The 57,671-nt window shown below is 45.7% G+C and carries 52 protein-coding genes and 1 tRNA gene; 24 read left to right on the top strand and 29 right to left on the bottom strand.

Features of this window, described 5'->3' with window-relative positions:
• Nucleotides 1-33: 33 nt before the first annotated feature.
• Nucleotides 34-1,311 carry a phosphoribosylamine--glycine ligase gene (gene purD / locus CLV42_RS30505; RefSeq protein ID WP_106605733.1) on the bottom strand — a complete coding sequence of 426 codons (1,278 nt, stop codon included), beginning with the start codon at nucleotides 1,309-1,311 and terminating at the stop codon, nucleotides 34-36.
• Between the two features lie 204 nt (nucleotides 1,312-1,515).
• Between purD and CLV42_RS30500 the strand changes: the two genes are divergently transcribed.
• The 3 genes from CLV42_RS30500 to CLV42_RS30490 all read left to right on the top strand — a co-directional run bounded on the left by CLV42_RS30500 (nucleotide 1,516) and on the right by CLV42_RS30490 (nucleotide 6,310).
• Nucleotides 1,516-3,222: a peptide MFS transporter gene (locus CLV42_RS30500; RefSeq protein ID WP_106605732.1), complete on the top strand. Its 1,707-nt coding sequence runs from the start codon at nucleotides 1,516-1,518 to the stop codon at nucleotides 3,220-3,222.
• 417 nt (nucleotides 3,223-3,639) lie between these two features.
• Nucleotides 3,640-5,685 (top strand): OPT family oligopeptide transporter, encoded by a 2,046-nt coding sequence (locus tag CLV42_RS30495; protein ID WP_106605731.1) that lies wholly within the window; start codon nucleotides 3,640-3,642, stop codon nucleotides 5,683-5,685.
• Nucleotides 5,686-5,809: 124 nt separating this feature from the next.
• Complete coding sequence (locus tag CLV42_RS30490; RefSeq protein WP_106605730.1) at nucleotides 5,810-6,310, top strand: hypothetical protein; 501 nt, start codon at nucleotides 5,810-5,812, stop codon at nucleotides 6,308-6,310.
• Here CLV42_RS30490 and CLV42_RS30485 read toward each other — a convergent pair.
• The 3 genes from CLV42_RS30485 to CLV42_RS30475 form a co-directional block, all read right to left on the bottom strand.
• The gene (locus CLV42_RS30485) at nucleotides 6,307-7,515 is read right to left on the bottom strand and encodes a DUF1501 domain-containing protein (RefSeq protein ID WP_106605729.1); all 1,209 of its coding nucleotides are present in this window, start codon (nucleotides 7,513-7,515) and stop codon (nucleotides 6,307-6,309) included. The two genes, CLV42_RS30490 and CLV42_RS30485, sit on opposite strands and share 4 nt — an antisense overlap.
• Nucleotides 7,516-7,540: 25 nt before the next feature.
• The gene (locus tag CLV42_RS30480) at nucleotides 7,541-8,980 is read right to left on the bottom strand and encodes a DUF1800 domain-containing protein (RefSeq protein WP_245901773.1); all 1,440 of its coding nucleotides are present in this window, start codon (nucleotides 8,978-8,980) and stop codon (nucleotides 7,541-7,543) included.
• 76 nt (nucleotides 8,981-9,056) lie between these two features.
• Nucleotides 9,057-10,262 (bottom strand): molybdopterin molybdotransferase MoeA, encoded by a 1,206-nt coding sequence (locus tag CLV42_RS30475; RefSeq protein WP_106605728.1) that lies wholly within the window; start codon nucleotides 10,260-10,262, stop codon nucleotides 9,057-9,059.
• A gap of 43 nt (nucleotides 10,263-10,305) precedes the next feature.
• Between CLV42_RS30475 and moaC the strand changes: the two genes are divergently transcribed.
• Nucleotides 10,306-10,788: a cyclic pyranopterin monophosphate synthase MoaC gene (gene moaC, locus CLV42_RS30470; protein ID WP_089828824.1), complete on the top strand. Its 483-nt coding sequence runs from the start codon at nucleotides 10,306-10,308 to the stop codon at nucleotides 10,786-10,788.
• A gap of 10 nt (nucleotides 10,789-10,798) precedes the next feature.
• The gene (gene mobA, locus CLV42_RS30465) at nucleotides 10,799-11,383 is read left to right on the top strand and encodes a molybdenum cofactor guanylyltransferase (protein WP_106605727.1); all 585 of its coding nucleotides are present in this window, start codon (nucleotides 10,799-10,801) and stop codon (nucleotides 11,381-11,383) included.
• A gap of 53 nt (nucleotides 11,384-11,436) precedes the next feature.
• Here the strand turns inward: mobA and CLV42_RS30460 are convergent, their stop codons facing one another.
• Together CLV42_RS30460 and moaD are read right to left on the bottom strand one after the other, a co-directional pair.
• Nucleotides 11,437-11,853 (bottom strand): molybdopterin synthase catalytic subunit, encoded by a 417-nt coding sequence (locus tag CLV42_RS30460; RefSeq protein ID WP_106605726.1) that lies wholly within the window; start codon nucleotides 11,851-11,853, stop codon nucleotides 11,437-11,439.
• Between the two features lie 21 nt (nucleotides 11,854-11,874).
• A complete protein-coding gene (moaD, locus tag CLV42_RS30455; RefSeq protein WP_106605725.1) occupies nucleotides 11,875-12,105 on the bottom strand; it encodes a molybdopterin converting factor subunit 1 in 231 nt (76 codons plus the stop codon).
• 76 nt (nucleotides 12,106-12,181) lie between these two features.
• Between moaD and CLV42_RS30450 the strand changes: the two genes are divergently transcribed.
• The 3 genes from CLV42_RS30450 to CLV42_RS30440 all read left to right on the top strand — a co-directional run bounded on the left by CLV42_RS30450 (nucleotide 12,182) and on the right by CLV42_RS30440 (nucleotide 16,447).
• Complete coding sequence (locus tag CLV42_RS30450) at nucleotides 12,182-12,550, top strand: DUF7009 family protein (protein ID WP_106605724.1); 369 nt, start codon at nucleotides 12,182-12,184, stop codon at nucleotides 12,548-12,550.
• Between the two features lie 229 nt (nucleotides 12,551-12,779).
• Complete coding sequence (locus CLV42_RS30445) at nucleotides 12,780-15,257, top strand: TonB-dependent siderophore receptor (RefSeq protein ID WP_106605723.1); 2,478 nt, start codon at nucleotides 12,780-12,782, stop codon at nucleotides 15,255-15,257.
• 2 nt (nucleotides 15,258-15,259) lie between these two features.
• The gene (locus CLV42_RS30440) at nucleotides 15,260-16,447 is read left to right on the top strand and encodes a PepSY-associated TM helix domain-containing protein (RefSeq protein ID WP_245901772.1); all 1,188 of its coding nucleotides are present in this window, start codon (nucleotides 15,260-15,262) and stop codon (nucleotides 16,445-16,447) included.
• Here CLV42_RS30440 and CLV42_RS30435 read toward each other — a convergent pair.
• The 6 genes from CLV42_RS30435 to CLV42_RS30410 all read right to left on the bottom strand — a co-directional run bounded on the left by CLV42_RS30435 (nucleotide 16,403) and on the right by CLV42_RS30410 (nucleotide 22,609).
• Nucleotides 16,403-17,146: a sulfite exporter TauE/SafE family protein gene (locus tag CLV42_RS30435; protein ID WP_106605722.1), complete on the bottom strand. Its 744-nt coding sequence runs from the start codon at nucleotides 17,144-17,146 to the stop codon at nucleotides 16,403-16,405. The two genes, CLV42_RS30440 and CLV42_RS30435, sit on opposite strands and share 45 nt — an antisense overlap.
• Before the next feature lie 8 nt (nucleotides 17,147-17,154).
• Nucleotides 17,155-18,240, bottom strand: coding sequence for a ThiF family adenylyltransferase (locus CLV42_RS30430; RefSeq protein WP_106605721.1), 1,086 nt, complete (start codon nucleotides 18,238-18,240; stop codon nucleotides 17,155-17,157).
• A complete protein-coding gene (locus tag CLV42_RS30425; protein ID WP_106605720.1) occupies nucleotides 18,237-18,782 on the bottom strand; it encodes a GNAT family N-acetyltransferase in 546 nt (181 codons plus the stop codon). The genes CLV42_RS30430 and CLV42_RS30425 overlap by 4 nt, the downstream gene beginning before the upstream one ends.
• 73 nt (nucleotides 18,783-18,855) lie before the next feature.
• Nucleotides 18,856-20,130 (bottom strand): serine--tRNA ligase, encoded by a 1,275-nt coding sequence (gene serS, locus CLV42_RS30420; protein WP_106605719.1) that lies wholly within the window; start codon nucleotides 20,128-20,130, stop codon nucleotides 18,856-18,858.
• A gap of 120 nt (nucleotides 20,131-20,250) precedes the next feature.
• The gene (locus CLV42_RS30415) at nucleotides 20,251-21,915 is read right to left on the bottom strand and encodes an NAD+ synthase (protein ID WP_106605718.1); all 1,665 of its coding nucleotides are present in this window, start codon (nucleotides 21,913-21,915) and stop codon (nucleotides 20,251-20,253) included.
• 13 nt (nucleotides 21,916-21,928) lie between these two features.
• A complete protein-coding gene (locus CLV42_RS30410; protein WP_106605717.1) occupies nucleotides 21,929-22,609 on the bottom strand; it encodes a porin family protein in 681 nt (226 codons plus the stop codon).
• Between the two features lie 67 nt (nucleotides 22,610-22,676).
• Between CLV42_RS30410 and gldB the strand changes: the two genes are divergently transcribed.
• Nucleotides 22,677-23,726 (top strand): gliding motility lipoprotein GldB, encoded by a 1,050-nt coding sequence (gene gldB / locus CLV42_RS30405; protein ID WP_449384889.1) that lies wholly within the window; start codon nucleotides 22,677-22,679, stop codon nucleotides 23,724-23,726.
• Between the two features lie 5 nt (nucleotides 23,727-23,731).
• On the opposite strand, the gene CLV42_RS30400 is transcribed toward gldB, so the two are convergent.
• The 8 genes from CLV42_RS30400 to CLV42_RS30365 form a co-directional block, all read right to left on the bottom strand.
• The gene (locus CLV42_RS30400; protein WP_211303560.1) at nucleotides 23,732-24,448 is read right to left on the bottom strand and encodes a zeta toxin family protein; all 717 of its coding nucleotides are present in this window, start codon (nucleotides 24,446-24,448) and stop codon (nucleotides 23,732-23,734) included.
• Nucleotides 24,449-24,452: 4 nt separating this feature from the next.
• Nucleotides 24,453-24,770: a hypothetical protein gene (locus CLV42_RS30395; protein ID WP_106605714.1), complete on the bottom strand. Its 318-nt coding sequence runs from the start codon at nucleotides 24,768-24,770 to the stop codon at nucleotides 24,453-24,455.
• A gap of 41 nt (nucleotides 24,771-24,811) precedes the next feature.
• Nucleotides 24,812-25,690 (bottom strand): MBL fold metallo-hydrolase, encoded by an 879-nt coding sequence (locus tag CLV42_RS30390; protein WP_106605713.1) that lies wholly within the window; start codon nucleotides 25,688-25,690, stop codon nucleotides 24,812-24,814.
• Between the two features lie 151 nt (nucleotides 25,691-25,841).
• Entirely contained in the window at nucleotides 25,842-26,228 is a 387-nt protein-coding gene (gene apaG, locus CLV42_RS30385) for a Co2+/Mg2+ efflux protein ApaG (RefSeq protein WP_089828842.1), read from the bottom strand.
• A 142-nt stretch (nucleotides 26,229-26,370) separates the two neighbouring features.
• The gene (locus CLV42_RS30380) at nucleotides 26,371-26,697 is read right to left on the bottom strand and encodes a DUF4157 domain-containing protein (RefSeq protein WP_106605712.1); all 327 of its coding nucleotides are present in this window, start codon (nucleotides 26,695-26,697) and stop codon (nucleotides 26,371-26,373) included.
• Nucleotides 26,698-26,782: 85 nt separating this feature from the next.
• A complete protein-coding gene (locus CLV42_RS30375; protein ID WP_106605711.1) occupies nucleotides 26,783-27,706 on the bottom strand; it encodes a DUF5777 family beta-barrel protein in 924 nt (307 codons plus the stop codon).
• A gap of 23 nt (nucleotides 27,707-27,729) precedes the next feature.
• Nucleotides 27,730-28,275 carry a YceI family protein gene (locus CLV42_RS30370; protein WP_106605710.1) on the bottom strand — a complete coding sequence of 182 codons (546 nt, stop codon included), beginning with the start codon at nucleotides 28,273-28,275 and terminating at the stop codon, nucleotides 27,730-27,732.
• Between the two features lie 26 nt (nucleotides 28,276-28,301).
• Nucleotides 28,302-28,679 carry a hypothetical protein gene (locus CLV42_RS30365; protein ID WP_106605709.1) on the bottom strand — a complete coding sequence of 126 codons (378 nt, stop codon included), beginning with the start codon at nucleotides 28,677-28,679 and terminating at the stop codon, nucleotides 28,302-28,304.
• A gap of 206 nt (nucleotides 28,680-28,885) precedes the next feature.
• Here CLV42_RS30365 and CLV42_RS30360 point away from each other — a divergent pair, with 206 nt between their 5' ends.
• Complete coding sequence (locus CLV42_RS30360; RefSeq protein ID WP_245901771.1) at nucleotides 28,886-30,166, top strand: UDP-N-acetylmuramoyl-tripeptide--D-alanyl-D-alanine ligase; 1,281 nt, start codon at nucleotides 28,886-28,888, stop codon at nucleotides 30,164-30,166.
• 445 nt (nucleotides 30,167-30,611) lie between these two features.
• On the opposite strand, the gene mce is transcribed toward CLV42_RS30360, so the two are convergent.
• Nucleotides 30,612-31,010 (bottom strand): methylmalonyl-CoA epimerase, encoded by a 399-nt coding sequence (mce, locus tag CLV42_RS30355; RefSeq protein WP_106605708.1) that lies wholly within the window; start codon nucleotides 31,008-31,010, stop codon nucleotides 30,612-30,614.
• A 144-nt stretch (nucleotides 31,011-31,154) separates the two neighbouring features.
• On the opposite strand from mce, the gene CLV42_RS30350 reads away from it, so the two are divergent.
• The 8 genes from CLV42_RS30350 (at nucleotide 31,155) to CLV42_RS30315 (ending at nucleotide 43,427) form a co-directional block, all read left to right on the top strand.
• Entirely contained in the window at nucleotides 31,155-32,372 is a 1,218-nt protein-coding gene (locus tag CLV42_RS30350; protein WP_106605707.1) for an IscS subfamily cysteine desulfurase, read from the top strand.
• Nucleotides 32,373-32,421: 49 nt separating this feature from the next.
• Complete coding sequence (locus CLV42_RS30345; RefSeq protein WP_106605706.1) at nucleotides 32,422-32,883, top strand: iron-sulfur cluster assembly scaffold protein; 462 nt, start codon at nucleotides 32,422-32,424, stop codon at nucleotides 32,881-32,883.
• A gap of 113 nt (nucleotides 32,884-32,996) precedes the next feature.
• On the top strand, nucleotides 32,997-33,731 hold the full coding sequence (gene gldF / locus CLV42_RS30340) for a gliding motility-associated ABC transporter permease subunit GldF (protein WP_106605705.1): 735 nt from the start codon (nucleotides 32,997-32,999) through the stop codon (nucleotides 33,729-33,731).
• A gap of 17 nt (nucleotides 33,732-33,748) precedes the next feature.
• A complete protein-coding gene (gene gldG / locus CLV42_RS30335; protein ID WP_106605704.1) occupies nucleotides 33,749-35,449 on the top strand; it encodes a gliding motility-associated ABC transporter substrate-binding protein GldG in 1,701 nt (566 codons plus the stop codon).
• 389 nt (nucleotides 35,450-35,838) lie between these two features.
• Nucleotides 35,839-38,343, top strand: a complete 2,505-nt coding sequence (locus tag CLV42_RS30330; protein ID WP_106605703.1) for a bifunctional UDP-N-acetylmuramoyl-tripeptide:D-alanyl-D-alanine ligase/alanine racemase — start codon at nucleotides 35,839-35,841, stop codon at nucleotides 38,341-38,343.
• Nucleotides 38,344-38,396: 53 nt separating this feature from the next.
• Nucleotides 38,397-39,047: a lipoprotein signal peptidase gene (locus CLV42_RS30325; RefSeq protein ID WP_106605702.1), complete on the top strand. Its 651-nt coding sequence runs from the start codon at nucleotides 38,397-38,399 to the stop codon at nucleotides 39,045-39,047.
• 287 nt (nucleotides 39,048-39,334) lie between these two features.
• Complete coding sequence (locus CLV42_RS30320) at nucleotides 39,335-42,208, top strand: TonB-dependent receptor (RefSeq protein ID WP_106605701.1); 2,874 nt, start codon at nucleotides 39,335-39,337, stop codon at nucleotides 42,206-42,208.
• A gap of 211 nt (nucleotides 42,209-42,419) precedes the next feature.
• Complete coding sequence (locus CLV42_RS30315; protein ID WP_106605700.1) at nucleotides 42,420-43,427, top strand: sulfite exporter TauE/SafE family protein; 1,008 nt, start codon at nucleotides 42,420-42,422, stop codon at nucleotides 43,425-43,427.
• An 82-nt stretch (nucleotides 43,428-43,509) separates the two neighbouring features.
• Here CLV42_RS30315 and fumC read toward each other — a convergent pair whose 3' ends face one another.
• The 4 genes from fumC to CLV42_RS30295 form a co-directional block, all read right to left on the bottom strand.
• Nucleotides 43,510-44,910 carry a class II fumarate hydratase gene (gene fumC / locus CLV42_RS30310; RefSeq protein ID WP_106605699.1) on the bottom strand — a complete coding sequence of 467 codons (1,401 nt, stop codon included), beginning with the start codon at nucleotides 44,908-44,910 and terminating at the stop codon, nucleotides 43,510-43,512.
• Between the two features lie 170 nt (nucleotides 44,911-45,080).
• Nucleotides 45,081-45,857: an enoyl-CoA hydratase/isomerase family protein gene (locus CLV42_RS30305; RefSeq protein ID WP_106605698.1), complete on the bottom strand. Its 777-nt coding sequence runs from the start codon at nucleotides 45,855-45,857 to the stop codon at nucleotides 45,081-45,083.
• A 412-nt stretch (nucleotides 45,858-46,269) separates the two neighbouring features.
• Nucleotides 46,270-47,070, bottom strand: coding sequence for an outer membrane beta-barrel protein (locus CLV42_RS30300; RefSeq protein WP_106605697.1), 801 nt, complete (start codon nucleotides 47,068-47,070; stop codon nucleotides 46,270-46,272).
• 87 nt (nucleotides 47,071-47,157) lie between these two features.
• Nucleotides 47,158-47,577, bottom strand: a complete 420-nt coding sequence (locus tag CLV42_RS30295; protein WP_106605696.1) for a cobalamin B12-binding domain-containing protein — start codon at nucleotides 47,575-47,577, stop codon at nucleotides 47,158-47,160.
• Between the two features lie 125 nt (nucleotides 47,578-47,702).
• Between CLV42_RS30295 and CLV42_RS30290 the strand changes: the two genes are divergently transcribed.
• On the top strand, nucleotides 47,703-49,370 hold the full coding sequence (locus tag CLV42_RS30290; RefSeq protein ID WP_106605695.1) for a glutamine--tRNA ligase/YqeY domain fusion protein: 1,668 nt from the start codon (nucleotides 47,703-47,705) through the stop codon (nucleotides 49,368-49,370).
• A gap of 75 nt (nucleotides 49,371-49,445) precedes the next feature.
• Here CLV42_RS30290 and CLV42_RS30285 read toward each other — a convergent pair whose 3' ends face one another.
• Nucleotides 49,446-50,063 carry an NADAR family protein gene (locus CLV42_RS30285; protein ID WP_106605694.1) on the bottom strand — a complete coding sequence of 206 codons (618 nt, stop codon included), beginning with the start codon at nucleotides 50,061-50,063 and terminating at the stop codon, nucleotides 49,446-49,448.
• Between the two features lie 30 nt (nucleotides 50,064-50,093).
• The gene (locus CLV42_RS30280) at nucleotides 50,094-51,149 is read right to left on the bottom strand and encodes a phosphoribosyltransferase-like protein (protein ID WP_106605693.1); all 1,056 of its coding nucleotides are present in this window, start codon (nucleotides 51,147-51,149) and stop codon (nucleotides 50,094-50,096) included.
• A gap of 310 nt (nucleotides 51,150-51,459) precedes the next feature.
• Here CLV42_RS30280 and CLV42_RS30275 point away from each other — a divergent pair, with 310 nt between their 5' ends.
• Nucleotides 51,460-52,011: a hypothetical protein gene (locus tag CLV42_RS30275; protein WP_106605692.1), complete on the top strand. Its 552-nt coding sequence runs from the start codon at nucleotides 51,460-51,462 to the stop codon at nucleotides 52,009-52,011.
• Between the two features lie 81 nt (nucleotides 52,012-52,092).
• Here the strand turns inward: CLV42_RS30275 and gltX are convergent, their stop codons facing one another.
• Nucleotides 52,093-53,625 (bottom strand): glutamate--tRNA ligase, encoded by a 1,533-nt coding sequence (gene gltX, locus CLV42_RS30270; RefSeq protein WP_106605691.1) that lies wholly within the window; start codon nucleotides 53,623-53,625, stop codon nucleotides 52,093-52,095.
• 54 nt (nucleotides 53,626-53,679) lie between these two features.
• Between gltX and CLV42_RS30265 the strand changes: the two genes are divergently transcribed.
• Entirely contained in the window at nucleotides 53,680-54,306 is a 627-nt protein-coding gene (locus CLV42_RS30265; RefSeq protein WP_106605690.1) for a polysaccharide deacetylase family protein, read from the top strand.
• Nucleotides 54,307-54,373: 67 nt separating this feature from the next.
• Here the strand turns inward: CLV42_RS30265 and CLV42_RS30260 are convergent, their stop codons facing one another.
• Complete coding sequence (locus CLV42_RS30260; RefSeq protein WP_106605689.1) at nucleotides 54,374-55,264, bottom strand: hypothetical protein; 891 nt, start codon at nucleotides 55,262-55,264, stop codon at nucleotides 54,374-54,376.
• A 120-nt stretch (nucleotides 55,265-55,384) separates the two neighbouring features.
• Between CLV42_RS30260 and CLV42_RS30255 the strand changes: the two genes are divergently transcribed.
• From CLV42_RS30255 to CLV42_RS30245, 3 genes are all read left to right on the top strand, one after another.
• Nucleotides 55,385-56,155, top strand: a complete 771-nt coding sequence (locus CLV42_RS30255; protein ID WP_106605688.1) for a TatD family hydrolase — start codon at nucleotides 55,385-55,387, stop codon at nucleotides 56,153-56,155.
• A 45-nt stretch (nucleotides 56,156-56,200) separates the two neighbouring features.
• The gene (locus CLV42_RS30250; RefSeq protein WP_106605687.1) at nucleotides 56,201-57,244 is read left to right on the top strand and encodes an asparaginase; all 1,044 of its coding nucleotides are present in this window, start codon (nucleotides 56,201-56,203) and stop codon (nucleotides 57,242-57,244) included.
• Between the two features lie 67 nt (nucleotides 57,245-57,311).
• Nucleotides 57,312-57,398 (top strand) — tRNA-Ser (locus tag CLV42_RS30245).
• The last annotated feature ends 273 nt before the right edge of the window (nucleotides 57,399-57,671 follow it).

The raw sequence follows: 57,671 nt of genomic DNA, 5'->3' as shown, positions 1-57,671 counted from the left end.
CGGCAAGGCGTGAAAGGCGCAAATGAACATCTGCTACACGAACTCGAAACCAATATCCCTCCTGTAATATTTGCCTTCAAAATCAATAATTTCAGCAGTTTGCCGGCTATGGGTCAACGCAATGCCCAGATCAGCTGCCAGGGAAGTTATAGTCAGTACACGACCTCCATTGGTGAGGATATTTCCTCCAACGGCCTTCGTTCCTGCCTGAAACACCAACTGATCCTGCGTAGGCGCCGGTATATTGCTGATTACCTTTCCTTTTTCGTACGCTTCAGGGTAGCCTTTTGCCACCAGCATAACGGTTGTTGCCACACGGGCATCTTCATAAATTGTCTGTGCCGAAAGCTGTCCTTCCTCTACGGCCTTGAAAAGCTCCAGCAGATCGTTCTGTAATCTCGGCATCACCACCTCGGTTTCGGGGTCGCCCATACGGCAATTGTACTCAATGACAAACGGATCACCGTCTACATTGATCAATCCGAAGAAGATAAACCCGTTGTAGGCGATCTGCTCTTTTTCAAGTCCTGCCACTGTAGGGCGGATGACACGTTCTTCCACCAGGTCCATAAATGCCTTGCCGGCGAATGGCACCGGGGAAACAGCGCCCATACCACCTGTATTCAGGCCGGTATCTCCTTCTCCGATCCTCTTATAATCCTTTGCAGTAGGCAGTATCTGATAGGAATGTCCGTCTGTCAGTACAAATACCGACAATTCGATCCCTGTCAGGAATTGCTCTACTACTACTTTCCTGCTTGCATCGCCAAACTTCGCTTCTTTGATCATCTGTGAAAACTCAGCCACTGCTTCTTCATGATCGCTCAGGATCACCACCCCCTTACCAGCTGCCAGTCCGTCGGCTTTGAGTACGATCGGCAGGGAATGCGCACGCAGGTAGGCTACGCCTTCTTCATAATTCTCCTCACTGAACTCGCGGTAAGCGGCAGTGGGGATATTATGGCGCAGCATGAACTGCTTTGCAAATGCTTTACTGCCTTCCAGCTGGGCACCCAGGGCAGATGGGCCCATTACCGGAATATGCTGTAAAGCGGCATCCTGCTGAAAGTAATCGTAAATGCCTTTTACCAGCGGCTCTTCCGAGCCGGGTACTACCAGGGAGATCGCATTCTCAACACAAAAGGTCTTTATTTTTTCAAAATCCGAAACAGCGATGTCCAGGTTCTGACCATATTGAGAAGTACCCGCATTGCCTGGGGCAATGAATAACTGCTCGCAATAGGTGCTCTGTGCCATTTTCCATGCCAGGGCGTGTTCCCTGCCACCACTTCCTAATAATAATATCTTCATATGAAAAAATAAATTCGCTGCTTTTGCTCCTGAAAATTTACATTCACCTTCCAATCAGCCCGTTCTTCCAAATTTTTTGCAAAGAAAGGCCAAAATTTGACCAAAAACACCATTTTACCCGATAAAAAGCTGAATTTATTTATCTTGCCGGATTCGAACGACTGACTAACACAATAAACAAACAACAAACTAAACAGATCTATTATGACTCAAACTGCTGTTGAGCAGCCTGTAATCACGCCCACCCCGCGGGGTAAGGGTCACCACAAAGGATTGTACGTACTCTTTTTTACTGAAATGTGGGAACGTTTCGGCTATTACCTGATGATCGGCATTTTTTTCCTTTACCTCGTAGATCCATCTTCCAACGGCGGTAAAGGGTTTGACACCACCAAAGCAGCGGACCTTGTCGGTTCTTACATCGCATTAGTTTACTTATCTCCTTTCATTGGCGGCCTCCTGGCCGACCGCTATCTCGGTTACCGGAGAGCGGTGATACTGGGGGGCTTCCTCCTGGCAGCCGGTTATTTCTCCCTGGCAGCTCCCGGCGATCTGGCTATGTATGCAGGACTTGGCCTGATCATTATCGGTAATGGCTTTTTCAAACCCAATATCGGTACTATTCTGGGGAATATCTACAACCGGGCAGACCTCGCTCCCAAAAAAGACGTGGCCTACAACATCTTTTACATGGGTGTGAATATCGGCGCCTTCATCTGTAACTTCGTGGCAGCCTATCTCCGTAACCACTATGGCTGGGGATACGCCTTCGCCGCTGCAGGTGTAGGAATGCTGGTAGGCCTGGTTATCTTCGCCTCCAACCTGAAGAAGATTGCCGAAGGAGATATCCGGAAACCAGCCTCCCCGGATGAAATGTCTACCGCCAAGATCCTGGGCAGTGCATTGCTACCGGCTATTCTCGCTGCTGTGATCGGTTATTTTATCAGCAGCCCCTCTTTATTGGGTCACACGCTGTTCGGTACCCCGTCAAATGATGCCTTCCTTTTTGCCTGTGTGCCTATCATTATCTTCTACATCCGTCTGTATACCACCTCCAAGCAGAAAGAGGACAAACGCGGCCTGGGCGCCCTGCTGGCCTTTTTCGCTGTGGCTATCATATTCTGGGTGATCTATAACCAGAACAGTACCGGCCTCACCATCTGGGCTGACCAGTACACTGACCGCCAGATGTCTCCGGCCATGGAAAAGGCAGCACAACCTTTCGGTATGCTGCAGACCGTGACCACCGAACCTCATAAGGTAACCCAGATAGACGAGCACTTCCGCGCTATCAAGGATGCCAACGGTAATACCATCGAAGTACCGGGCGCTGACCCCTACTTCCAGAACCTGCCAAAAGAAAAATGGCCACAGGATGGCAAGCTGAAGCTTCTCTCCACAGAGATCTTCCAGTCCATCAACCCGTTCTTTATTGTAGCCTTCAGTCTGATTGTAATAGGCATATTCGGTTGGCTGGCCAAACGCGGTAAAGAACCTACCACCCCGGTAAAGGTTGCTATCGGCATCTTCCTGGCAGCGGGTTCATCCCTGCTGATGGTGGTTGCCGCCGCCATGACCAATGTTTATATCGATAAAAGCTCCATGGCCTGGCTGTTTGGTACCTACGCGGTATTTACCGTAGGGGAAATCCTGGTGAGCCCGATCGGCTTGTCTATGGTATCCAAACTGTCTCCTCCCCGTGTCACCGCCCTTATGATGGGTGGCTGGTACCTGGTGAACGCCATTGCCGGTAAAGTAGCCGGTCTGATGGCCACCTTCTGGGACAGCTTCACCAACAAAACAAGCTACTTCCTGATCCTCGTGATCTCCGCAGGTATTGCCGGCGTGGTGATGCTGATACTCAGCAAGTGGATCGCCAGGGTGGTGAAAGAGAAAACGGGGTCCTACTAAGCATTCTCCTGTTAGTTTATTGCAAACGGTGCAGCCTCCTGGTTGCACCGTTTTTTTTTGCCGGGAAAAGCATTCCTACAGGACTCAATACCCATATGTGTTTGCTTTGATCCCTATATCTCCATATCGCTATACCGTCATCTCCATATCACTTTACCGTCATCTGTATATCGATTCGATATAGAAATGACGGTGAAATGATATGGAAATGACGGTATAGCGATATGGAAGAATCGGTAAAAGATGCTATTTACATGGGTATCAATAAGCTCTTTCTGCAGCTTATAACAGAGAAGTACATGTAAACGCCAGAACCGTCTACCGCCTGTGTAAATATGCCAAGTCCTGATCCTAAAAGGGATTTTTCTCTTATATTGCCTCTTAATCAACAAAAATCTACACTTATCAAACCTATTTATGGCAGATAAATTCAAGCCTTTTGTTGCGCCTGAGGTGCATATGAAGGAGTTTACATTGAAGTCCATTGTACTGGGCTGTATATTCGGGATCATTTTTGGAGCCGCCACCGTATACCTGGCATTAAGAGCAGGCCTGACTGTTTCCGCCTCTATCCCTATTGCGGTAATTGCCATTACCCTTGGCCGGAAATTCTTTAAAACCACTATTCTCGAAAACAACATTATTCAGACCACCGGCTCGGCTGGTGAGTCCATTGCCGCCGGAGTAGTATTCACGCTGCCGGGCTTTCTGTTCCTTTCAGATGGCGGTGGTGCACAGTTCTTCAATTATCTGACCATTCTGACCCTGGCCATCTTCGGAGGCATCCTGGGTACCCTGATGATGATCCCGCTACGCAGGTCACTCATCGTAAAAGAGCATGAAACCCTCCCTTATCCTGAAGGTACCGCCTGTGGCGATGTGTTGATAGCCGGTGAGAAAGGGGGCGATTTCGCCAAGACGGCTTTCTATGGACTGGGTTTTGCCGTGGCTTATGCATTCCTGCAAAAAGTGCTGCATGTCATTGCGGAAACCCCCTCTTACATGACTCAGCAGTATAATAAATATTTCTCATCTGCCCGTATAAGCGCCGATATCACCCCTGAATACATGGGTGTGGGCTATATCATCGGTCCCCGTATTGCTGGGGTACTGGTTGCAGGTGGTGTTTTATCGTGGCTGGTATTGATACCATTATTGTCATTCCTGGTACCTCCCGACGCGATTGCCGCTCAGCTGGTGAAACTGGGTTACCTGGCCAGTGTCAGCACACCAGGCGGAAAAGGAGACTGGAATCCAACTGCACATACCTTCGGTGACTTCTCCGCTGCTGTGTACGTTGCTTACGTAAGGCAGATAGGTGCCGGCGCGGTAGCTGCAGGTGGATTCATTACACTGATTAAAACAATCCCTACTATCATATCTTCCTTTAAAGGCAGCATTGGTTCCCTGAAGAAAGACAACGTGAGTGGAGAAGCAGCTACAGGAAGCGTACCACGTACTGAAAGAGATCTTAATATCAAGATCGTATTGTTCGGTAGCATTGCGCTGGTTGTGCTGATGGCATTCCTGCCACAGTTACCTGGCGATTCTATCGGTAAGAAAATGCTGGTGGGTCTGCTCGTGGTGATCTTCGGCGCCTTTTTCGTAACCGTGTCCAGCCGTATTGTGGGTCTGATCGGATCTTCCAACAACCCTATTTCCGGTATGACCATTGCCACCCTGATGGGAACCTGCCTGGTGTTTATCGCAGTAGGCTGGAGTGGTAAAGTATATGAACCAATGGCGCTGGTAGTAGGTGGTATGATCTGTATCGCTGCGGCTAATGCCGGTGGTACTTCACAGGATCTGAAATCGGGTTATATCGTGGGCGCTACTCCCATGTATCAGCAGTTATCGCTTTTCATAGGTGCGATCGTTTCTTCTATAGTGATCGGTCTGACGGTGAAATTCCTGGATAAGCCTACTGCTGCGATGATTGCCAATGGTGTAACTGACCACGCGATAGGCAGTATCTATTATCCGGCGCCACAAGGTACCCTGATGGCGACGCTGGCGAAAGGTATCCTGTCTTACAACCTTGACTGGCAATTTGTATTGGCGGGTGTTTTCCTGGCTATCACCATGGAGCTCTGCGGTATCAAATCATTGTCTTTTGCAGTAGGTGCTTACCTGCCATTGTCTACCACCCTCCCTATCTTCATTGGTGGCGCTATCCGCGGACTGGTAGATCAGAAACGCAAGAAGAAAAATGTGCAGTTGTCTGCAGAGGAAGAAGAGCTTGGCAAAGGTAATCTCTTTGCGACCGGTCTGGTAGCAGGCGGCGCTGTTGCCGGTGTAATCATCGCGATACTGGCGGGTTTCGACAGCACTTCCAGTGCATTAGCAGCTGTAAATATGGAACATTCGCTGGCTGGTATATTTGGTCACGGTGGATATTTCATCTTTGGTACAGCCCTGTTCGCCTTTATGGGCTGGGTGTTGTACAGAATAGCGAACAAATAGAAGTTTTAATACTAAAAGAAAAGGCTCAGGAATCCGATGAATTCCTGAGCCTTTTTCTTTTACTCATTTCTGTTTGCAATTAACTGCTTATTATTGCGTTATAACAAAAAACCCCTTGTTGTTTATGCGCATAACCTTCACCATTCTTTGCGTCGTACTGATCTTTTCATCCTGTAAGAAAGATCCGCAAAATGAAGTAGCACGCAAATTCATTTCGTTTGACTTTGACAGCTTGATAGTGATTGCTGAAAATCCTGCTGCGGTTATTTCTGTTGCAAATCTTACCGATACAGATCCCAACAATGATATCGACAAATTAACTATCTCTGCCATCGGCATCGATGATGAAGAAGTTCATATCACACTGCTGGGAAGTACGGATGGTCTGACAAAAGGCAGCTTTTATTCACGGGATGGCAACTCTATCTCTGTGTATTATCCGAAGGCCAACCTTTCACAGATAGCCAATGAGCACGTCGGTACTTTCACATTTTCAATTACCAGCGTAAAAGATAGCCTGATCGAAGGTTCATTCACCGGTACCCTGGTCGATACCACCGGTACATTGGTTCCCAGGAATGCCACCTTCGGTTTTCTAAGAGCTATCGTCAAGAAGAGTAATTAAACAAATGACAGGTGATCGTATTGTCTTTTAAGGATGGCGGCATCGTCAGCTTCCAGCCACTTTTTCAACAGTGTGGCATATACACTCTTAAAATCTACTTTATGCTGCAGATCACCTTCGTTCAGATTTCCCAGGTCAGGCGCTTCATTCAGTAGGCCCTGCTGTTTCAATCCACCACTTATCATAAACATATTATTGGCGGTACCATGGTCGGTACCACCGCCTGCATTCTGTTCTACCCGGCGACCGAATTCAGAGAAGGTGACGATCACTACATCCTGGAAGCGGTTGTTATTCTTCAGTTCTTTTGTTAATGCAGTAATGGCTTCATCCAACCGTTGCAACTGTGTCTGCTGCGCTGCCAGCTGATTCACATGCGTATCAAAAGCACCATGCGACACATAGTATACTTTTGTACTGATATCTGACATGATCAGTCTTGCAATGGTCTGCATGTTCTTTCCCAGCTCTGTTGAGGGGAAAATCTCCTTTGTCTTATATGCTTTGAATTGCTCTTTGATATAAGATGCAGATGAAACTGTTGCACTCATCGTTTTATACAGATAATCCACCGGCTGATGGTCATCTTCAGTAGTACCTGCTTCCTTCTGTAGTAATTCCCTGAACATCCTGTCGCTGGCAGCTGCCTGCAGTTTATCAGGGTCTTTAAGGGCAAGGCCTTTCTGCAGATCACCTTTCATTGCGAGACTTAAAGTGTCGTCAATCTCCAATGCCTGTACAGGTTTATCACAACCTTTACATTGCGCATCCAGGAATCGCCCTATCCAGCCATCTGTCCAGTTTTCAGAAGATGTACTGGCAGACTGCCAGATATCCATAGACCGGAAATGTGACCTGTCAGGATTAGGGTAACCTACACTATTCATTATTGCCAGTGAGCCCTCATCATATAGGCTTTTCAAGCCGTTTAATGCGGGATGTAAACCCATTTCATCTGTGAGGGATAAGGCGTTCTCACGCTGGATACCCAATGTAGGACGCATACGGTAATAAATATCATTGCGATACGGGATTACTGTATTCAACCCATCATTACCTCCCGAGAGTTGTACTACCACCAGTACCTTATTGCCGGCAGGCACCAGGTTATCTTTCTCCAATGCTTTCAGGAATTTCGGCATCATCAGTGAAGCTGAGGCTAATGATCCTACCTGTAAGAAACGTCGTCTGTTTAAGATCAGCATAAACTTGATTTTTTAAGTGGATACATTAACACAACTGATACTCCGGAGTGCTCATGACTGCTATTGCTACTGTTTTGATATAATTTTCACGGGAAGAAACATCTGCATAGTTTTCCAGCAGTTGTTTGTTCACATTTTTATTACTCTGTAAAAGGGAACCAGCAATAGTATCTGCCAGCTTTTCCCGGGGTATTTTCTCATAATCCTTCAGGAAAATATCCCAGTTGATCACACCTTTGATCTTCCTGGCGTATTGCCTTTTCACAGATTCATTCAACTCCATCGTTGCCTTATAACTCCCCATACCCATTTCAGGCGTGATCTCTTTGGGGGTAATGTTGAACTCCTTCTCATACAAGATCATTTTGGGTAGCTGCATGCGATACATCAGGCTGGAACTGTCTATCCAATTACGCCCTCCGGGCCAGCCGGCTACATTCGGCGGATAAAAGAGCACCTGGCCTAATACCTGCTGGAACGATAACATCACTTCTTCTCTTTCGAAATTAACAGGGACGGTTCTACGTAAGCCCACCAGCAGTTCCACCGGTGATTTTATACGTTTACCAATCACCTGCTGATCGTAGAACCAGTCTGCATTAAAGATATGCTGCATCAGTGCTCCGATATCATAACCGGATGTGTAGAACTTGTCTGCCAGTGTGTTTATTCTTGCTTCATCAGGCGTCTCATCTACGAAATAGCGATACACTTTTGCAGTGATGTACTTTGCTGTTTCCTTGTGTTCCAGTAATATCTTCAGTACATCATCTCCTGTGAAATTTCCGCTTTTACCAAGTACTGTTTTCTCTCCGTTATCATGCCGTTTATCTCTGAATATAAAGTTACCATCATTATCATATGCCCATCCAGTAAAGGCTCTGGCAGCTTCTTTGATATCTGTTTCGGTATAATGGCCACGGCCCATAGTGAACAGTTCCATTACTTCACGGGCGAAATTTTCGTTGGGATGTGCTTTGTAATTCTGCTGGTTGTTCAGAAACTGTAACATAGCGGGAGACTTCGAAACGGCAGTCAGCAGTGTACTAAAACTACCCAATGCGTTTTCGCGTATTATCTGCAACAGTTGTTGGCTAAATAATACATTCTGCGTACGACAGGCGAAATGTCCATGCCAGAACAGGGCCATCTTTTCTCGTAACGGATGTTGCGTTTGCACCATTTCGTATATCCATGAAAGGTTAAGGTCTTTGATACCCTGCCTGTTCATTTTAGCCAGCTCTTTCTTCTCCTCCGGCGACATTTCCTTTGTCCGTTCAGGAAGATCTGTTTCGTCCATTACTTTCAGGGGTGTCTGGGGATCCTTATCCGGGCCGGTCAGGATCTTACTGATCACCTGCCGCCGTTTTCTGTGGGTCCAGTCTTCGATAACGGGAAGTGAAGCGCCAAAGCCGGCCCTCCACGCAAGATGTTGCATTTGTAGCTTTTCAGGAACAGCTGCCATATAGGAAGAGATTTCGGGTTTGACGCCTATGAGTGGGTAAAGTTTAATGACGGATGAGAGATTTAACATGGGCCCCTCATCTGAACTTCCACACAGGATAGCTGCTGCCTTTGGGGAATACGCTCTTTTCTGGCGGCAATTCCAGGAAACCGTCGGCCTGTAACAAGGCAGCCAGATCACCGGAGCCATGGTAAGGAGGCGGTAAGGCTTCCAATTGTCCATTAGCCACAGGGTGCAGGCGAACAGGCAGGAAATAGGTCAACGGTGCTGTGAAGTTGATATCGGTACCCAATACCGCATAGGGCACAGGTGGCGCTGCATATTGCAGGCAGGCACGTAGCCAGGGCAGCACATAACGGTAGCAACACATAAAACCTGACACCGGATTACCGGGCAGGGCAAATACTACAGGCCCGTTCTCAAAGCGGCCAAACAGGAAAGGTTTGCCCGGCCGCTGTTGCACTTTGTGGAAGATCTGCTGCATGCCCATTTGTTCCAGGACCAGCGGCAGATGATCATATTTTCCAGCTGATACAGCCCCTGTACAGATCCAGACATCAGCATGCTTCAGCGACTCAAATAATTGCCGGATAGCCGCTTCATTGTCATGTACGTGATAACATTCCGCATTAATGCCCAGTTCTTTCAATGCAGCCGCCAAACTGTAGGAATTGGAAATCCTGACCTGGTGTACATCCGGCGTTTCCGTAACCGGCACCAGCTCGTCGCCGGTAGCAATAACAGCGACTCTGGGCAAACGGCTTACGTTTACCAGTGCCTTGCCGACAGAAGCCAGCACACCCACTTCGGCAGCACTTAACAGGGTACCTGCGGGGATCACCAGCTGACCGGCAGCAGCATCCGAACCCTGCCGGTGGATATGTTGTCCTTTTTCAACGCCGGCATTGATGGTAAAACGTTTGAAGCCCTCATGCTCTGTGGCAGTCAGGTGTTCATATTGTATCACCGTATCTGTCAGTTCAGGCATAATGGCGCCTGTCATTACTTCTATACAATTAGCTGTATTGGACAACTGTTTACGGGGCATACCTGCAGCCTGTATATCTTCCACGCCAAAGACAGTCTGTCCTTTTCCAAAGCTTTCATAATTGATGGCAATGCCATCCATCATTACCCGGTCATAGGGAGGGAAATCCCTGTCAGACAATACCGGCTCCCGCAGAATACGGCCGGTGACAGCAGTAAAGGGCAGTTGCTCTATGCCAAAATCCCGAACAGTATCCATTACAGCGGTATATGCGGTGGTTACATCTATCAGCATTCTTTTGGTTGTTTAATGGCTTTAGTTGTAAATTTATTCCATTATGAGCAATGATTCAACTAAGCAGGGATTTTCACACCTCAATGCAGCTGATCAACCGGTAATGGTGGACGTGAGTGGGAAGGCGGAAACTACACGTGTGGCAGTAGCTGAAAGCAGGGTATTTCTACCGGAGATCGTAAGACAGCAATTCAGCGGTAAAGATATTCATACCGCCAAAGGTGCGGTATTCCAGACCGCCATACTGGCCGGCATTATGGCCGCAAAGAAGACGCCGGACCTGATACCCCTTTGTCATACATTACTCCTGGATGGCTGCCAGGTGGAGATAGAATTGGAAGGTGAAGAGGCGGTAGTGCGTTGCACAATTAAAACCACCGGCAAAACAGGCGTAGAAATGGAAGCGCTCACCGGCGCCAGTGTTGCTGCGCTGACCATCTATGATATGTGTAAGGCATTTACACATGAAATGGTGATCAGACAGACACGTTTGCTGAGCAAAACAGGTGGTAAAAGGGATTTTTAAACACAGTACGATGACAGCGCCATTAAAAGGACTCATACTCTGCGGCGGCCGCAGTACCCGCATGCAACAGGATAAAAGCCTGATCGCCTATCATGGCATGCCGCAGTGGCAATATCTTTATCAGTTAGTACATAACATTACGCCCGACGTATACCTTTCCTGCAGGGAAGAACAAAAACCGGCATTGAGTGAGGATGTACCCATGATCTTTGATAGTATCGAAGGCAATGGACCTTCTGTAGGATTGCTCAGTGCACACGCCGCATTTCCGGATGCAGCATGGCTGGTGCTGGCGGTTGATCTTCCGCTGATCAGTCAGCAGAGCCTTCAATATCTCGTATCACAAAGACAGATTCTGAAAGATGCGACATCACTGATCAGCCCTGTCAATCATCTACCTGAACCATTGATCGCCATATGGGAACCATCAGGTTTGAAAAAGCTGCAGCATAATTTTAATGAAGGGAAGAATTGTCCGCGTAAGACATTACTGCAGTCTGATATTCTGCAGATGGAAAATCCGTTTTCAGCAGAACAGTTTAATGCCAATACGCCGGAAGAAATGAAAGAAGCGGAAGAGCAGATTAAACATTAACGATAATCACGCATCAGGAATAAAGACATTCCTGATGCGTGATCAGCTATTTTTTACGGATGTGCCGCAACCCACACTTCGCCATCTTCAAAGTATTCCTTTTTCCAGATAGGCACTGTTTCCTTTAATGTATCAATTGCATATTCACATGCATCAAATGCAGCTGCACGATGTGGTGCCGCAACAGCAATAACCACCACTACTTCTCCCGGTTGCTTTTCACCAACGATATGTAAAATAGCGATCCTTTTTACCCCCATTTCTTCAATGGTATAATCTGCGATCTTTTCCATTTCGAGCAATGCCATCGGTTCATAACATTCGAAAAAAAGCCTGGTTACTTTTTTTTCTTTTGTAACGTTCCTTACATTTCCTGAGAAGACTACAACACCGCCACAGTCAGGCCCTTCAACGAAGTCGAGTGCTTGTTGTACGGTTACATTGCTATCTATTTTTATTAGTTTGTTCATCGTAATATCAATAAGCTCATCTCACCCGCCACTCACTGGTGGAATCACGGCAACTTCATCTCCTGGCTGTAATACATCCTCATCATTTGCATACACTTTATTCACCGCTATCATCAGGGAACGTAACTGTTCCAGTGATGGATATTTTGTGTACAACCAGCTCCGGAGTGCTGCTACTGAAGTAATCCCCTCCGCCGTAATAACAGGTGCTCCTGCTATATCTTTCGCTATACCGAATAGTAAAATGCGCATATCCCTTGCATGAAATTTAGATAAAGCTACGATAATGTAGTAATTTTAAACAAGTGATATATCAAATAACAGTAAGATGAAAATAAGGATCAGGGGTAACAGCATCCGCTACCGGCTGGATAAAAAAGACATTGAAGCACTCAAAGCTGATGGAAAAGTAGAAGAAAGTACTACCATCGGCGCTGGCAACCTTCATTTCTGTATCAAGGCTAAAGCCGGCAATAATGCGCCTTTTATCAAATTAGAATCATCTGCCATACACCTTTCCTTCCCGAAAGAACAGGTGCAGGAATGGACAGATACAGACCAGGTAGGCTTCTCCGCCGAAATTCCCAATGCAGACGGTTCTGTACTAAGTATTCTCGTTGAGAAAGATTTTAAATGCCTGACAGAACGTGATGAAGATGATAGCAACGCTTTTGAAAATCCTGCAAGCAGCTGTTAATCATACATTTATCAGATAATAACTTTAGGGAAGGAAGTCAGCATATCTCATTTTTACACTTGAAAAGTTCAAGGTAGACACTATCTTTCTAATAGATTATAAAATATGACATGTTTCTGACATACAAGGCATTGCTAGCTGGTTTTTCCGCTTTGGATAAATCTTTTTCCCGATCCGAGTAAGTAAGCGGGCATTACTGATCGTTCTTTGTGGAAAAATCAGTCAGTCAATGTTCGGCTATTTACAAAAGCTACAAATCAGCATTTCCCTATATCTGTTCCTATGTATATCCGCCAACGCACAAACTAAAGTGAACATAGAAGGCACTGTCAGAGATATTAACAACGTTCCATTACCAAAAGTGAGCGTACTGCTCAACAAAAGCCAGACCGCTTTCACTGATGAAAACGGACATTACATCTTTTCCAACCTGCCTGAAGGCGCAGAATATACCATCCGTTTTACACATACCGGTTTTGAACCTTTACAACAGAAAGTAAAAGGTAACAGACTGGATGTTACCCTGGTGCCCGCTTCCTCACAGCTGCAAACAGTAGAAATAACCGGAAGAACTGAAAAAGGATATAAGAACACCGCTTCTTTTATCGGTACCAAAACGGCGACTCCGTTAAAAGATGTACCTCAGTCTATTTCCTATGTTACCAAAGAACTGATGCAGGACCAGGCATCTGTAAGAATGGGAGATGTAGTAAAGAACTTCAGCGGTGTGAATCAGTTTACTTTTTATGATGATATCACCATCCGCGGTTTCCGTATCAATGGTGGTAGCACCACACAGCTGCTGAATGGTCTGCGTACCTTCACCGGCTTCTGGAAACAGCCTATGGTCAACTACCTGGAAAGAGTAGAAGTGATCAAAGGCCCTGCGTCTGCATTGTTTGGTAATGCCTCTCCCGGCGGTACCATCAACCGTGTAACTAAAAAGCCGTTGGAAGAAGCCCGCAAATCTCTCAGCTTCACCATGGGTAGCTTCAATAATACACGCGTCCTGGCTGACTTTACCGGTCCGTTGAACGATGAGAAGACCATCCTCTACCGTCTGAACATTGGTTATGAAAATACAGAATCATTCCGCGATCTGCAGTTCGATAAGAACCTTGTCATTGCACCATCTGTATCTTTCCTGCCAACAGAAAAAACACGTATCAACTTTGATGCGGTATATAACAAATCCAACAGCCGCCTGGACCGCGGACAGTCAGTGTTATACAAGGGTGATCTCTATTCAACACCGATCTCCCGCTCACTCAATGCTACTAACGATTACCTGAATGAGGAAACGTATACCGTAACAGCCTCTCTGAATCACCAGTTCTCCAGCCAGCTGGCCTTTAACCTGGCCTACCTGCGCACCGGTTATACGGAAGATCTGCTGGAACACCGCAGCGCTAACGCTTATGCAGTGGATTCCGCTGGCACCCCCATTCCTAACCTGGTGGCTCGTCAGTCTTTCATCCGCAAAAAGAATCCTTCCAGTGATAATGCTTCTGCTTACCTGACATACAGTATGCAGACCGGTAAAATATCGCATAAACTGGTGGGCGGTTATGATTACGCTACCTCTAAACTGCCTCCTGGTGCATCTCAGTTAACGGCGAGCAATTACCAGCTGAAGGCCGGCGGCTCAGCAGCATACAATCCTGCGAAAGCAGCTAACTATGTATTCTACAACTACACCACTCCAGATGGCAAGGTGATCAGCATACCTAAGCCGAACGTTTCTTCTTTTGATATCACTAAGAATGATAACAAACTGGAAGATCCTTCCAAATACACCTACGTTGTACAGAACAGCGCCGTATTACCATCTTTCAGTAGTATCAGCGGTATCTACCTGCAGGACCAGATCGGCATCGGCAACCTGAAATTATTACTTGGTGGCCGTTTCGAAACATATACCGACAGACCTAACTACAGAACCGATAGTGTGAAGAAAGTAACACAACATACTTTCCTGCCAAGGCTGGGTGTTGTATACAGCATCAACCGCAACATCAATGTATACGGCATGTACACCAAAGGCTACAATCCACAGGATGCTGCTGTTCAGACCAATCCGCTCTCCGGCGGGCCATTCGATCCTATCACCAGTCAGCTGTGGGAAGGTGGTCTGAAAACAGAATGGTTCAATGGTAATATCACTGCCAATGCAGCTGTATACCGCATCGTTCAGACCAATACACTGTATAATGCAAACGAACCAGGCAACCCTGACAAAATGATACAGATCGGTGAAGAAACTTCCAAAGGTGTAGAACTGGATGTGACAGGCCGTATCACTGCTAACTGGGACCTGACGCTGGCATATGCTTTCAACGATGCAACTATCAGCCAGTCAGGCAAATCTGACTCAGCACTGGTTGGCAAGCAGAAGCCAAATGCGCCTAAACATCAGGGAAATATCTGGACCAAATACACTGTTCCTTCCGGCCCTGCAAAAGGCTTAGGAGTAGGAGCTGGCGCTAATTTCGTAACAGAAAGGAATGTGTCACTCAACACGGCACAAACCCTGCCTGGTTATGTACTGGTGAACGCGGCTGTTTACTACCAGGTGAATAAAGTGCGGTTACAGGTGAATTTCAATAACGTTACAAATAAAACCTACTGGGTGGGTGGATATGACTATATTCGCCTCTTCCCCGGCGCGCCGAGGAGCTGGCAGGCAACAATTTCATATACATTCTGATGATGATGAAGAAAATATTTGGCTGGTTACATCTCTGGCTGGGCATAGCTTCTGGCATTGTGGTCCTCGTAGTAGCGGGGACGGGCAGCCTGCTCGTATTTGAAGAACAACTGGAACATGTGTTCCAGTCTTCTTTTTTTTATGTAGAAGTGCCTGCAAACACTTCCAGACAACCGCTGGACAACCTGACAGCTTATGTACAACGGGAAAATCCTAAATACAAGGTCGGCAACATCATGATAGAACCTGAAGCTGACCGCAGCGTTGTCTATCTCTTACGAAAGGGGAAAGGGAACAAGGTGCTTAAAAACCAGCTGTATGTTGCTGTCAATCCTTATACCGGTAAGATCATTGAATCAATGCCGGGCAACAAACGGTTCTTCTCAGTCGTATTGCAATTACACCGTTACCTGTGCATGGGTGAGACCGGCAAATTCATTACCGGCATTTCATGTTCCATCTTTACCATTCTGATACTGACCGGCCTGATATTGTGGTGGCCTAAAAGGAATGCCCGTAAACAGCGTTTAAGCGTAAAATGGAATGCGTCTTTCAAAAGACTGAACTGGGACCTGCATGCTGTATTCGGCTTCTATGTACACATCATATTGCTGATCACCGCCCTTACAGGACTTATTTGGAGCTATAAGTGGGCGAACAACCTGCTTTACATGGCTTTTGACGGGAACACAAAACAACAGAAAATAGTTTCTCCTGAAAGTCCGGCCGTAAAGAATACGGGCATCGCTTACCTGGAAAAGATCGTCAACACTACCAATGTAAGGCTGCCATACGAAGGCACGATCACGATCCGCTTTGCGGAGAATGACAGCACAGCTATTTCAGCCTCCAAAGAAGATAGGTCCAGACACGGGAATGTGAGTGATTTCCTTTATTTCCAGGCCGGTACCGGTGAATTGGTGAAGGAGCGTTTGTATGATAATGAAAGTAATGGCACCATTGCCAGAAGATGGGTATATCCTTTACACAGAGGTACCCTCTACGGATGGCCAACCCAGATACTGGCACTGATTGCAGCGCTTGTAGCTACTACACTGCCCATATCCGGGTTCCTGATATGGATGGGTAGAAAGAAGAAAAAGAAAAAAACGGAAACAAGGGGGAAGGCGGCAAAACCACAGGCATTACCCCTGGATAAGCATTCGGACACCAGCGTACAATATCAGTAATGCAGTAGCACCTTCCACTATCCTCGGTTTCAGTACGGCAGCACTCAAACGGGCGCCTATCTGTCCGCCGACGATAACAGATAATAAAAGCGGGCCGGCAAAGTGAAGATCAAATATAATTTCTCCTTTGCTGGCCTGTCCTAATAAACCGCCGATAGAATTTACCAGTATAAACACACTGCAGATCCCCGCTATCTTCTTCGCTGTATCATAACGCCCCAGACGTAATACCGGCGACAAATAAATACCTCCGCCAATACCTGTCATACCTGATAATAAGCCGATAGCAGCGCCCACAACGCCGTATTTGTAAGTCTTTTGTGCATTGGGATCCGGCACATATTCCTTTTCCAGGAACAGTTTGTAACACATCAACAAAGCGGCTGACGTCAACGCAATGCCCAGCAGCAGGAAAAAAGTATGTTGTTTTAAGGGCAGATAACTGCCTGCAAATGCAAACGGTACACTGATCAGGCTTAGCTGCAGGGCTCTCTTCAGCGGCAACTGGCCCGCACGGTAAAAGTGATAGACACCGCCTATCACCACTACGACATTACAGAGTAGTGCGGTTGATTTCATCAGCTGGAAATCAACACTCCACAGTGCCATTAAAGCCAGGTAACTCGAACCTCCACCAAAACCAGCAGAAGCATACAATAGCGCTACCGTAAAAAACAGTATGCAAAGTTCAACAGACATAAGCCAGTTTAATAAGTGTTCATTTCTACATCAATTTCGGCTGCCCAGGCATGGATGCCGCCTTCTACATTGTAGACCGCAGGAAAACCTGCTGCATCCAGTTGCTGCGCGACCATCAGGCTGCGCATTCCATGATGGCATATCAAGGCTATCGGCTGATCTTTTCTCAGTTTAGGAATAATACTTCCAACCATCCGCATCGGTACATGCATGGCTTGCGGAATATGGCATATTTCCCATTCATCAGGCTCTCTTACATCTATCAGTTGTAAAGGCTTTTCTGTTTCCAGCCAATCTTCCAACTGATGCACTGATAAACTTTTCACGCCACCTGTATCGCAGGGCTGCTCATAGCTATCCTGCAGTGTGGTAATGTCATGATTACCGGGAACAGGTTTGATCTGGAAAGTGTGATGGATGTTATAGAGTGTATCGATGGTCAGTAATTGATTGCTGAGTGGTTCACCAATACCTGTGATGATCTTTACTGTTTCGTTGGCCTGATAGGTACCGATGATCCCGGGCAGGACGCCCAGTACACCAATATCACTGCAATTCAGCATGGTGCCCGGTTCCGGCTGTTCGGGGAACAGGCAGCGGTAAGTAGCACTACCCTTGTAATTGAATACGCTGACCTGTCCTTCGTACTTATGGATGGCGCCATATACAAAGGGTTTGTTGAGTATTACGCAGGCATCATTGACCAGGTAGCGGGTACCAAAATTATCTGTGCAGTCCACCACTACATCATAAGGCCGGATAATGTCAAGCGCATTGTCTGGCATGATCCAGGTATCGTACATAGCGAATTGTACTTCCGGATTGAGTTGCTGCAGGTGTTGTACTGCTGCTTTCAATTTCGGGCTGCCTACTTCGTTGGTGTTGTAAAGCACCTGTCTTTGCAGGTTTGTGAGAGAAATATCATCGTGTTCCACGATACCGATCTTTCCGATTCCCATTGCAGTGAGATATTGCAATACGGGCACTCCTAATCCACCTGCACCTATTACCAGTACTGCTGCGTTGTTGAGCAGTTGTTGTTTTGCGGGACCGAAGCCTTCCAGTTTCAAGTGTCTGTCATATCGTTGCATCATCCGTTCTTTATCCTTTTAGACATTAATATTGAATCGCCATATGTACCATCCGTTTGCCTAAATCCCTGGAGCAAACGTCCATATTCCAGGAAACCAAAGTTACGATACAACTGGATAGCTCTTTCATTATTTGCAAACACATTGAGGTGGATGATTTCCAGCTCATTATGCTGTTCCGCCCAACGTAGGGCAGTGGTCATCAGCCGGCGGCCGATACCCATATTCCAGTATTCATGCAGGATGGCGATCCCCAGCTGGCCCATATGAGCTTCTTTCTTCAGATCTGATTGTTTGATAGTAATAGAACCTGTAAGACGGTTTTCCACCATCGCCAGCAGGTGAAGATGTTTGGACTCATTACTGAGAGAGCTGATAAATGCCCGTTCGTCCACGACAGTCAGTTCTGCCGCTTCCTGTCTGGTCATGAGCAGAAAATCTGTTTCCATAGTCAGCTGCCGGAACAGGGCTAACAGCGCCGGAGCGTCTTCCAGAAGGGCCGGGCGCACCAATAATACCTGGCCATTGGGTAGAAAGTGCTGCATACTACAAATGTAACTACAAAAAAAAGCGCTGCAACATATGCAACGCTTTTCTATTATTTCAATATTTCTTTATTTATAGTGCGATCTTGTCTCCACCAAAATAAGGCTGTAGCACTTTCGGGATATTAATACCGTCTGGCGTCTGGTTGTTTTCCAGTATACAAGCCAGTATACGCGGTAATGCCAGGGAGCTGCCATTCAGCGTATGTACCAGCTGAGGTTTACCACCACCGTCTTTAAAACGGATCTTGGCACGATTTGCCTGAAAGGCTTCAAAGTTGGATACAGAGCTCACTTCCAGCCATCTTTGCTGTGCAGTGCTATACACTTCAAAATCGTAGGTCAGCGCAGAACCGAAACCCATATCACCACCACACAGGCGCAGGATGCGGTATGGCAGTTCCAGGGCCTTTACCAGTTCTTCCACATGTACTACCATTTCATCCAGCACATCATAAGACTCTTCCGGATGTACTACCTGTACTATTTCTACCTTATCGAACTGGTGCAGACGGTTCAGACCACGTACATCTTTACCGTAAGAACCCGCCTCACGACGGAAACAGGGCGTATAACCGGTCAGTTTTACAGGCAATTCGCTGTCTTTCAGTATCTCATCTCTGAATAAGTTGGTCAGCGGTACTTCTGCAGTAGGGATGAGGTATAGCTCATCTTCCCCTACAAAATACATCTGGCCTTCCTTATCCGGCAGTTGTCCGGTACCATAACCGGAAGCCTCATTGACGAGGTGTGGCACCTGGAATTCCGTATATCCTTTGCTGGTATTATAGTTCAGAAAATACTGGATCATAGCGCGCTGCAAACGTGCTCCACGGTTCTTATATACCGGGAAGCCGGCGCCGGAGATCTTATTTCCCAGTTCAAAATCAATCAGATCATACTTCTTTGCCAGATCCCAGTGAGGCACTGCCCCTTCATATAATGCGGGGATCTCACCACCTTTACGCACTTCCACATTGTCCTCAGGTGTTTTACCTGGAGGCACCAGCGGAGATGGCAGGTTAGGCAGTTTTACAAGTGTATCGTGTAAAAGCTTTTCAGCTGCCGCCAGCTCTTCATTGATGGGGTGCAGCTTTTCATTCAGCGATGTTACTTCCGATTTACGTGATTCCGCTTCATCTTTCTGTCCCTGGGCCATCAGCTTACCTATCTCTTTTGACAGCGAATTTGCTTTGGCCTTTGTCTCATCATACTCAAGGGTTAATTTCTTGCGCTTGTCGTCCAGCTCCAGTACCTGATCAACCAGTTCCAGCTCCTTGAAATTTTTCAAAGCGAGCCGTTCCAGCACCAGGTCTTTGTTTTGACGAATGAACGGAACTTGTAACATTTTAAGATTTATTAAATTTCAGCAAATATAACAGTCAATCAGGAATTGTGAATTAAGAATTAGGGAATGAGGCGCTCCCATTCCAATTCTTCATTCACAATTCCTGATTGGTAAGTACGATTATGAAAGGTATTTTCCTACGATCGGCACCCTTCTTCCTACGCCGAAAGCCTTGGAAGAGACGCGGATAATAGGGCAGAACTGGTTCCGCTTGTACTCATTGGTGTTTACCATTTTGAGCGTACGGGCTACCAGGGCGGCATCAAATCCCTGGGCAATGATCTCTTTAGGGCTCTGCCGGCGTTCGATGTATTGATACAGTATTCTGTCCAGGACAGCATAATCAGGCAGGCTATCACTGTCTTTCTGGTTAGGGCGCAACTCAGCAGATGGTGCTTTATCGATGATATTCGCCGGGATGATCTCTTTATTCCTGTTGATATACCGGGCCAGGGCATACACCTGCATTTTGTATACATCTCCCAATACTGCCAGTCCGCCGGCCATATCGCCATAGAGTGTACCATAACCGGTAGACAATTCACTCTTGTTGGAAGTATTCAGCAGGATATACCCGAATTTATTAGCTAAACCCATCAGCAGGTTGCCCCGGATGCGGGATTGGGTATTTTCCTCCGCCACATTAAAAGGCCTGCCTTCAAAATAGGGGTTGAGGGTTTCCAGGAAGCTCTCATAAATATCGTTGATGCGGATGATATCATATGGATTATCCAGGTTCTTTGATAAGGCCACCGCATCATCCACAGAATGTTCAGTGGAGTAGGGAGATGGCATCAGGATGGCTCTTACGTTTTCCTTTCCGAGCGCTTCTACTGCCAATGCCAGTGTTACTGCGCTGTCAATGCCACCGGAAGATCCCAGGATGGCTTTTGTGAAGCCCATTTTCTGGAAATAATCCTTTATACCCAGGATAATAGCCTGGTAAATACGATCGATGTTATATTCAGGCAGTAATGTCGTCACCGGTGTATACGCTGTATCCACCGCCGGCTGTTGGGACTGCAACAGCAGGTCCAGGTCATACCCGTCTATCGCCTCTTCGAAATAAGGCAGTTCCTTTACCACATTACCCTGCGCATCAAAAATGACTGAACCTCCGTCAAAGACGATCTCTGTCTGAGAGCCAACAGCATTACAATAGTACATGGGAATACCGTACTTACGTACATTGGAACGGACGATCTCCTTACGGTTCTGCGCATGATCATAGTCGAACGGAGAGGCTGACAGGTTGATCATGACATCTGGCTGCTGTTCCATCATCTGGTCCATCGGGCACACCCTGTACAAGGGATTATCTCCCAGGTTCCAGATATCTTCACAGATGGTCACTGCCAGCTTCTTCCCTTTGAAAGGCACTACATTCCAGGCATAACTGGGCTCGAAGTAGCGGTATTCGTCAAATACGTCGTAAGTAGGCAGTAATGTCTTATGAATGACCTGTTTTACTTCTCCTTCGTGCAAGAACCAGGCGGCGTTAAAAAGGTCCTTTCCTTCCGGCTGTGGATTCCGGCAGGGGCCACCTACCAGCACCGCGATATTGGCGGTATGGGCTTTGATCTTGTCGATGGCAGCATAGGATTGCTGGATAAAATCTTCAAACTCCAGGAAGTCCCTGGGTGGGTAACCGCATACACACAGCTCAGAGAATACTACCAGGTCAGCTCCCTGCGCTTCGGCTGCTTTAATTCCTTCCAGGATCTTCTGTGTATTTAATTCGAAATTGCCGATATGATAGTTCTGTTGAGCAAGTATAATTTTCATCTACAAACGTCTTTTAAAAGAATAATCCCAGATTTAATGCAAAGCTATTCATATTTACTTTGCCATCCTCCCATTTTCCGTTGCGGGTCACATCAATGAACCCATTCCGGTAGCTGAGCCCAGCCATACCAGTCAGCCTTTCGCCCAATGGATATTCAATACCGGCGCCGATCAGCAGTCCCATATTGATGGGTGTAATAGTACGCAATACATTCACTTTGTCGTCATTGGCCTGCAGACTAACAACATCTGCCCTGCCACGTACGGGAACGCCCAGATATGTACCGAACTGTCCCCAGAGACCCAACCCGTTGTCGGTATCAGTCTTGAGCTTCAATGCAAACGGGATTTCTACGTAGGTGATTTTCAGTTTATATTCTGCCGGGATCTGCTTATAGTCGTCCAGCCCCTTATTAGCTTCATATTTCAATGTGCTGCCGGTGGTAGACACCTGTAAACCGGAAGCGATGGCATACCGCCCTGTTTCGTCGAGCAGAAAGTCTGCCATAATGCCAAAGCTGACACCGGCGCGGGCCGAATTACGGTCAACGCCTGATTCCTGGGGTTGCAGCCAGAAAACTGTGGGGTCCAGTTTAAAGCCCAGCCGCACCCTGTTCTCCTGTATAAAGTTGCGCTGCGCCTTCAATGCGGCTGCATTTAATAACAAAAACATGATGAATATTCCTTTCCTCATATAATTTTATCTTTTTTTTAATACAAGCTATATAATATTTTTACCTATTCGTAGTTAGATGTTAAGTATGCGAAATTACGTTAATAAATTAGCTGGTAGCACTCAGTGCTTATGGTACGCGCTCATCCTTATATGCTGTGTCTCCTCCTGTAAGCACAAAAACGTGCCAGATGTGAGCCATATTGCTGTCAACGTACAAATTGACCGTTTTGATCATGCCTTGTTCAAGTTGGATACCAATAATATCCAACCGGGCCTCCAACAGCTGGCAAAAGCATATCCTGCTTTCCTGCCGGCCTATATCGAGCATATCATGAATTTCGGTCCTTATGCAGACACCAGTAAAATGATACTGTTGCAGACCCGTATGCTTGTTGGTAACAGCGATTACCGGGTGTTGCAGGATTCCATCAATGCACATTTCCCTAAGCTGGATGCACTGGAAAAAGACCTGGCGCAGAGTTTTCGTTATATCAAATACTATATTCCTTCCTTCCGCCTTCCGCAGAGAATAGTCACCTTCAGTTCCGTGATCAGTAATTACGGTGCTGTAACTGTTGATTCTGTGCTGGGTATAGGGTTGGATATGTACCTGGGCAAAGATTTCCCGATATATCCCATGCTGCCTGATTACCCTATGTACATGATCCGCAAATTCTCCCCTGAATATCTTACGACCAATTGCATCCAGGTACTGGTGCAACAGAAATACCCGGGTGCAGATGCAGGTGAACAGCTGATCAATCAGCTGGTAAGCGCCGGCAAACAGCAGTACTTCCTGGAGCAGGTATTACCGGAAACCGAAGATAGTATCCGTCTGGGGTATACGAAGGAGCAGATGGAGTGGTGTAATGACAATGAACTAATGATCTGGCAGTATTTCGTGCAACAGAACCTGTTGTATAAATCTGACTGGCAGAGCAATATGCATTTCATGAATGATGGGCCGTCTACGCAGGGTATGCCAGAAGGAGCGCCAGGTAGGATCGGGCCGTTTGTAGGTTGGAGGATTGTGAAGGAGTATATGCAACAGCATCCTGAGGTAACGCTGCAACAGCTGATGGAGAATAAGAATGCGATGCAGATATTTTCGCAGTCGAAGTATAGGCCGAGGTAGGGATATCAGATTAACTGCATTTTTTCCAACACGTAAATGCGTAGCCAGTTAGGGATATCCTGATCATGTATCAACATTCTATCCTTCTCGAATTCTGCAATTAAGCGATAGCTTAAACGGGAATTATCTATCAGGAAAGTACGATACGTATAAGGAATGACTTTTGAAAGCAAGTCCAGGGATCGGGCATATCTTTCTATGATTTTGTCCTCATCGACATTATGACCTCCCTTTCTCACCCTTTCTTTCACTCTATCAATGTTAATTTGAACAGAATCAGTTGCAATAAAATACAAGTAATTTCTATATCCGGCATCCAGTGCCTGTTTAAGAATCTCCAATTTGGATACATGGGACATCACTGTTTCGAATGAGAAGGAATGCCCTGCATGTATTAGCTGCTGTCTTAAAAATTCAGCGATCAATGCAGCTTCATATGCATGCGTATTTTTACCTGTGGTGATTATATTATTCTGAAGCCTGAGGTCAACTTTATATCCATCTTTTTCAGATTTTTCCCTTAAGGAAGATGTAGAAAGGTATTTTTCAAAAACAGCTGAGGGAATATTCAACTGATAATCCCCCATATTTATAAATCCCTTCTCACTACATGCTTTCTGGATGTCATCCGCATTCAAATAAAATCCGGAATAAAAGTTCTTTTTGATATCATAAATGATAGTGCTTTTACCAGAACCATTCGGTCCGGCAAAAATGCGCATCCGTTTAGTAAAATTTGACATGTAAAACAGCGCCTTTCTTAAAACCTGATGTAATCTCCGAAGTAATAATTTCCTCTATTTTTTCAACGTGCCCGTCAGCATATTCTCTAATTACCCATCCATCCTTCTCATATGTGAGAGGTAATTGCAGGGCTCTGTTCTCATTGATCGCATTAATTGCCGCTCTCGCACCAATCTTTTCCAGTATGCTTGTATCTGTGCCATCTTCTATGGCGCTCAGATCTGAAAAACTTCCTCTATTAATCTCCGACCAGTTGTAATCACTTTCGTCGTTTTCTTTAAAAGGAATCTCGTTTGACATATTAACCTATTATATTCTAAAATTAAGCAATTAATACCATACTACCCATTCACCGGCTTCCCACCCAGTACATCCACCACCGTCTCTCCCGGCAATATCCTGAACACGGGAATATTCACCCCATAGCGTTCACACAACTGCCTGATCGCACTATCAATCTGCTCCGCAGCATACCGGGATGAAAAATGCCCTAATATCAATTTCGCGATATTACTCCCACTCACCATTTCTATCACTTCATCCAGCCTGCTATGTTTATTCTTATACGCGTATACTTTGATCTCTTCTTCCCTTTCCAGGAAGGTCGCCTCATGTATCAGTATCTGTGAGTCATTCCACTGAGTCAGGTCTTCTACCGGTGTATCACCGGAATAGCTGAGTATATTCGTGCGGACTTCCATAGTAGTACTTTCTTTCCCATGTTCCAGTCCTATTCTGCGGATCTCATCTCCTGACAGCCCAGCTAACTCTGGTCTGAGTTTACGTTTTGTCTGCATGACTTTGAAGCCCAGGCTTCTGATAATTTCCGGCGGTACAGGTACATGTCCGTTACGCACGGGTATCACTAAGATATCATCCTTCACACGGATCTCATCACCTGGTGATACAGGTTCCCATACCGTGCCTACAGCATAAGGATCAAACTGCTGAAAGAAGGCCTGCATATAAGGGAAAGAGCGGGAGTCCTTCGGATAATGAATAACAGGATATCCTTCCCTGGCGTTCAGCTGGTTGAACTGCAGCAGCCCGGTAAGATGGTCTCTGTCCGCATGCGAGATAAACGCATGATTGACCTTCCTGCTTTTCTGCAGTAAGGTAGACATTACGCCATCTCCAGCATCCAGCAAAAGTCCCAGCTCTTCGATGAAATACCAGGTTGAAAATAAAGCAGTAGAATACCCTGTGATTGTTAGTTTCATTAAATGTTCTTCAAAATCAATAGTAAGGCACGCAATGCAGTACCATCTGTATCTGTCACTGACAATACAAGTTAGCTAATCCATCTTCCCAAACAGCATACCAGCACCCCAAAAGGCGCTTTGTTTCAGCAAATAAAAGGCAAAAAGTAAATCAATTTAGCTTAAAAGGGACAATCATCTGAAATTCGGGGATCTTGACCTCAAACAGCTTTTTGTTGAGCTGGTTTTCCATCTGGTATGTACCGTACATTTTGCCGATCTCTGTACGCAGATTGGAACCTGAGACATATTGATAACTTTCAGATGGAGCAAGTAGTGGCTGAACACCTACTACGCCTTCTCCTTCCACTTCACGGTGAGTACCGTTGGAGTCTATGATATACCAATGACGGCGGAGGAGTTTGATAGGGAAAGTATTGTTATTCTCGATTGTGATACGGTAGGCGAACATAAACTCACTACCAATCGGATTTGAATAGTCCGGTTGATAAAATGTCTCGACACTAATGGTAATTCCGTCTGTTACTTTTTTTACCATAAAACACCTCCGTTTAACGTAAAAATAAGCAAAATATATCCAGTAGTACTAAAAATTATATGATGGGTCAGACTTTAACTTTTCGTTTAGAAGTAGTACTGACGGGCTTCCCGGCACCCCTAACCCACTGATTAAAAGCTATTTAAACTATCTTAACCCGCTCCATAATAGCCGCATCCCGCTCCGCAGCCCTGGCTGCTACCTCAAACCGGTTGGCATAATATCCGACCCTGATACATTCCCAGAAGTATTTCCAGAGGAAAGGTACAAGCCCCAGCTCCCGGTATTGCATGACATGACATATTTCATGTCGGACCCACCAGGTATGCCGCAGAAAGTTTTCCCTGCTGGTGCCATGCAGATGGATCGTCCTCCCTATGACCATTGCAATCTGATGCCCACCCATATAACGTGCTGCCAGGCGTGCCAGAAAGGATCTTTCTTTTATGTAACAGGTTACCGGTTCCATGACGTATGTAAAAATACAATTTAGGAATTAGTATTAAGAATTAAGAAGTTATGCACTAATAATTCTTAATACTAATTCCTAATTATCACAGCGAAAATCTCCTGGAGATATTGAATCCCCACCTAAACTGCCCCTGTAACCAGGAAGTAGTAGTTTCAGGTATGAACTGGTTTTCCAGAATAGCGGTTGAATTGGTAAAGTTCAGGTGGAATACGTGCCCTCCGGTTTCAATTTCCAGGCCTACTGCCAATGGGTTGTACAGCTTCCGCCCCTGCAGTTTAAAATAATCCTTGCTTTCCTGGCCGCGGAAGGGGTAGAAATACTCTACCAGCAGTCCCACACGTTTAGAAAACTTGAGCCGCCCGCCTGCGCCCAGTGCGAAAATGTCATTCTCATCCAGATATCCTACCCTGTTGCGGTGCACCAGTGTTGGTAATAAGGTCAGGGAAAGACTACGGTTGAATTTCCGTGCAATGATCACCTGACCGGTATAAGAAAGGCGGTCACTGAATTTGCCAAAGTAGCTCGCATCAGAAACAGTTTCACTGGATGTCATGCCACTCACCACTGAATTACCAAACAGGGTGATGGTCAAAGGCATATGATCATCTGTAGTCTGTTGCAACAGTTTGTATTTTGCCAGCCCTTCATACAGCTGGGTAAGGCTGCCCGAACCTTTGGTACGGCCAATACCTACCATCAGACGGTCGGTAATACCATACTCAAATGCAATACGGACATCGGCAGAGTTGTCCATTCCGAAGAAGGTCTTGGTACCACCAAATTCGCCTCCCAGATCACCGAAATGGTGCGCTACCCTGAAGTCGAGTTCACGTTTTTTCAGTGTTTCAGGAGAATGTCCCTGTATAATACGGGTGGATTTATAAGTAGCGATCACCGGCTCATGCGTCTTCACTTCGTCTTTTGCCACCAGGGCTTCCAGGCTTTCCTGGGCAAAGGTATTCAGTCCCAGGCAACAGCCCAGGAACAGCAGAGAAATATGTTTCATAGGTTCTGACAGATTAAAGGATTTTAGGTTGCAGCAGTATAAGCAGCTTTCACAGTTACTTCCACTACTTCCGCGATGTTCTTGATAACCAGGGTAGGTATTTTAACGTGATGGTCGGCCAGCTTCACATTGAATTTGGCATTAGCCGAGGGTTTCCCGTCTTTGACTGTAATAGTCGCCTTTTCATGGTAGGCCTTATCTACCCCATGAAGCGACAGCGTACCATCTACCATCACCTCGTAGGTGCCATCTTTATGCAGATCAGGAGGTGATACCAGTTTGCCTTTAAAAACAGCATGGGGGTATTTATCACTCTCCATGTAGTTCTCATTGAAATGCTCTTCCATGAGCTGCTTCTTAAACTTGAATGTGTTGACAGCCACTTTAAAATAGACGTCGCCCGTTCTCAGGTTGATAGCAGAGACACCTTTGTCTGAAATAGCGTCAATATCTTCTACGGGCGTGGCTGAAAAAAAAGATAGTGCAGTGTTCCGGCAGGTAAATACATCCTGGGCAAAACCGGCGTGGGCAAGGAACAATCCTGCAAGCAAGGTAATGATCTGTTTCATTGTAGACTGTTTTTGTTAATGGGTCATCAATCTGGCATACCATGGGAGAGCCAGCAATTAATAGAGTCACGTGTTCCCTCGCTTAGCTTCCCACGGGGAGGCATATCGGCATTAGCGCTTGTAACCCGCTCACGGAATATTGATTCATTCGCCTTGAGATAGGTTTTCAATTTCTCCAGTGTAGAGAAATCCGATACAACAAAATTTCCCGTCCCCTTATGACAGGCGCCATTCGTGCATCTGCTGGAAATGGTCGTCATAATGTAGGAGGATGTGATCACTGCCGTATCACAGGCAGTGGGTTCAATACCTGGATTTGGCGCGGGAGCCTGTTCGGCTGTACAACTGTACACAAGCAGCATAAGCACTAACGGAAACAGTGCGGGTTTCATAGGTTTTTTCATTTCACTTTGAGTTTAAGGCGGGCAGGCCCGGGTCTTTTATGGTTATTGCGTTATAACGCGTAATGCAAAAATATATTATATAATTGACAGTGCATGTCAGTCAGACAACTCATCTTTATAATTTTCGAAAATCTCAAAACTGCAGTTTATCACCAACTATGGTGATGCCTATGGACTATCAACTGAATTTTAATACATTTGTTTCTATGAACATTGATCAGCTTTACGATATTTACAAACAATACCCATCTATACAGACAGATACCAGGCAGCTCAAGGCAGGCGATATATTCTTTGCATTGAAAGGTCCTAATTTCAATGGGAACACTTATGCTGCCGCCGCACTTGAAAAAGGAGCTGCCTTTGCCGTAATAGATGAGGAAGCTTATTTCACCCAGCCGGAAAAAATGATGCTGACATCGGATGTGCTGGAAACATTGCAGCAGCTGGCCTTGCGCCACAGGCAGAGCTTCGATATTCCTTTCCTGGCCATCACTGGTACTAACGGTAAAACAACTACGAAAGAACTGGTCAGTACGGTATTGTCGTCTGCATTGAAAACCACTGCCACCATCGGTAATCTGAACAATCACATAGGCGTACCGTTAACCATACTCCGCATACCATCTGATGCAGCCATTGCTGTTATTGAAATGGGGGCTAATCATGAACACGAGATCGAAAGTTATTGTAAGATAGCCAGGCCAACACATGGTATTATTACCAACATCGGAAAGGCGCACCTGGAAGGTTTTGGCAGTGAAGAAGGTGTGCGCAGGGCGAAAGGGGAGCTGTATGATTTTCTGCGTCAGCATAACGGGACAGTGTTTGTCTGCAATGAATACCCGTATCTCATGGAGATGAGCAAAGGTATTCCGACTGTTATTACTTACGGGCAGAAATCGGCTGATTATATAGGCCAGCCATTGGCAGACAGTGCGTTATTGAGCGTAAAAGTTACCAGTCATGAAGGCATCGGACAGATCGATAGTCAGCTGGTAGGTGCGTACAATTTCCCAAATGTGATGGCCGCTGTGGCAGTTGGACTGCACTTCGGTATACCTGCCGAAAAGATCCAATCAGCTATTGCTACATATACCCCTTCCAACAACCGTTCGCAGGTGATCAAACAGGGCAGCAACACCATCATCATGGATGCCTACAATGCGAACCCTTCAAGCATGAAAGCAGCAATTGAAAACTTTGCCGGTATTACTGCTGAGAAGAAAGTATTGTTGCTGGGTGGCATGATGGAACTGGGCCCGGATAGTGTAAAAGAACATCAGGCACTCGTTGATCTGCTGCAGCGTACACACTGGCATGCAGTTGTACTGGTAGGTGGTGATTTCATTAAAACAAATCATCCGTATATATTCCTTGAGAATGCGGCAGCGGCGGCTTCCTGGCTGCAGCAACAACAGTTTACAGATACGTATCTGCTGATTAAAGGTTCCAGAAGCATGGGTATGGAAAAGGTCATTCTATAAAAAAAAGAGACCTGCAAGCTGGAAAGCCCGCAGGTGTTCATAACCTATGCCAACTTTAGAGTATTATATAAAGAGTTAATTATTTACGTTATATATGTAAAAATGTAATTGCTGGAATTTGAATTAAGTGATGAATTAGTTTTTATAAGGCATATGAGACCATTAGCTGCAATTTGTTTCTTATGAGGCATAACTACTATGAGGTTACGGGCATTTGTTCAGGGTTAAGTGTTGAGTTAATAAGATAACGTAGATTATATCATATTCGCTACTAATACACCTATGAACACTTCCCCGCTCCCAAGAACAACAATTTGTGCATCTGATTGTTTAAATCCTTAAATTTTTTCTGATTGAATGTTTTTCTTTTAACGTGTCTGCTACATGTGTCTGGATATATCTACGAACATTTTAATTTCCTGGATTTCATTATTTAAAAAATTTCTCAAATTTCCTGGCAAAGCTCGATCAGTACGCTATTTGTGTCTTTTGGATGCAGGAAACAGACTAACTTATTATCTGCACCTTGTTTAGGCACAGTCTGCAATAAAGTAAACCCTTCCCCTTTCAACCTTTCCATCTCCGCATAAATATCTGCTACCTCAAAAGCGATATGATGTATACCCTCCCCCTTTTTGTCCACAAATTTTGCAATTGTACTGCCGGGATTGGTTGCCTCCAGGAGTTCTATTTTTGTTTCTCCCTGACGGAAAAAAGCTGTTTGTACAGCTTCGCTTTCCACCGTTTCCTTTTTGTAGCAATCACTGTTCAGCAGCCGCTGAAACAACGGGATTGAGGTCTCTAATGACCTGACGGCTATTCCTATGTGTTCGACTTTCAGCATGCGGCAATTTAACATTTTAATGCAGAAATAGGCGTTCTCTATATACGCATCAGTTCTTACAATGATCGTGGGAGGCAAGAAACGTAATTAAGCATTAAATTTGTAGTAGAGGAATCAATACAGACAAATTAAAGACCGACAGATATGCTTAAGTTGCCAATTTACCTGGATAACAATGCCACCACCCCCTGCGACCCACGGGTAGTTGAGGCGATGCTTCCTTATTTTTCGGAAACATTCGGTAATGCATCCAGCCGTAATCACTCTTTTGGGTGGGCAGCAGAAGCAGCAGTCGATCTCGCCCGTGAACAGGTAGCGGCACTGATAGGTGCAGATCCAAAAGAGATCATCTTCACTTCCGGCGCTACTGAGGCAGACAACCTGGCCCTGAAAGGGGTATTTGAAATGTATGCCGACAAGGGAAACCACATCATTACCACTGAAATAGAACACAAAGCCGTATTGGACGCCTGTAAACACCTGGAAAAACTGGGTGCAGAGATTACCTACCTGAAGGTGAACAATGAGGGACTTCCTGATCTGAAAGAGCTGGAAGCTGCTATTACAGCCAAAACGATCCTGGTTGCTGTAATGTATGCCAATAATGAGATAGGAGTGATCAACCCTATCAAGGAGATCAGCGCTATTGCCAAAAAACATGGTGTACTGATGATGAGCGATATTTCCCAGGCAGCCGGTAAGGTTCCTGTGGATGTGAACCGCGATGGCATTGACCTGGCGGCTTTCAGCGCTCATAAACTTTACGGTCCCAAAGGAGTAGGCGCCCTGTACGTACGCCGCAAATCCCCCCGGGTAAAAGTAACCGCCCAGATGGATGGCGGCGGACATGAAAGGGGAATGCGTTCGGGCACACTGAACGTTCCCGGTATCGTGGCCTTCGGAAAGGCCTGTGAACTATGCCAGCAGGAAATGGGAGCAGAAAGCAAAAGGCTGGCAGCGCTGCGTGATAAACTGGAGAACGCATTGCTGCAACTGGAGCAAACCTTCGTTAACGGATCAAAAACCAACCGTTTACCGCATGCCACCAACATTTCCTTCCGCTATGTGGAAGGAGAAGCCCTGATGATGGGTTTCAATAAGAATCTTGCGCTATCATCCGGTTCTGCCTGTACCTCAGCCTCACCGGAGCCCAGTTACGTACTGAAAGGCCTTGGTCTTGGAGATGACCTGGCACATTCCTCTATCCGATTTGGACTGGGACGCTTCACTACGGAAGAAGAAATTGATTATGCCATCCAAACCGTTACTGAAACGGTGAATAAATTGAGAGAAATAAGTCCGCTGTGGGAAATGTTTAAAGAAGGTGCGGACATGAACACTATAGAGTGGTCCCGTCTTTGAGGACAATGAAACATTGGGGACAATTACTGACAGCTTTATACTTATGCTTATGGCTTACGCTGAAAGAGTTCTTGATTATTACAACAGCCCCAGGAATGTGGGAGCGCTGGATAAAACCAGTGAACGGGTAGGAACAGGGTTGATACACGTGCCGGAGTATATCGAAGTGATAAGAATACAGATTGAAGTGAGCCCGGCCAGACATGTTATTACGGATGCCTGCTTTAAAACCTTCGGATGCGGTGCTGCCATTGCGGCCACCTCCATTACAACCGAATGGCTGAAGGGCAAGTCTATCGAAGAAGCCGCCCAACTCGATCATATGGACATCGTGGAAGCACTTAACCTTCCTCCTGCTAAAATTCATTGCACCATTCTCATTGAAGATGCCGTAAAAGCCGCCATCAATGACTACCGTCACAAAAATGGAATGGAACTGCTGAAAGAGGAGACGGAAGAAGAGGAAGAAGAGGCTGAGCGCGACTACGAACTGGAAGAAGAACATAATTAAAATATAATTAAGTGATCAATTAAGCGTTAAGAGTTGAATGACTGCACGGTATTCAATTTCTAATTCCTAATTGATCATTTTTAATTATATATATTTGTGCTTTCAGTATCACTATGCTAGCAATCTTTAAAAAGGAAATACATCAGTTTTTCAGCAGCATTACCGGATATGTGGCCATCGTCCTGTTCTTACTGGCCAACGGCCTGTTGCTGTTCGTTTTTCCCGATACCAGCCTGCTGGACTACGGATATGCCAATCTTGATCCGCTCTTTGAACTGGCTCCCCTGATCTATCTGCTGCTGATTCCCGCTATTACGATGCGCAGTTTCGCAGATGAGTTCAAAACCGGTACTATGGAGCTACTAAGCACCAAACCTTTAGGCTGGTGGCAGATCGTTACCGGAAAGTTCCTTGCCGGCCTGCTGATAGTACTGATCTCTCTCATTCCAACCCTTGTTTACTATATTGCTGTCAGGCAGCTGAGTGCCGATCCGGCACATCTTGACAACGGTGGCATGGCCGGCTCCTATACCGGTTTATTCCTGCTGGGAGCAGTATTTACCGCTATTGGTGTCTGGTCTTCTTCCCTGACCACCAATTCCGTTGTAGCTTTCCTTATCGCTATTTTTACCTGTTACATATTTTACAATGGCTTTGACGCGTTAAGCAAAGTGCCTGCCTTTACCGGCGGCGCTGACTATTATCTGCAAATGGCTGGCATCAAGTTCCACTATACCTCTATCAGCCGTGGCGTGATAGACAGCCGGGACATTGTATACTTCCTGAGCGTGATCGGTCTGATGCTTTACCTGACAAGATTATCATTACAACGCAGGATCTGGGATTAATCTAAAACACTCATTTTGTGGCTATCAACAGAAGGAAAAAATACTTGCAGAGGGCTATTGTCGTAGTGGGTGTACTTGTGGGGGTCAATATACTGGCAGCTTATTTTCATACCCGCTGGGACCTTACAGCGGAAAAAAGATATACACTGACTACCGGTACTAAAAACATGCTTCGTGGGCTGGATAGTACTGTTACTATAGAGATCTTTCTGAAAGGCGATTATCCCGCCAGTTTCCGTCAGCTGGCGCAGTCCAGCCAGGAGCTGCTGGAAGAATTCCGGGAATATGCCGGTCAGCGCGTACAATTCTCCTTTCAAAGCCCCGGTCAGGGCTTACCCGATTCCGCCCGCCTGGCCTTTCAGCAATCGCTCGTAGAGAAGGGTATCGTTCCCTTTAATATGCAGGTACAGGAAGACGCCAACCAGGGATATTCTGAAAAGCTGATCTTCCCCGGTGCCCTGTTGCACTATGGCTCAAAAACCGTTGGTATCAACCTGCTGAAAAACCAGGGAGGACTCAATCCGGAAGCTACCATGAACAGCTCAGAGTCCCTGCTGGAATACCAGTTCGCCAATGCCATCTATCAACTACAGCAAAAACAACCGCCATTAGTAGGCTATATGCTGGGCAACGGAGAACTGCTGGGTGCTGAAGTATACGATGCACTCACTACCATGCAAAGCAGCTACCTGCTGGATACCATTACGCTGCAATATATTTCCCACATCCCGCGGGAGTTTAACGCCATCGTATTTGCGAAACCAGAGAAGAAGTTTACCGATGAGGATAAACTGAAGATAGATCAGTACGTGATGAATGGCGGTAAAGTGCTTTGGTTCATTGACGAGCTGAATGCTTCCATAGATAGCCTGCAAAAGCAGGAAAGCTTTATCGCATTTGACAAAGGACTAAACCTGGAAGATATATTGTTCCGCTATGGCGTACGTATTAACCAGGACCTGGTGCAGGACATGCAGTGTGATTTTGTTCCACAGGTAGTAGACCGCACCGGCCAGATGCAGCCCCTGGGATTCCCGTATTTCCCATTGCTGACACCTAGCGGCGCCCATCCCATCGTAAAAAATCTGGACCTGGTATTGAGCCATTTCGCCAGTTCAATAGATACCGTTAAAGGAGGTAATATTAAGAAAACAGTGCTGCTGACTACTTCTACCAACAGTCGCAGCGTCAGTGCACCAATAGAGATCAGCTGGAACAGCCTGCGCGTAAGACCCAACCGCCGCGAGTTTACCAAACAGCACCTGCCCGTGGCTGTATTGCTGGAGGGACAGTTTACCTCTCTGTTCCGCAATCGCCTGGACGAGAATACGCACCAGGCCATACAACGGGCCTCTGGTCAGCCTTTCAAGAACAACAGCGACACCGTCAATAAAATGATCGTGGCCAGTGATGCAGATCTCATCACCAATTCTTTTTCTCAGAAAAGTGGTCCCCTCCAAATGGGCGTGAACCTCTACGATCAATCCATGGTATATGCCAACCGTGAATTCCTCCTTAATTCCCTTGGATACCTCACCCATAATACCGGTATCATGGATGCCCGTAATAAGGAATTAACATTAAGGCTGCTGAATCCGGAAAAAGTCAAACAGGAGAAAAGCAAATGGCAGGCTATTTGTTTCATCGTCCCCATCGGGCTGGTACTGTTGTTCGCCGCCATTTTCCAGTTTATCAGACAAAGAAAATTTGAAGTATAACCGACAGCAACAGCCGATGGTTTTGTTATCAGGTATATGCTAAAACAAAATGCCGACCGTGCTTTAATTGTTTGTAAATAATTGATTTACAAACAATAGATCGGCAATTACCGGCGTTGAAGGAGGATGACAATACCTTGTAACGATCACGGCTTCAGACTATTGGTGATAGTCGACAGATGTTCTTTTAACGGGCACAACTATGGATTCGGGACAATGACTATGGACTATTCCCCATATATTTGCCCAGCGATAAATTTAAAAGCGGCTACTTGAACCCCTGAAACGAAAGAGTCAACTTTTAAAAATTTAATACCCGGCCTGCCGGGAACTATTAAGGGAAGTCGTGAAATGCAAAAGACGCTTTTCACATCAAAAATTAACCACACGTGTACAACGCAGAAAGTATCAGCAAAGTGCTGAAAGGTGAACTATTGCAGCAGACGGGTAACCCGGAGATTGAACACATTTTGCTGGACAGTCGGAAACTCAGCTTTCCTGAAACATCTCTTTTTATACCATTGGTCAGCAGCAGACGTAATGCGCATCAATATATACAGGAGCTATACGACAAAGGAGTTTCCAATTTCATTGTAAGTGAACCTTTGCCTTCCGGCAAGTATCCTAAAGCCAACATTATTCTTGTAAAAGACACCATGCATGCATTGCATACACTGGTGGCCTATCATCGTCAACAGTTCCATATTCCGGTGATTGGTGTTACCGGTAGTAACGGTAAAACCATCGTAAAAGAATGGCTATACCAACTGCTGGAAAAAGATTACAATATCGTTCGCAGCCCTAAAAGCTACAACTCACAGATCGGCGTTCCTTTGTCTGTATGGCAGATGAAACCCGAGCACCAACTGGCTATTTTCGAGGCCGGTATTTCCCAGCCGGGAGAGATGGAACACCTGGAAAAGATCATCCGTCCTACCATTGGCATCTTCACCAATATCGGTGAAGCCCACAATGAAGGATTTCTGAATATCAGGCAAAAGATCAACGAGAAGCTGGTATTATTCTCCAAAAGTGAACTGCTGATCTATTGCAAAGATTATCTCGCACTCAATGAGTGTGTGCTCAACTTTCATAACCTGGTGGGTAAGAAAGACAGCCATGAGGGAGGCTTACAGCTCTTCTCCTGGTCGCGCAAAACAGAGGCGGACCTGCGCATTACCAGCGTAAATAAAAGCGAAAATCGTTCCCACATAGAGGCGCTCTATCAGAATGAGTCACTACACATCAGCATTCCCTTCGTGGATGAGGGCTCTGTAGAGAATGCCATTCATTGCTGGGCACTGATGATGCACCTGGGCATGAGCCAGGAGGTGATTCAGCAGCGGATGGATCAGTTGGGTAATATTGCTATGCGCCTGGAATTAAAACAGGGTATCAACAACTGCTCCGTCATCAATGACAGCTATAACTCTGATCTCGGCTCACTGGCTATCGCACTGGAGTTCCTGCAGCAACAGCAGCAACATCCTACCCGTACCGTCATCCTCAGCGATATACTGCAGAGCGGTAAAAGCGATGCATCCCTTTATGAGGAAGTGGCCAGTCTGTTGCAGCAGAAGGGTATCAATAAAGTGATCGGTATTGGTAAAAATATCTGCAGAGAGAAAAAAAGTTTTCAGCAGATCCCCGGCCTGAAAAGCAGTTTTTTTCTGACAACAGAAGAATTTATCCAGCAGTTCAACCAGCAGGATTTCCAGCATGAAACCATCTTGTTGAAAGGCGCCCGCGTATTTGAATTTGAAAGAATTGGCAAGCTGCTTGAGCAGAAGGTGCATCAAACCATCCTGGAAATTAATTTAAGTGCAGTAGCGCACAATGTAAAACAATATCAATCCCGCCTGAAACCCAGTACCAAACTGATGGCGATGGTGAAAGCATTCTCTTATGGCAGCGGAAGTTTTGAGATTGCAAACCTATTGCAGTTTCATGGCGTAGATTACCTCGCCGTTGCTTATGCTGACGAAGGTGTTGAATTAAGAAGGACCGGTATTACCATGCCGATCATGGTAATGAACCCTGAACCCGCCTCATTCGACGCTATCCTTCAATGGAATCTGGAACCCGAAATATATTCCCTCCATCTGTTAAAACAGTTTGAAGAAGAAGTTCAGCTGGCTGGTAAAAATGGTTTTCCTGTACATATTAAGCTGGACACAGGCATGCACAGGCTCGGTTTTGAGAAGAAAGACGTTCCTGAACTGGGACGATTATTGAATGACAATCTATACCTCAGGGTAAGTTCCGTATTCAGTCATCTGGCAGCCAGTGAAGATCCGGCAATGGATGAATTCACAAAACAACAGGGCCGCTTATTCTTTGAAATGAGTCATGAGCTGCAAAAAGCCCTCGGTTATGCCGTCATCAGGCATATATCCAACAGTGCTGCCATAGAAAGGCATCCTGATCTGCAGCTGGATATGGTGAGACTGGGCATCGGGATGTACGGCATTGACAGTGCAACCTCCATCCAGGAACAGCTGCGGCCTGTCAGTACATTGAAAACGACGGTGGCGCAGGTAAAACACCTGGTAGCGGGAGATTCAGTAGGATATGGTGCTAAATGGGTGGCTAAAGGCCCTTCGGTGACCGCTACTGTGCGCATAGGGTATGCAGATGGCTATCCCCGCCGCCTGAGCAATGGCAAGGGGAAAATGCTGGTACGCGGACAACTGGCCCCGGTGGCGGGCGTTGTAGCCATGGACATGCTGATGCTGGATGTTACCCACATTCCCGACGTAACGGAAGGTGATGAAGTGATTGTTTTCGGCAGCGATTTGCCGGTTCAGCAGGTAGCAACATGGGCAGATACCATTCCTTACGAAATATTAACAGGAATTTCGCAGCGAGTGAAGCGTGTATATTTCGAGGAATGACCGGAAATTCCGATTTTGCACATTATTATTATTTTTGATAAAATTTTTACCCTTTGAAATATCGTCACGTAATTTGGATTGTTGTCTTAGTGCTGGTGGTGGATCAGGCGCTGAAGTTCTGGATAAAGACACACATGAACTTTAGCCAGGAGTTTATCATTTTCCCTAACTGGTTCCGTATTCACTTCACTGAGAACCCTGGTATGGCCTATGGGCTGGAGCTGGGAGGAGAGTGGGGTAAAGTGTTACTGACGCTTTTCCGCCTGGCTGCCGTAGTAATTGGCTTTAAGTACATGAAAACGCTGGTAAAACAGCAACATCATACCGGTTTACTGGTTTGTGGCGCCCTCATTCTCGCTGGTGCTGCCGGTAACCTGATAGACAGCATGTTCTATGGGTTGATCTTCTCAGAGACCAACTTCTACGATGTGGCTACTTTCCTGCCAAAAGGCGGTGGTTATGCCAGCTTCCTCCACGGAAAAGTGGTAGATATGCTCTATTTCCCGGTTTACCGTGGCTACCTCCCTACCTGGATCCCATTCAAAGGAGGCGACTATTTCGTATTCTTCAACCCGATCTTCAATATTGCAGATGCTGCTATCTCTGTGGGTGTGATCACTATCCTGGTATTCCAGAAACGTTTTTTTCACAAACACAACGAAAAGCAACCAACTGAGAAAGAGCCAGTTGCAGTAACAAAATAAGTTTTTCAGATACTATTTAGAGCGGTTTCGTCCTGGACGAGACCGCTTTTTTTTGTCTATTCCTTTGAAAAGTTGAATTGCCGTATTACATTTGTCCACAAATCCGATAGACTAATAGATATAATCAAGGGATAAACTAGTATTCACCACCAATTAAATACGCAATGAACACCTCTTTACGATGTTGTTGAGCACTGAAAACAGCTTTCCCCCGATAAGCCTGTAATGGCATCTGCCAAAATCACCTTCATTAATACGACCAATTTATTTATCAATAAACTATAGTTATGTCCGCAAAAAGACACACTATCTATACAGCATCCTTTTGGCTGCTGGCCTTATTACTGCCTGTACTGGCCCAGGCTCAGCTGAATGGCTCTTATATTCTCAGCGGGAAGATCACCGGAGATAAAGGCGAACCACTGGTTGGCGCCACTGTCCAGATTAAAGGGACCTCCTTCGGTGCAACGACAGATACTACCGGTAAATTTGAGATCACCACAAATACCAAATTTCCTTTAAAACTGCAGGTGCGCCTGTTGGGATATCAAAACCAGGAATTTGACGTCAGGAACAGCAACAGCCGTCTACAGTTCCAGCTCATCACACAATCGCTGCTGGTGAATGAAGTGGTGGTATCAGCCTCCCGGCAGCAGGAAAAGCTGATGCGCTCACCGGTTGCCATCGAAAAACTGGACGTAAAAGCCCTGAAAGAAACACCAGCGGCTTCCTTTTATGATGCTATCGGTAATCTGAAAGGTGTTCAGATGACCACTGCCGGTCTGACTTTCAAAGTTTTCAACACACGTGGCTTCAACGTGCCCAATAACTTCCGTTTCATGCAGCTGATAGACGGCGTGGACAACCAGGCCGCCACACTGGGCGTGCCTCTGGGGAATGCTATCGGGCCCACTGAACTGGATATATTGAGTATTGAGGTAACGCCTGGCGCTTCTTCTGCATTGTATGGTATGAACGCCCTGAACGGGATGTCCAACCTCATTACTAAAAACCCATTTCAATACCAGGGTGTCAGTGTATACCAGAAAGTCGCCTTCAACCACTTTGATGGTAATGGCAGCTCTCCAAAACCGATCTCCGAAACATCGGTACGTTATGCACAGGCACTCAGTAAAAGGCTGGCGTTCAAGGTGAATTTCTCCTATATGCAGGGTACTGACTGGTATGCCGACAGTCACAATGATTTCAATCCCGGCAGCAAGGCAAACCCTGACTTCCCACAGCTGACCGGCGCTAACAACCCGGCAAATGATGCCTGGAATAAATACGCCGACCAGAGTACTTTTCCTATCACCGACAAATTCGGTAAGTCTTATAACGTATCCCGCACCGGCTATTGGGAAAAAGACCTGGTAGGCGACTACACCGTAAAGAACCTGAAATTTGACGGTGCCCTGCACTATAAGATCACTCCTAAGGTAGAGGCATCCTACACCTACCGTGTAGGTAAAATGGATGGTTTCTTCCAACGTGGTAACCGTATCGGGCTGAAAAATGTAGTGGTGCAAAATCATAAGGTAGAAGTAGTAGGGCAGGATTTTACCCTGCGCTCTTACGTTTCCCTGGAAAACACGGGTGATTCCTACAATATGAACCCACTGGCAGACAACCTGGAAAAATCCTTCAAAACAGATAAAAAATGGCAGGCGGATTATACCACTGCCCTGAATAACGCACTGGATGCTACCGGCAGCAATATAGCAGAAGCTCACAGAGCTGCACGTGCAGCTGCAGATGCGGGCCGCTGGACACCCGGTACAGCTGCCTTTGATGCGCAGGTAGCCAAGATTAAGAGCATTAACGACTGGGATATTTATCCTGTTTCAAAAGACAGCACCAACAAAAGCGGTGGCGCTGCCCTGCTCCAGATGAGCCGTTTCTACCATGTAGAAGGTACCTGGAACCTGCGTAAATACATCCACTTCCTGGATGTACTGGTAGGTGCTGATTACCGCACTTACGAGATCATCCCGGATGGTAACAACTTCGTAGATCTGACTAAACCACTGGACAAGCGTAATACTCCCGGTGGAAAGAACATCTGGTATGGTAAAACAGGTGGTTTCGTACAGGGCAGCAAATTATTCCTCCATGACCAGCTGAAAGTGACTGCATCTCTGCGCTTTGACAAGAGCCAGGAGTTTTCAGGCAAGTTCAATCCCCGTGTGGCCGCAGTATATACTACGCCTGATCAACGTCACAATTTCAGGGCTTCCTGGCAGAACGGATTCCGTTTCCCTTCCCTGTTTGAGGCTTATTCCTTCGTAAACAACGGTGGTGTAAGACGTGTAGGTGGATTGGCATTCATAGAAGAAGGACTGGGCTATTTCAAGAACTCTTACCTCACTTCCAGTGCTACCGCATTTACCACAGCGGTGAACAAGGCTACCAATGCCGATCCCACCCTGAGCAGGAACGACGCGGAGTTACAGAATGCAAATGTGCTGAAAGTGGCTAACCTGGATGCCATCAAACCTGAACAGATCCAGTCGTTCGAAGCTGGTTACAAGAGTGTACTGTTTGACAACAAGGTATTTATCGACGTCGACGGATATTACAATACTTACAAAAACTTCATCGGCCAGGTGGAAGTAGCCGTACCAAAAACTGGTAACGTAAATAATCCTACCCAGGAAGTACTGAACCAGATGTATGACAAACAGTACCAGAACCGGTACCGCGTGTGGACAAACAGTAAATCCACCGTGCAGAACTACGGTTTTGCATTGGGTGTTACCTATAACTTCCTGAAAACATTTACTATCAGCGGTAATGCTAACTACAATGCCCTGGCGCAGGATAAGACTAAAGATGATGCCCTGATCCCTGGCTTCAATACACCTAAATGGTTCACCAATGTGAGCTTTGGTAACAGGCGGGTATTGCCTAATCTCGGTTTCAACGTAGTATGGCACTGGCAGGAAACCTTCTACTGGCAAAACCTGTTCGGTAATGGAAACGTGCCTGCTTACAGTACTGTAGATGCACAGGTGACCTACAGTTTACCTAAAATACATACTTCCGTAAAAGTAGGTGGCTCAAACATCTTCAATACCTCCTACTTCCAGTATGTAGGTGGTCCAACCATCAAAGGATTGTATTACGTTGCATTTACATACGATCTGCCTTTCAAGAAGTAAGGCATCAACATAACTAAGCAACCCGCCGGCAGCAGACCATTTGCCCGGCGGGTTTTCTTTTTTATCTCCCGGGGATGATTTATCCCCGCTACATACGTTTCCCCCTTTTATTGAAATATTCAGCACATTTTAATCTCCCGCATTTGGATATGCCATGATTTCGGCCTACCTTAGTCTATAACATCTATAGACTATATAACTACAGTAATACATGCCGCACAACGAGGAGATAGACCAACTTGAAAAAAAGTACGCTACGGTAGAACGTCAGGAGATACTGATTGACCTTGTCAATGAGGAGAACCAACGTAAGCCTGCACTGTGGCTGCTGATCGGCATTATTGCCGTAGCAGTACTTGCCGGGGTAGGGATCTTATCCTACTACAATACATCCGAGGCTACCCATACACGGATTTTCGAGTTCACACAAACCCTTTTTACGAAGGAGCTGTTATTCTATATACTGGTAGGTTTGGCGGCGCAGACTGTAGATGGAGCACTGGGCATGGCTTATGGAGCAACTTCCTCCTCCCTGTTACTGGGATTGGGCATTCCCCCTTCTATTGCCAGTGCCAGTGTGCATGTGGCGGAGGTGTTCACCACCGGTGCATCCGGCATTTCGCACTTCCGTTTTGGTAATGTGAATAAAAAGCTGTTCCTCTATCTGTTAATACCCGGCATAATAGGCGCCATCAGCGGTTCATTGCTACTTTCTAAAATGAATGCTATCTCTGCTGCAGTTCCCTGGTTATCTTACTTTAAGGAGGACAATATCAAACCTTTTATCAGCGCTTATCTGCTCATACTGGGTGCTATCGTACTACGCAAAGCATTCCAACCTAAAAAAGCAAAAAGTAAGACCAAACGTCTGGGTTCCCTGGCGTTCTTCGGTGGTTTTATGGACTCTTTTGGCGGTGGCGGCTGGGGACCAATAGTAACGTCCACCTTACTGAGTAAAGGCCGTACAGCGCATTATACTATCGGTTCTGTGAATGCTGCGGAGTTCTTTATCTCTCTTTCCAGCGCAAGTACTTTCCTCATTTTCGGCGCTATTGCCGGCTGGCCTGTTATCATAGGGCTGATCATCGGTGGAGTGATTGCATCTCCTTTTGCAGCGCTTCTTGTAAGAAGGCTTAAACGTAAGCCGCTGATGATCATGGTGGGCACACTCATTATACTCTTAAGCCTGCGCACCATTATCACGACGCTTCTACATTGATATAAACCGGTTTCCGGTTAAATATAAAGGGGTATCTGTTTGAGCAGATACCCCTTTATTATTTTATAGCTTGAACTATTGTTTACTTGATATCGCCCACCATATCCAGTGGATTTACCCAGGCATCAAATTCTTCAGGTTTTACATAACCCAGTTTCACTGCCATTTCTTTCAGGGTAGTACCTTCTTTATGGGCTGTCTGCGCAATTTCTGCTGCTTTGTAGTACCCGATTTTGGTATTCAGTGCAGTTACCAGCATCAGGGAGTTATCTACATGCTTTTTAATGTTTGCTTCAATTGGTTCGATGCCTACAGCACATTTATCATTGAAGCTTACACAACCATCGCCGATCAGACGTGCAGAGTGCAGGAAGTTGTAGATCATTACGGGCTTGAACACGTTCAGTTCAAAATGCCCCGTAGCACCGCCGATGTTAATCGCCACATCATTACCCAATACCTGTGCAGCAATCATCGTCAGCGCTTCACACTGAGTAGGGTTTACCTTACCTGGCATGATAGAAGAACCTGGCTCATTGTCAGGAATGTGGATCTCACCGATACCGGAGCGTGGGCCGGAGCTCAGCATACGGATATCATTCGCGATCTTCATCAGGCTTACCGCTACAGTTTTCAGTGCACCATGCGCTTCTACGATAGCATCATGTGCTGCCAGTGCTTCAAATTTATTCTCAGCGGTGATGAATGGCAGTCCTGTCAGTGTAGCAATATGTTTTGCTACGTTCTCTGAATAACCTTTTGGCGTGTTGATCCCTGTACCTACAGCAGTACCCCCCAGGGCCAATTCGCTCAGGTGAGCAAGTGTATTTTTAATGGCTTTCAGACCATGGTTCAGCTGGGAAACATATCCGCTGATTTCCTGACCTAATGTGAGCGGTGTAGCATCCATGAAGTGGGTACGGCCGATCTTCACAATATTTTTGAAAGCTTCTGCTTTAGCAGCAAGAGTATCCCTTAGTTTTTCGATACCCGGAATAGTGGTCTCGATCAACATTTTGTATGCCGCAATGTGCATAGCTGTAGGGAATGTATCGTTGGATGACTGTGACTTATTCACATCGTCATTCGGGTGTATCACTTTATCTTTATCCGTGAGTTTGCCACCATTGATCACGTGTGCACGGTAGGCAACCACTTCATTTACGTTCATGTTCGACTGGGTACCTGAACCTGTCTGCCAAACCACCAACGGGAACTGATCATCCAGTTTACCGGCCAGTATTTCATCACAAGCCTGTCCGATCAGGTTTGCTTTTTCCTGAGGCAGTACACCGGCATCCAGGTTGGTCAGTGCTGCGGCTTTCTTCAGGTAAGCAAACGCCTTGATGATTTCCTTTGGCATTCTGTTAATATCCTGAGCAATCCTGAAATTGTCGATAGAACGTTGAGTTTGAGCACCATAGTAAGCATCTACAGGTACTTTCACTTCGCCCATCGTGTCTTTCTCTATTCTATATTCCATATGCTTGATTTTTTGCGGTACAAACGTACATATGAATTGTGAATTATCAATTACGAATTACCAATTCAATGCCTTTACCTTACCATTAATGAAAAGATAAGCCCGGGCTCCATTCGGGAGCCGTGCCTTTCCTGACCGGGCTGTTATATTGCGATCTGCAAGCAGTTCTTTTATTCTCCAATAAACCTTGCCACTCTTTTCTGTATAAATGCTTCGGCTCCCTCCTGCATGTCTTTTGTGGCGAAGCAGGCGCCGAACTCATTCAGTTCCATTTCATAACCATCTGAAATATGATCCAGTGCAGCATTGGCACATTTGATCACGCGGGCTATTGCCAGCGGAGCTTTGGTATGTATCTTCTGTAAAAGTTCGGTTGATTTCAGCAGCAGATCACCCGGCGCTACCACATAGTTGACCAGTCCCCATGCCAGTGCGTCCTCTGCACCGATCATATCACCTGTCATCATCATTTCCAACGCCTTCCCTTTACCTACCAGGGCCGTCAGACGTTGTGTACCACCGTAACCGGGTATCAGTCCGAGGTTGACTTCCGGCTGCCCGAACCGTGCATGAGTAGCAGCGATCCTGAAGTGACAGGCCATAGCCAGTTCACAGCCGCCTCCCAGCGCAAAGCCATTCACCGCTGCAATGATCGGCTTGGGGCTATCTTCAATGCGCTTGAAGATCACCTGTCCTTTCTTCGCCAGCTCAGCGCCCTGCAGATCTGACAATGCGAGAAATTCTGAAATGTCGGCGCCGGCGACAAAAGCTTTCTCTCCTTTACCAGTGATCACTGCACTCTTAATCTCCTTATTCGTATATACCTCATCTATCGCCAATGCCAGCTCTTTCATTACTTCCGCGTTCAGCGCATTCATTTTGTCAGGGCGATTGATATAAATAAAGAAGATGTTATCAGTGAGTTCAGTCTTAATAGTATTGTACATGAGATCCGGGTTTGTTGGAGGACTAATTTATTTTATTTTCCAACACAAACTGTGATATTATTTTAACATAGAAACAAATGAACATATATCTTGCAAAATAGCGATCACCTCCGAACATCGGTATATATAGATCAGCCAGCAGCGAGGATTTGAAGGCAATTAACGGATCCGAGAGAACAAGCAGAGAAGAACGGTAGAACAAGCGGAGAAGAAGCGACGAAGACGCGTCGAACAAGAAAAGTCAAAAAAAGGGAAGAAAAAGGATTATTACGGGATGTTAAAATAATACAGCAATACAGGAAAAACGATAAAAAACAGGAATGACGAATCAATGTTGATACATCCATTAACATTATTCGTCATTCCTAAGATAGGCCTTTTCAGGCATCGAATCAATAATATATCTTATATATCAGGAGTTTTTCTTCCAGTGTTTCTTATGCCGTTCATGCATTTCTTTCCAGTGTTTATGATCGGGGAACCTGCCAAAATCATAACTGAGCGTTACAAAGAACAGTTTGGCATCCAGGTCTTTATAAGGAGTGGCAGTACCACCTACCAACACTTCCTTGTACTCTTTATTGAAGAAATTTTTAGGATAATACTGCACTTTCAGTCCGAAACCGGGACTCATCCTTAAACCGGCAAAAAGGGAAGGCATCAGCAGTGGTGTACGATCGCTGAACCACTCATTGAACTTATCTTTTTTATCACCGTGGATGAATTTCTTTTCCTTGTAATTGAATGCCAGGTCATAGGAGCCACCGGCAAAGAAGAAAAACGAACCTCTTCTCAGATCCCCGATCTTGAAACCCAAAGGGATACCCACTGTGTATACACGCCGTTTCAGTTTTACGGAATCCTTATCATCTTTTGTGATGAGTCCTATATTCTTGAGATTCAGTCCGGTAAAAATCCCGAAGTGCCTGTCGAAATCATAGTTCAGGTTATGACCGACGTTAAAAAAGAAAGTAAAACGGGGAATGTTGTGCACATGCACACCGGCATTTTTGATCTCGTCGCTGAAAGATAACAGGGGACCATCGCCGCCCCAAGTCACATAAGGATGTTTACTGGGACTGGCGCCGGCATATCTGCCAAATACCATTTCCTTCCAGGCGTGTTTGCTGGTATCAGATTTATTGTCCTGGGAGAATGCGGTTAACTGCAACAAACAAGGCAGCAGTGGAATGAGGTAGAGTTTCCGTTTCATAAATCTTCTTCTGTTTTAATTGGGTTGTCTTGATATATGCATCTAAGACGCCCGGAACGAAAAAAAGTTTCAAAACAGCGCTATTTTTTAAAAACTCCGGTGAGTAGCTACCCAATCTGTGATGTAGGCGGCAATATCCTCGGTACGGGTACCGGGCGGGAACAGTTTTCCGACACCGATCTCATTCAGTTCCAGCATATCTGTTTCCGGTATGATGCCTCCGCCTGTAAGCAATACGTCATCCATCCCTTTGTCTTTCATAAGGGCCATAATACGTGGAAAAACCGTCATGTGTGCGCCTGACAGGATGCTGACGCCAATAGCGTCCACATCTTCCTGGAGTGCTGCGCTAACCACCATTTCGGGGGTCTGGCGCAGTCCGGTATAAATCACTTCCATACCGGCATCTCTCAGGGCTGCCGCAATCACCTTGGCGCCCCGGTCATGACCATCCAGTCCGACCTTAGCCACCAGCACACGTACAGGACGTTGTAGGGGGTTGACCATAATCTTTGGTTGTTAAGGTTGTAAATATAAGTTTTTTGAGCAGTCTACCGCCGGCAGCTTCCCCACATCGTACTCGGGTCTGTGGACTTTTCACTACCTTTGCCGTCCGAAATATATTAAACTTTATGAGCGAAGAAAGGACCCTCAATTTTCTGGAACAGATCGTAGAAGAGGACATTGCCAACGGAGTAAATGGCGGCAGGGTGCTTACACGCTTCCCTCCCGAACCAAATGGCTACCTGCACATCGGGCATGCCAAATCCATCTGCCTCAACTTTGGCCTTGCACAGAAGTACAATGGTAAAACCAACCTCCGTTTTGACGATACAAATCCCGTTACGGAGGATACTGAATATGTGGATTCCATTAAGGCCGACATACAATGGCTGGGCTTCAACTGGGCCCAGGAACTGTATGCGTCCGATTATTTCGAACAGATATACAACTTCGCTGTACAACTGATAAAAAAAGGACTGGCGTATGTAGATGATTCTACAGCGGAGGAGATCGCCATCTCCAAGGGGACACCTACTGAACCCGGTAAAGGCACTCCCTACCGCAACCGTAGCGTAGCCGAAAACCTCGACCTGTTTGAACGTATGCGCAAAGGGGAATTTAAGGATGGTGAGAAAGTATTACGTGCAAAGGGTGACCTGGCATCTCCCAACATGCACATGCGTGATCCTATCATGTACCGTATCAAACATGCCCATCATCACCGTACCGGCGATAACTGGTGTATCTATCCGATGTACGACTTTGCCCACGGACAGAGCGACAGCATCGAAAATATTACCCATTCCGTTTGTACACTGGAGTTTATTCCCCACCGCCCGCTGTACAATTGGTTCATCGAGCAGCTGGGTATATTCCCATCCCACCAGTACGAGTTTGCACGTCTCAATCTTACCTACACGGTAATGAGCAAACGTAAGCTCCTGCAACTGGTGAACGAAAAGCATGTTACCGGCTGGGACGATCCACGTATGCCGACTATCAGTGGCCTGCGCCGCCGTGGCTATACACCTGCCAGTATCCGTGCTTTCTGCGAACGTATCGGCGTACAGAAACGCGATAACATGATCGATGTGAGCCTGCTGGAATTTTGCATCCGTGAAGAGCTGAATAAAACAGCAAATCGTGTGATGGCAGTGCTGGACCCGGTAAAACTCGTGATCACCAACTATCCTGCTGACCAGGTAGAAGAAATGACCGCTGAAAACAATCCGGAAGATCCAAACTCAGGTACCCGTACACTACCTTTCAGCAATACGCTGTACATCGAACGTGAAGATTTCATGGAAGAACCGCCGAAGAAATTCTTCCGTCTGGGGCCAGGCCTGGTAGTACGTCTGAAAAATGCCTACATCATCAAAGGCGAAGGCTTTGAGAAAGATGCAGATGGCAATATCACTACTATCTACGCTACTTATTTCCCTGAAAGCAAAAGTGGCGGAGATACTACCGGCCTGAATGTGAAAGGCACCATCCACTGGGTAAGTGCTGCACATGCTGCTACCGTGGAAGTGCGCTTGTACGACAGACTGTTTAAAGTAGAAGATCCGGGCAGTGAAGAAGGTGATTTCAAATCATATATCAACCCTGACTCATTGCAGGTTATTTCCAATGCATATGTCGAGCCTAGCCTGTTGAAAGCTAAACCGGGAGAGCGCTTCCAGTTCCTGCGTAAAGGTTATTTCTGTGTAGATACGGATAGTACTGCTGAGAAAGTGGTGTTTAACCGGACAGTAACGTTGAAGGATACATGGGCGAAAGAGGCAAAGAAGGGATAATTATAGATATTCCAGTATAATAAAAAGGCTATTACTTCACTGTAATAGCCTTTTTGTATAATTAAAAAGTTTAGATCAATCGCAGTGTTCGAGCTCTTCTTTTGAGATGAGGAATTCCTCCTTATGCACATCATCACAAATAACGCCTATTTCATGTCTATATAGCATTAACCCTACTACTGCCGGTGGGTCGATACAGCGACTTTCATATCCATGTTTTGCATATTTATCTCTCAATTCCATCAATAGTCTTCCCAATGCATTGACACCAATTAACTTATCACCATTCTCCACTGCACCCCAAATTTTATCTCTATATGATAATTCTACAATAGGTCGATCCTCAGTGCTCAAAAGCAGCGCTGAAAACCTTTCCCAATTCTGGGACAGTTTTATACTTAAAACCCAGCGCATTACCTTAATTCTGATATCATCCCAATCCTGACGTACAAACTTATTATACTTACGGCTGATCATCTTCGCCGTTATCGGGCTGTTTTCTGTTATAATCTCTTCCTGAATATCAGGAAACAAGGGAAACTTACACGCCTGATATAAATGCTCAACGGTAGGTATGATCACATCATTTATATTCACACTATATCCCCCGGCCATATTCGAAAGACCTCCAAAGTCATCTTTGGTCTTTTGAAAAGAGACTACATCCTTTATGTTATATTCTCTTATTTCCATAAACTAATGATACGCAAAATTATAGTAAAATCAAATACCCCGGTTCCGTACCGGAAATAGTCCCCTCCAATTATATACTGGATTATCCCACCAGAAAACAAGCGGGCAATTGTTAGGAATATTCCTCCAGAGAAAGAAAAGAGTTCCAAGACCGTGTGTTTTATGAGTTCCAGCTGTATATCCTAGTGGTCTTAGCCCTTTTGCGTTAATGTTTCTAACCCTATTTATTATATCAACCCCTTTATGGAGCAAAATGTTCTCAAATCGTGTCCGATTCGCCGGAGATGAAAAAAAGGTCTCACGACTGGGAAGATTCACTTTTCTATAAGCTACCTCCAGATTTGTGGTTGCCTGTAAATTCTGCAGGTAAGCATTTACAGCCTCCGACTGAGGTTCTATGGGATATGCAAGATTTAGCCTGGGGTTATTGCGTCTTATATGATTCTGAATTTCATAATCGTGGAACAACAAGACATTGTTCATGATCTGGTCGTTATCTAATTGCTGCTTGAACTTCCATTGTGTATTCGCCCATCCCCAATTATGATAACAGAACACACTTACAATCAGTGTTATTCTTTTCTCATTGACTAGCTCATAATAAAATTCCCCCTCCTCATTTACTGACCGCAACCAGCTACTCAGATGTACTGCTATTGTATTGCCAGTAGCAAGGACATCATCAAGATAAATAAATACCTTTTGAGCTTTTGTCCCACACTTATTTAGGTCGATCCCATATTTATCTACAATTATCTCATTTAATAGGGCCAACAGGTCCTGCTGACTTTTACCTGGTTTCTGCAGATCTAAAAATACAGTCTCACTTAATAAGCTGACAGCATCAGGATATCTTAAGGTAACTATCAACTCCTCAATCCGTGCAGACAATAGCTGCTTAGCCTTAGCTCTTGAGATATAAATTCCCTGCTCTAATAAATGCAGGAATTCTTCCAGGATGAATTGCTGATCCTCAATATCAAATTGAGAAATCCAATCCATAACATGTGTCTCGGTAAATTGAAAACCTACATGGTTGTGGTAATCGCCGATGATAGCGACTATTGCTTTCGCAAGATGCTCCATTAAAGATATTTGAACAATGAATTAAACCATAGCTAAAAGCAAAAGCACCTGTTTAATTCGGAGTTACAAATGTTGTTGGGAACAAACATTTTATCTAAAGTAAATAATAAATGGCTTGATATAAGAAACCATTTTGTTCATTCTATATATGCATTGGTCATTTTCTGCCATACAAAAGAAAGCGCGCTGTCTACAGCTATTGTATCACAACAGCGAATTTTTCGGAATACGATAATCTTCTCTTTTTTGTTATTCTGCAAACACACCTATACATTTGCAAAAAAACAATATAACCCATAACCCACTACCTATGTTCAAGAAGTTACTACCCGCATGCCTGATCGCTATCAGCGCATTTGTTTTGTTTGCCTGCTCCAAAGATGCTGCTCCATCAAACAATGCTCCACCCGCATCGGTACCAACATTAGCCATCGTTAACAGTGTCAGCGACTCTGCCATCTCCGGAATTTATTTCAGATATACCTATAAAGGTTATACTGAGCTATTCAAAGATACAGTAGATAGTGTTGGTTTTATGTATTACCACAACAACATTTACTTCGCCTGGACGACCGGCCGCAAAGGCGTCCCATTTGAGCATAAGAGTGTTGCCGAATTTAACTTCGGCAAAACCTGGCCTACTGGTACCGGCACTTTTAATAATGCAATATTTTGGATAGGAGACTACACTTCCTATAGGAGTGACAACATGGAGTACACTATCACAAGAAATGCTGCAAACTTTGGCGATACTGTGGAGGTAAAGTTTAAAGGCCTCGTGACAGAGGAAGATGCTGTCGGCACGCCTGATACAACCACTGTTATTGGCGATTTCCGCGCGGTATTGGTGAATAACCCATGATAAGAAAGGCATTAAAACACAAAGAAGCCGTATCACACGTCACGTCGATACGGCTTCTCTTTTTATTACCGGTAATATACTTTATGCATTGATCGCATCCAACCCCTTCACAATCCTCGCAATTGTCTCATGCTTACCCAACACTTCTGCAATATTAAACACCGGAGGGCCGAACTTACCACCGCACAACATAATACGGAATGGCAGCTGCAATTCTCCTGGTTTGATATTCATAGAAGCTGCCAGTGTTTTGAAACTTTCCTCCAGTGATACAGCTGTGAACTCAGCGTGATCTTCCACTACAGCCGCCCAGTTACGGAAAAACTGTGTTTTATCATCATTCCATTTCGGCTTTACAGCCGCAATATCATAACTCTCAGGCTGCTGGAAGAAGAAGAAAGCATGTTCCCAGATATCATTCACGAAGTTGCAACGTTCTTTTACAAGACCGGCTATTTTCGCAACAAACTCAGGGGTAGCACTAATGTTCTTTTCTTGCAGCACTGGCTCAAATAAGGCCGCTAAACGGTCGTTATCTGCATGCAGCAGGTACTGGTGATTGAACCATTTCGCCTTTTCAAAGTCGAATTTGGCACCTGCTTTATGTACACGTTCCAGAGAGAAACGCTGGATCAGTTCTTCGATAGTGAAGATCTCCTGACCGGAGCCGTCATTCCAGCCGATCATTGCCAGCATATTTACAAATGCCTCAGGCAGGAAACCTAATTCACGGAAGCCTTTGGTTAATTCATTGCTCTTCGGATCTGTCCAGTTCATTGCATACACAGGGAAGCCCAGTCTGTCGCCGTCACGCTTGCTCAACTTACCATTACCATCAGGCTTCAGGATCAATGGCAGGTGTGCCCAATTAGGCATCTGCGCTTCCCAACCCAGGTATTTCCACAACAGCAGGTGTACAGGTGCAGAAGGCAGCCATTCTTCTCCACGGAAGGCATGGGTGATCTTCATGAGGTAATCATCTACTACCACTGCGAGGTGATAGGTGGGCATCCCATCTGCTTTCAGCAGCACTTTATCGTCAACGGTACTGGTATTAAACTGTACATGTCCGCGGATCAAATCTGTAAAGCCAACTTCTTCGTTCTGTGGCATTTTGATGCGGATCACATGAGGCGTACCTTTTTCCAGCAGGCTGGCCGTTTCTTCTGCAGACAGGCTGATGGAATTACGCATCTGCTGACGGGCAGCGGCGTTATACTGCGGAGAAGGATTCTCAGCAGTTTTCAGTTTGTTACGCATTTCCTCCAGTTCCTCCGGAGTATCAAAAGCATAGTAGGCATAACCATCTTTTACCAGCTGCTCAGCATACTGGCGGTATTGCGCTTTACGCTCACTCTGGCGGTAAGGGGCATAGGGGCCTCCTACATGCGGACCTTCATCAGGATTCAATCCGCACCAACGAAGACATTCTATGATATATTCTTCCGCACCCGGCACGTAGCGGGTCTGATCTGTATCTTCTATCCTCAGCACAAATTCACCATTGTGCTGCCTAGCAAATAAATAATTGAATAAAACCGTGCGTACACCTCCGAGGTGCAAGCCACCTGTTGGACTGGGCGCAAAGCGTACCCTTACTTTCTGTTGTTGCATGCCGCAAAGGTAAAGAAAGATTTTAGCTACCTTTATTTTTCAATCACAACATCCATGTTTTATCTTACGAAAACACCTGCACTGCTGAAAGCACTGTATAAAAGCTGCACCTGGAACTTTTCCCCGGCCAGGCCATCTGTATACCTGACATTTGATGACGGCCCCCATCCGACAGCAACCCCCTTTATATTGGACCTCCTTCGCAAGTATGAGGCAAAGGCCACTTTCTTCTGTATAGGGAAAAACGTTATTGACCATCCAGACATCTACCAACGGATACTGGAGGAAGGACATCATACCGGTAATCACTCCCATAACCACCTCAACGGCTGGAAAACGGGTACGGATAAATATATAGAGAACATTCTCGAAGCCCGCAAATACATCAACTCCCCCCTGTTCCGACCGCCTTATGGCAGAATCACGCCTTTTCAGATCAGGCACCTGAAAAAAGCGATCCCTAATGTGCAGGTTATCATGTGGGATGTATTAAGCGCCGACTTTGATACGGAAATAAGCGGGGAGGACTGCGTGCAGAATGTAGTATTTAAGGCAAAGCCCGGGTCTATTATCGTGTTTCACGACAGTACCAAGGCCTGGGACCGACTGGAGTATGCCTTGCCGCGGGTGATGGAATATTTCAAAAAACAACAGTTAAACATGGAAGCCATTCCATACTGAACGATATCCTGAAAATAGAAAAGCCCGGGCAGATATAACCCGGGCTTTTTTAATGAATTATTATCGCTTATTTAGGCAATGCAATGCTTTTCACTTTGTCGCCCAGATCGATCGTTGCAGAATCATCACAGATACCATTACCATAGTTTACAGTAGCGGTAACACCATTTACAGTCACCAGCGCTTTACCTTTACCGATCCATGGACATTCCAGTTTCCTTTCGAGCGCATCTGCATCATTTACAGTGATGGAAGCAGATATACCCAGGGGATATACCAGGGAATCTTTCCCAGTGATGCTGAAAATATCGTCAGTTACATCGCCCATGGTAGCAGTACCGGAAGTCTGAACGATGATAGTATTGCTGCTGAAGCCAACCATTACAGTATCCAGTTTCACAGAACCACCCGTTACTACAGAACTATATTTGTATACGTTACCATTGCTCATGTTGGTGATAGTTTTGGTACCTGTAACAACCACACCATTTACGGTATAGGTCAGCGGCTTGATAACGATCACAGAGCCAGGATAGTAGAAGTAACCACTGTAAGTTACCTGGATATTACCCGCGCGTACGCGGCCAGTATTATCAGCGCAGCCTTCACCAAACTTGATCAGCATGGTTTTAGGCCATTGGTCTACGGTTACATCATCAACATCATAAGAGAAGCAGCTACCCAATTTGGCAGCCAGCTCAGCGCGGTGAGCTTTACGGCCAGTTTCATTCAGGCTGGCATCAGCACCTACTTCCAGCGCAATGCCGAAGAGGTCGTCATATATTCCACTTACAACTGCCTGATCAGCAGCAGCGGTGATTGTTTGATTGTCACTTTTATTGGTGTCCACCTTAGCAGTATCAGTAGCTGATTTAGAACACGCAAAAAAGATGGTTGCCATCGTTAACAGGATTACAACTCCTGCGAAGATACGGTTAAAGCAAAAGTAGCCTTTCATAGAATAGTATAGTTTAAAATGAGGTTTTCCGGCCGTACTTTTGTACGGGCTATTAAAATATAAATATTATACAAATGTAATATTTTTACAAATCCTATAAAAAAATTTAATATCTGAGTAATGAACTGGATTGATACACATGCCCATCTGTATGGGGAAGAGTTTTCGGCAGACAGGACGGCAATAGTGGAGCGGGCGTTGGCAGCGGGCGTATCCCGGTTATACCTACCAAACATCGACAGTAACTCCATTGAAGGGATGCTGGCTTTGGAGGTTCAATTTCCAGACAACTGCTTTGCCATGATGGGTGTACATCCCTGTTATATCAACGAGAATGTGGAACAGGAGCTTGCTGTAGTGCGGGAATGGCTGGCCAAAAGGCCATTTAAGGCCATCGGCGAGATTGGACTTGATTTCTACTGGGACACTACCTACCGCGAGCAGCAGTACCATGCCTTCCGTAGTCAGCTGGAACTGGCCAGGGAGTACCATCTACCGGTAGCCATTCATAGCCGGGAAAGCACCCGGGAGTGTATTGATGAAGTGAAGGCCTTACAGGATGGCCGCTTGTCAGGAGTCTTCCATTGCTTTTCCGGTACACTGGAAGAAGCGAAAGAGATCATTGACCTGGGCTTTTACCTGGGCATCGGTGGTGTGGTGACATTCAAGAAATCAGGACTGGATAAGATCCTGGAAGATATCGACCTGCAGTACGTCGTACTGGAGACAGATGCTCCTTATCTGGCACCTGTTCCTTACCGGGGTAAGCGGAATGAAAGTGCCTACATTCCACTGATCGGAGAAAAGATAGCAGATGTAAAAAATCTAAAAATAGCGGATGTCGCTGCAATGACAACAAACAACGCGCTTAAATTATTCAAAACCCACTAACCTTTTAGGGGGTACCTTTGCAGCCAATTTGGAACAGCAGCATCAATGAGTAAAATCCTGATTATTTATACAGGGGGCACAGTTGGGATGATCTATGACGAGAAAACCAAAGCCTTGCGTCCTATCGGGTTTAATGAGATACGTAACAATCTTCCGGAATTATACCGCATGGGGATTGACTTTTACGTGTACGCCTTCAATCCTCCGATCGATTCTTCCGACATGCAACCGGAGATCTGGGTGGAAATAGCATCTATCATAGAAGACCGGTATGACCGGTATGATGGATTTGTTATTTTACATGGTTCCGATACCATGTCATTCACCGCTTCAGCACTAAGTTTTATGCTGGAGAACCTTTCAAAACCAGTCATCCTGACGGGATCACAGCTACCCATTGGCAAGATCCGTACAGATGCCAAAGAGAATATCATTACCGCGATGGAGATTGCTGCCACCCGTCATAACGGGCAGGTAGTAGTACCAGAGGTGTGTATCTATTTCGACTTTGCACTCTTCCGCGGCAACCGTTCAAAAAAGTATAACGCTGAGAAATTTGAAGCGTTCTACTCCATGAACTACCCTCCGCTGGCAGAAGCAGGTATCGATATCAAGTACAAGACACAGGTGGTGTTGCCTAGCCCGGAAAAACCGCTGAAGGTACATAAGCACCTGGATGATAATGTGACGGTCCTGAAAATGTTCCCGGGTATTACCCGTAAGGCAGTGGAGGCAATTCTCAACGTAAGTGGCCTCCGCGGCGTGATATTGGAGACTTTCGGCAGCGGGAATACCAATACCCAGCCCTGGTTTATAGAGAGCCTTAAAAAGGCCATTGACAAGGGTGTTGTGATTGTGGATATCACCCAATGTGACGGTGGTTCTGTGGAACTGGGCAAATATGAGACCAGCCAACCCCTGCAGCAAATAGGGGTGATCAGCGGGCATGATATGACCTTTGAAGCAGCCATTACCAAGCTAATGTTCGTTCTGGGACAAAACCTGGATCTTGAAGCTACAAAGGCGATGATCGAGGCGCCACTGAGGGGAGAACTGACGACAAATACCCATGATTGGGAAGCGATATAAATTAATTTTTGGTAATCCGGGGGAAAAAGATATCTTTGCAACCCTGAAATAAAATTTCAATTCAACCGGAGAAGTGCAGGAGTGGTTGAACTGGCACGCCTGGAAAGTGTGTAAACTCGAAAGGGTTTCAAGGGTTCGAATCCCTTCTTCTCCGCTAAAGGGGACTTATCATTAAAACAATGGTAAGTCCCTTTCTCTTTATAAGCAAAATTGCCCAACTGGTGGGCAATTAGCTGAAAAATCAAATTCATCTTAGGGGTTCGAAATTCCCTTTTTTCCCGGTCATAGACAATTCCCTCTGGAAAGACCAATTTTTGCAACTGCTTATACATCAATAGTTCGGTAATAAATTAAGCAGCCAATTCGGCCGTGTTTAAGCATTTGTGATAAAGACGTTTTATTTTCTTGCAATTCAAGTCCAAGCCTA

Source organism: Chitinophaga ginsengisoli, assembly GCF_003014595.1.
In the GTDB taxonomy this organism is placed as follows: domain Bacteria; phylum Bacteroidota; class Bacteroidia; order Chitinophagales; family Chitinophagaceae; genus Chitinophaga; species Chitinophaga ginsengisoli.
The sequence above is the reverse complement of the archived record's forward strand: the minus strand, read 5'-3'. Positions and strand labels throughout refer to the sequence as shown.

Coding starts and splice junctions, on each gene's coding strand:
- CLV42_RS30370 (WP_106605710.1), bottom strand. CDS start 28,275: ATGAAACAGATCATTACCTTGCTTGCAGGATTGTTCCTTGCCCACGCC.
- CLV42_RS30265 (WP_106605690.1), top strand. CDS start 53,680: ATGTTTTATCTTACGAAAACACCTGCACTGCTGAAAGCACTGTATAAA.
- CLV42_RS30345 (WP_106605706.1), top strand. CDS start 32,422: ATGGCTTACGCTGAAAGAGTTCTTGATTATTACAACAGCCCCAGGAAT.
- moaC (WP_089828824.1), top strand. CDS start 10,306: ATGAGCAATGATTCAACTAAGCAGGGATTTTCACACCTCAATGCAGCT.
- moaD (WP_106605725.1), bottom strand. CDS start 12,105: ATGCGCATTTTACTATTCGGTATAGCGAAAGATATAGCAGGAGCACCT.
- CLV42_RS30485 (WP_106605729.1), bottom strand. CDS start 7,515: ATGCTGATCTTAAACAGACGACGTTTCTTACAGGTAGGATCATTAGCC.
- CLV42_RS30280 (WP_106605693.1), bottom strand. CDS start 51,149: ATGGAGCATCTTGCGAAAGCAATAGTCGCTATCATCGGCGATTACCAC.
- CLV42_RS30380 (WP_106605712.1), bottom strand. CDS start 26,697: ATGGAACCGGTAACCTGTTACATAAAAGAAAGATCCTTTCTGGCACGC.
- CLV42_RS30250 (WP_106605687.1), top strand. CDS start 56,201: ATGAGTAAAATCCTGATTATTTATACAGGGGGCACAGTTGGGATGATC.
- gltX (WP_106605691.1), bottom strand. CDS start 53,625: ATGCAACAACAGAAAGTAAGGGTACGCTTTGCGCCCAGTCCAACAGGT.
- CLV42_RS30390 (WP_106605713.1), bottom strand. CDS start 25,690: ATGAAACTAACAATCACAGGGTATTCTACTGCTTTATTTTCAACCTGG.
- CLV42_RS30435 (WP_106605722.1), bottom strand. CDS start 17,146: ATGTCTGTTGAACTTTGCATACTGTTTTTTACGGTAGCGCTATTGTAT.
- CLV42_RS30260 (WP_106605689.1), bottom strand. CDS start 55,264: ATGAAAGGCTACTTTTGCTTTAACCGTATCTTCGCAGGAGTTGTAATC.
- mobA (WP_106605727.1), top strand. CDS start 10,799: ATGACAGCGCCATTAAAAGGACTCATACTCTGCGGCGGCCGCAGTACC.
- CLV42_RS30415 (WP_106605718.1), bottom strand. CDS start 21,915: ATGAAAATTATACTTGCTCAACAGAACTATCATATCGGCAATTTCGAA.
- CLV42_RS30460 (WP_106605726.1), bottom strand. CDS start 11,853: ATGAACAAACTAATAAAAATAGATAGCAATGTAACCGTACAACAAGCA.
- CLV42_RS30395 (WP_106605714.1), bottom strand. CDS start 24,770: ATGTCAAACGAGATTCCTTTTAAAGAAAACGACGAAAGTGATTACAAC.
- purD (WP_106605733.1), bottom strand. CDS start 1,311: ATGAAGATATTATTATTAGGAAGTGGTGGCAGGGAACACGCCCTGGCA.
- CLV42_RS30400 (WP_211303560.1), bottom strand. CDS start 24,448: ATGCGCATTTTTGCCGGACCGAATGGTTCTGGTAAAAGCACTATCATT.
- CLV42_RS30360 (WP_245901771.1), top strand. CDS start 28,886: ATGAACATTGATCAGCTTTACGATATTTACAAACAATACCCATCTATA.
- apaG (WP_089828842.1), bottom strand. CDS start 26,228: ATGGTAAAAAAAGTAACAGACGGAATTACCATTAGTGTCGAGACATTT.
- CLV42_RS30295 (WP_106605696.1), bottom strand. CDS start 47,577: ATGGTCAACCCCCTACAACGTCCTGTACGTGTGCTGGTGGCTAAGGTC.
- CLV42_RS30490 (WP_106605730.1), top strand. CDS start 5,810: ATGCGCATAACCTTCACCATTCTTTGCGTCGTACTGATCTTTTCATCC.
- CLV42_RS30425 (WP_106605720.1), bottom strand. CDS start 18,782: ATGCAGCACTTTCTACCCAATGGCCAGGTATTATTGGTGCGCCCGGCC.
- mce (WP_106605708.1), bottom strand. CDS start 31,010: ATGCTGAAAGTCGAACACATAGGAATAGCCGTCAGGTCATTAGAGACC.
- CLV42_RS30305 (WP_106605698.1), bottom strand. CDS start 45,857: ATGTACAATACTATTAAGACTGAACTCACTGATAACATCTTCTTTATT.
- CLV42_RS30290 (WP_106605695.1), top strand. CDS start 47,703: ATGAGCGAAGAAAGGACCCTCAATTTTCTGGAACAGATCGTAGAAGAG.
- CLV42_RS30480 (WP_245901773.1), bottom strand. CDS start 8,980: ATGGCAGCTGTTCCTGAAAAGCTACAAATGCAACATCTTGCGTGGAGG.
- CLV42_RS30445 (WP_106605723.1), top strand. CDS start 12,780: ATGTTCGGCTATTTACAAAAGCTACAAATCAGCATTTCCCTATATCTG.
- gldF (WP_106605705.1), top strand. CDS start 32,997: ATGCTAGCAATCTTTAAAAAGGAAATACATCAGTTTTTCAGCAGCATT.
- CLV42_RS30350 (WP_106605707.1), top strand. CDS start 31,155: ATGCTTAAGTTGCCAATTTACCTGGATAACAATGCCACCACCCCCTGC.
- CLV42_RS30450 (WP_106605724.1), top strand. CDS start 12,182: ATGAAAATAAGGATCAGGGGTAACAGCATCCGCTACCGGCTGGATAAA.
- CLV42_RS30430 (WP_106605721.1), bottom strand. CDS start 18,240: ATGATGCAACGATATGACAGACACTTGAAACTGGAAGGCTTCGGTCCC.
- CLV42_RS30440 (WP_245901772.1), top strand. CDS start 15,260: ATGATGAAGAAAATATTTGGCTGGTTACATCTCTGGCTGGGCATAGCT.
- CLV42_RS30475 (WP_106605728.1), bottom strand. CDS start 10,262: ATGCTGATAGATGTAACCACCGCATATACCGCTGTAATGGATACTGTT.
- CLV42_RS30255 (WP_106605688.1), top strand. CDS start 55,385: ATGAACTGGATTGATACACATGCCCATCTGTATGGGGAAGAGTTTTCG.
- CLV42_RS30285 (WP_106605694.1), bottom strand. CDS start 50,063: ATGGAAATAAGAGAATATAACATAAAGGATGTAGTCTCTTTTCAAAAG.
- CLV42_RS30375 (WP_106605711.1), bottom strand. CDS start 27,706: ATGAAACATATTTCTCTGCTGTTCCTGGGCTGTTGCCTGGGACTGAAT.
- CLV42_RS30500 (WP_106605732.1), top strand. CDS start 1,516: ATGACTCAAACTGCTGTTGAGCAGCCTGTAATCACGCCCACCCCGCGG.
- CLV42_RS30320 (WP_106605701.1), top strand. CDS start 39,335: ATGTCCGCAAAAAGACACACTATCTATACAGCATCCTTTTGGCTGCTG.
- fumC (WP_106605699.1), bottom strand. CDS start 44,910: ATGGAATATAGAATAGAGAAAGACACGATGGGCGAAGTGAAAGTACCT.
- CLV42_RS30495 (WP_106605731.1), top strand. CDS start 3,640: ATGGCAGATAAATTCAAGCCTTTTGTTGCGCCTGAGGTGCATATGAAG.
- CLV42_RS30365 (WP_106605709.1), bottom strand. CDS start 28,679: ATGAAAAAACCTATGAAACCCGCACTGTTTCCGTTAGTGCTTATGCTG.
- CLV42_RS30410 (WP_106605717.1), bottom strand. CDS start 22,609: ATGAGGAAAGGAATATTCATCATGTTTTTGTTATTAAATGCAGCCGCA.
- gldB (WP_449384889.1), top strand. CDS start 22,677: ATGCGAAATTACGTTAATAAATTAGCTGGTAGCACTCAGTGCTTATGG.
- CLV42_RS30275 (WP_106605692.1), top strand. CDS start 51,460: ATGTTCAAGAAGTTACTACCCGCATGCCTGATCGCTATCAGCGCATTT.
- CLV42_RS30315 (WP_106605700.1), top strand. CDS start 42,420: ATGCCGCACAACGAGGAGATAGACCAACTTGAAAAAAAGTACGCTACG.
- serS (WP_106605719.1), bottom strand. CDS start 20,130: ATGTTACAAGTTCCGTTCATTCGTCAAAACAAAGACCTGGTGCTGGAA.
- CLV42_RS30300 (WP_106605697.1), bottom strand. CDS start 47,070: ATGAAACGGAAACTCTACCTCATTCCACTGCTGCCTTGTTTGTTGCAG.